The 57671-nt window shown below is 74.0% G+C and carries 51 protein-coding genes (2 of these 51 cut by a window edge); 16 read left to right on the top strand and 35 right to left on the bottom strand.

Features of this window, described 5'->3' with window-relative positions:
- A protein-coding gene (locus B9L22_RS11480; protein WP_086150464.1) for a GntR family transcriptional regulator crosses the window boundary here: on the bottom strand, positions 1-77 show its start. It extends 568 nt beyond the left edge of the window; only the first 77 of its 645 coding nucleotides appear in the window; it begins with the start codon at positions 75-77; its stop codon lies beyond the left edge, outside the window.
- A 193-nt stretch (positions 78-270) separates the two neighbouring features.
- Here B9L22_RS11480 and B9L22_RS11485 point away from each other — a divergent pair, with 193 nt between their 5' ends.
- Positions 271-1449 carry a Fic family protein gene (locus B9L22_RS11485; protein WP_233140051.1) on the top strand — a complete coding sequence of 393 codons (1179 nt, stop codon included), beginning with the start codon at positions 271-273 and terminating at the stop codon, positions 1447-1449.
- Between the two features lie 29 nt (positions 1450-1478).
- Here B9L22_RS11485 and B9L22_RS11490 read toward each other — a convergent pair whose 3' ends face one another.
- Both B9L22_RS11490 and B9L22_RS11495 read right to left on the bottom strand, forming a co-directional pair.
- Positions 1479-2063 (bottom strand): putative immunity protein, encoded by a 585-nt coding sequence (locus tag B9L22_RS11490; RefSeq protein ID WP_086150466.1) that lies wholly within the window; start codon positions 2061-2063, stop codon positions 1479-1481.
- Between the two features lie 124 nt (positions 2064-2187).
- Entirely contained in the window at positions 2188-3024 is an 837-nt protein-coding gene (locus B9L22_RS11495) for an alpha/beta fold hydrolase (RefSeq protein ID WP_086150467.1), read from the bottom strand.
- A gap of 196 nt (positions 3025-3220) precedes the next feature.
- Here B9L22_RS11495 and B9L22_RS11500 point away from each other — a divergent pair, with 196 nt between their 5' ends.
- The 3 genes from B9L22_RS11500 to B9L22_RS11510 all read left to right on the top strand — a co-directional run bounded on the left by B9L22_RS11500 (position 3221) and on the right by B9L22_RS11510 (position 7585).
- Complete coding sequence (locus B9L22_RS11500) at positions 3221-4738, top strand: MFS transporter (protein WP_086150678.1); 1518 nt, start codon at positions 3221-3223, stop codon at positions 4736-4738.
- Positions 4739-4910: 172 nt separating this feature from the next.
- Positions 4911-5660 carry a cohesin domain-containing protein gene (locus tag B9L22_RS11505; RefSeq protein ID WP_086150468.1) on the top strand — a complete coding sequence of 250 codons (750 nt, stop codon included), beginning with the start codon at positions 4911-4913 and terminating at the stop codon, positions 5658-5660.
- A 74-nt stretch (positions 5661-5734) separates the two neighbouring features.
- The gene (locus tag B9L22_RS11510) at positions 5735-7585 is read left to right on the top strand and encodes an amidase family protein (protein WP_086150679.1); all 1851 of its coding nucleotides are present in this window, start codon (positions 5735-5737) and stop codon (positions 7583-7585) included.
- Between the two features lie 93 nt (positions 7586-7678).
- Here B9L22_RS11510 and B9L22_RS11515 read toward each other — a convergent pair whose 3' ends face one another.
- The 13 genes from B9L22_RS11515 to B9L22_RS11575 all read right to left on the bottom strand — a co-directional run bounded on the left by B9L22_RS11515 (position 7679) and on the right by B9L22_RS11575 (position 19568).
- Entirely contained in the window at positions 7679-8746 is a 1068-nt protein-coding gene (locus B9L22_RS11515; protein ID WP_086150469.1) for a hypothetical protein, read from the bottom strand.
- Positions 8743-10278, bottom strand: coding sequence for a ribosome biogenesis GTPase Der (gene der / locus B9L22_RS11520; RefSeq protein ID WP_082774637.1), 1536 nt, complete (start codon positions 10276-10278; stop codon positions 8743-8745). Before der ends, B9L22_RS11515 begins: the two co-directional genes overlap by 4 nt.
- A gap of 75 nt (positions 10279-10353) precedes the next feature.
- The gene (locus tag B9L22_RS11525; RefSeq protein WP_043656988.1) at positions 10354-10725 is read right to left on the bottom strand and encodes an iron chaperone; all 372 of its coding nucleotides are present in this window, start codon (positions 10723-10725) and stop codon (positions 10354-10356) included.
- Positions 10726-10794: 69 nt separating this feature from the next.
- A complete protein-coding gene (locus B9L22_RS11530; protein ID WP_198947281.1) occupies positions 10795-11715 on the bottom strand; it encodes an EamA family transporter in 921 nt (306 codons plus the stop codon).
- Between the two features lie 14 nt (positions 11716-11729).
- Entirely contained in the window at positions 11730-12428 is a 699-nt protein-coding gene (locus B9L22_RS11535) for a 1-acyl-sn-glycerol-3-phosphate acyltransferase (protein WP_086150470.1), read from the bottom strand.
- Positions 12425-13189 (bottom strand): (d)CMP kinase, encoded by a 765-nt coding sequence (gene cmk / locus B9L22_RS11540; protein WP_233140054.1) that lies wholly within the window; start codon positions 13187-13189, stop codon positions 12425-12427. The genes B9L22_RS11535 and cmk overlap by 4 nt, the downstream gene beginning before the upstream one ends.
- Positions 13186-13548, bottom strand: a complete 363-nt coding sequence (aroH, locus tag B9L22_RS11545; RefSeq protein ID WP_086150471.1) for a chorismate mutase — start codon at positions 13546-13548, stop codon at positions 13186-13188. The genes cmk and aroH overlap by 4 nt, the downstream gene beginning before the upstream one ends.
- 71 nt (positions 13549-13619) lie before the next feature.
- Complete coding sequence (locus B9L22_RS11550; RefSeq protein WP_086150472.1) at positions 13620-14738, bottom strand: pseudouridine synthase; 1119 nt, start codon at positions 14736-14738, stop codon at positions 13620-13622.
- Positions 14735-15511 (bottom strand): SMC-Scp complex subunit ScpB, encoded by a 777-nt coding sequence (locus tag B9L22_RS11555; protein ID WP_233140056.1) that lies wholly within the window; start codon positions 15509-15511, stop codon positions 14735-14737. Before B9L22_RS11555 ends, B9L22_RS11550 begins: the two co-directional genes overlap by 4 nt.
- Complete coding sequence (locus tag B9L22_RS11560) at positions 15508-16437, bottom strand: ScpA family protein (RefSeq protein WP_086150473.1); 930 nt, start codon at positions 16435-16437, stop codon at positions 15508-15510. Before B9L22_RS11560 ends, B9L22_RS11555 begins: the two co-directional genes overlap by 4 nt.
- A complete protein-coding gene (locus tag B9L22_RS11565) occupies positions 16421-17236 on the bottom strand; it encodes a ParA family protein (RefSeq protein WP_198947297.1) in 816 nt (271 codons plus the stop codon). Before B9L22_RS11565 ends, B9L22_RS11560 begins: the two co-directional genes overlap by 17 nt.
- Before the next feature lie 319 nt (positions 17237-17555).
- Positions 17556-18509, bottom strand: coding sequence for a site-specific tyrosine recombinase XerD (xerD, locus tag B9L22_RS11570; protein ID WP_074806651.1), 954 nt, complete (start codon positions 18507-18509; stop codon positions 17556-17558).
- A gap of 30 nt (positions 18510-18539) precedes the next feature.
- On the bottom strand, positions 18540-19568 hold the full coding sequence (locus B9L22_RS11575; protein ID WP_228485351.1) for a heme o synthase: 1029 nt from the start codon (positions 19566-19568) through the stop codon (positions 18540-18542).
- Between the two features lie 353 nt (positions 19569-19921).
- On the opposite strand from B9L22_RS11575, the gene tkt reads away from it, so the two are divergent.
- From tkt to B9L22_RS11605, 6 genes are all read left to right on the top strand, one after another.
- Positions 19922-22084, top strand: coding sequence for a transketolase (gene tkt, locus B9L22_RS11580; protein ID WP_086150475.1), 2163 nt, complete (start codon positions 19922-19924; stop codon positions 22082-22084).
- A 121-nt stretch (positions 22085-22205) separates the two neighbouring features.
- On the top strand, positions 22206-23345 hold the full coding sequence (gene tal / locus B9L22_RS11585; RefSeq protein WP_086150476.1) for a transaldolase: 1140 nt from the start codon (positions 22206-22208) through the stop codon (positions 23343-23345).
- 143 nt (positions 23346-23488) lie between these two features.
- A complete protein-coding gene (zwf, locus tag B9L22_RS11590) occupies positions 23489-25030 on the top strand; it encodes a glucose-6-phosphate dehydrogenase (RefSeq protein WP_085387885.1) in 1542 nt (513 codons plus the stop codon).
- Positions 25031-25133: 103 nt separating this feature from the next.
- Positions 25134-26051 (top strand): glucose-6-phosphate dehydrogenase assembly protein OpcA, encoded by a 918-nt coding sequence (gene opcA, locus B9L22_RS11595; protein WP_086150477.1) that lies wholly within the window; start codon positions 25134-25136, stop codon positions 26049-26051.
- On the top strand, positions 26048-26842 hold the full coding sequence (gene pgl, locus B9L22_RS11600) for a 6-phosphogluconolactonase (protein WP_086150478.1): 795 nt from the start codon (positions 26048-26050) through the stop codon (positions 26840-26842). Before opcA ends, pgl begins: the two co-directional genes overlap by 4 nt.
- Positions 26839-27531, top strand: coding sequence for an O-methyltransferase (locus B9L22_RS11605; protein WP_086150479.1), 693 nt, complete (start codon positions 26839-26841; stop codon positions 27529-27531). Before pgl ends, B9L22_RS11605 begins: the two co-directional genes overlap by 4 nt.
- 28 nt (positions 27532-27559) lie before the next feature.
- On the opposite strand, the gene B9L22_RS11610 is transcribed toward B9L22_RS11605, so the two are convergent.
- The 9 genes from B9L22_RS11610 to uvrC form a co-directional block, all read right to left on the bottom strand.
- Complete coding sequence (locus tag B9L22_RS11610; RefSeq protein WP_021481809.1) at positions 27560-27907, bottom strand: RNA polymerase-binding protein RbpA; 348 nt, start codon at positions 27905-27907, stop codon at positions 27560-27562.
- 130 nt (positions 27908-28037) lie between these two features.
- A complete protein-coding gene (gene secG, locus B9L22_RS11615; protein WP_021481808.1) occupies positions 28038-28280 on the bottom strand; it encodes a preprotein translocase subunit SecG in 243 nt (80 codons plus the stop codon).
- 208 nt (positions 28281-28488) lie between these two features.
- Positions 28489-29286, bottom strand: a complete 798-nt coding sequence (tpiA, locus tag B9L22_RS11620) for a triose-phosphate isomerase (protein WP_021481807.1) — start codon at positions 29284-29286, stop codon at positions 28489-28491.
- 72 nt (positions 29287-29358) lie between these two features.
- On the bottom strand, positions 29359-30558 hold the full coding sequence (gene pgk / locus B9L22_RS11625) for a phosphoglycerate kinase (protein ID WP_021481806.1): 1200 nt from the start codon (positions 30556-30558) through the stop codon (positions 29359-29361).
- Between the two features lie 157 nt (positions 30559-30715).
- Complete coding sequence (gap, locus tag B9L22_RS11630) at positions 30716-31720, bottom strand: type I glyceraldehyde-3-phosphate dehydrogenase (RefSeq protein ID WP_021481805.1); 1005 nt, start codon at positions 31718-31720, stop codon at positions 30716-30718.
- A gap of 362 nt (positions 31721-32082) precedes the next feature.
- On the bottom strand, positions 32083-33063 hold the full coding sequence (whiA, locus tag B9L22_RS11635; protein ID WP_086150480.1) for a DNA-binding protein WhiA: 981 nt from the start codon (positions 33061-33063) through the stop codon (positions 32083-32085).
- 139 nt (positions 33064-33202) lie between these two features.
- A complete protein-coding gene (gene yvcK / locus B9L22_RS11640) occupies positions 33203-34168 on the bottom strand; it encodes a uridine diphosphate-N-acetylglucosamine-binding protein YvcK (RefSeq protein ID WP_198947282.1) in 966 nt (321 codons plus the stop codon).
- A gap of 8 nt (positions 34169-34176) precedes the next feature.
- A complete protein-coding gene (gene rapZ / locus B9L22_RS11645; RefSeq protein ID WP_051028082.1) occupies positions 34177-35163 on the bottom strand; it encodes an RNase adapter RapZ in 987 nt (328 codons plus the stop codon).
- A 19-nt stretch (positions 35164-35182) separates the two neighbouring features.
- Positions 35183-37297: an excinuclease ABC subunit UvrC gene (uvrC, locus tag B9L22_RS11650; protein WP_086150482.1), complete on the bottom strand. Its 2115-nt coding sequence runs from the start codon at positions 37295-37297 to the stop codon at positions 35183-35185.
- Between the two features lie 167 nt (positions 37298-37464).
- On the opposite strand from uvrC, the gene B9L22_RS11655 reads away from it, so the two are divergent.
- Entirely contained in the window at positions 37465-37950 is a 486-nt protein-coding gene (locus B9L22_RS11655; RefSeq protein WP_085388754.1) for an OsmC family protein, read from the top strand.
- Between the two features lie 96 nt (positions 37951-38046).
- Here B9L22_RS11655 and uvrA read toward each other — a convergent pair whose 3' ends face one another.
- Positions 38047-41043, bottom strand: a complete 2997-nt coding sequence (gene uvrA / locus B9L22_RS11660) for an excinuclease ABC subunit UvrA (RefSeq protein ID WP_086150483.1) — start codon at positions 41041-41043, stop codon at positions 38047-38049.
- A 174-nt stretch (positions 41044-41217) separates the two neighbouring features.
- On the opposite strand from uvrA, the gene B9L22_RS11665 reads away from it, so the two are divergent.
- Positions 41218-41925, top strand: coding sequence for an MBL fold metallo-hydrolase (locus B9L22_RS11665; RefSeq protein ID WP_086150484.1), 708 nt, complete (start codon positions 41218-41220; stop codon positions 41923-41925).
- A 121-nt stretch (positions 41926-42046) separates the two neighbouring features.
- A complete protein-coding gene (locus B9L22_RS11670; protein ID WP_043651151.1) occupies positions 42047-42346 on the top strand; it encodes a YciI family protein in 300 nt (99 codons plus the stop codon).
- Positions 42347-42363: 17 nt separating this feature from the next.
- Here the strand turns inward: B9L22_RS11670 and B9L22_RS11675 are convergent, their stop codons facing one another.
- From B9L22_RS11675 to uvrB, 3 genes are all read right to left on the bottom strand, one after another.
- Positions 42364-43485 (bottom strand): TerC family protein, encoded by a 1122-nt coding sequence (locus B9L22_RS11675; RefSeq protein WP_086150485.1) that lies wholly within the window; start codon positions 43483-43485, stop codon positions 42364-42366.
- Positions 43486-43491: 6 nt separating this feature from the next.
- Positions 43492-44490 carry a TerC family protein gene (locus B9L22_RS11680; RefSeq protein WP_034655130.1) on the bottom strand — a complete coding sequence of 333 codons (999 nt, stop codon included), beginning with the start codon at positions 44488-44490 and terminating at the stop codon, positions 43492-43494.
- A gap of 277 nt (positions 44491-44767) precedes the next feature.
- Positions 44768-46876 (bottom strand): excinuclease ABC subunit UvrB, encoded by a 2109-nt coding sequence (gene uvrB, locus B9L22_RS11685; protein ID WP_031315536.1) that lies wholly within the window; start codon positions 46874-46876, stop codon positions 44768-44770.
- Between the two features lie 241 nt (positions 46877-47117).
- On the opposite strand from uvrB, the gene B9L22_RS11690 reads away from it, so the two are divergent.
- A complete protein-coding gene (locus tag B9L22_RS11690) occupies positions 47118-48470 on the top strand; it encodes a collagen-binding domain-containing protein (protein WP_086150486.1) in 1353 nt (450 codons plus the stop codon).
- A gap of 51 nt (positions 48471-48521) precedes the next feature.
- On the opposite strand, the gene B9L22_RS11695 is transcribed toward B9L22_RS11690, so the two are convergent.
- The 3 genes from B9L22_RS11695 to B9L22_RS11705 form a co-directional block, all read right to left on the bottom strand.
- Positions 48522-49139, bottom strand: a complete 618-nt coding sequence (locus B9L22_RS11695; protein WP_086150487.1) for a pyroglutamyl-peptidase I — start codon at positions 49137-49139, stop codon at positions 48522-48524.
- Entirely contained in the window at positions 49136-49777 is a 642-nt protein-coding gene (gene coaE, locus B9L22_RS11700; protein WP_086150488.1) for a dephospho-CoA kinase, read from the bottom strand. Before coaE ends, B9L22_RS11695 begins: the two co-directional genes overlap by 4 nt.
- A gap of 69 nt (positions 49778-49846) precedes the next feature.
- Entirely contained in the window at positions 49847-50380 is a 534-nt protein-coding gene (locus B9L22_RS11705; RefSeq protein WP_086150489.1) for a MarR family winged helix-turn-helix transcriptional regulator, read from the bottom strand.
- A gap of 155 nt (positions 50381-50535) precedes the next feature.
- On the opposite strand from B9L22_RS11705, the gene B9L22_RS11710 reads away from it, so the two are divergent.
- Positions 50536-52497: an ABC transporter ATP-binding protein gene (locus B9L22_RS11710; protein WP_086150490.1), complete on the top strand. Its 1962-nt coding sequence runs from the start codon at positions 50536-50538 to the stop codon at positions 52495-52497.
- Positions 52498-52696: 199 nt separating this feature from the next.
- On the opposite strand, the gene rpsA is transcribed toward B9L22_RS11710, so the two are convergent.
- Entirely contained in the window at positions 52697-54178 is a 1482-nt protein-coding gene (rpsA, locus tag B9L22_RS11715) for a 30S ribosomal protein S1 (protein WP_021483115.1), read from the bottom strand.
- Between the two features lie 217 nt (positions 54179-54395).
- Complete coding sequence (locus B9L22_RS11720) at positions 54396-55421, bottom strand: 6-phosphofructokinase (RefSeq protein ID WP_034651013.1); 1026 nt, start codon at positions 55419-55421, stop codon at positions 54396-54398.
- 203 nt (positions 55422-55624) lie between these two features.
- Between B9L22_RS11720 and B9L22_RS11725 the strand changes: the two genes are divergently transcribed.
- Positions 55625-56482 (top strand): class I SAM-dependent methyltransferase, encoded by an 858-nt coding sequence (locus B9L22_RS11725; protein WP_086150491.1) that lies wholly within the window; start codon positions 55625-55627, stop codon positions 56480-56482.
- Between the two features lie 10 nt (positions 56483-56492).
- Here the strand turns inward: B9L22_RS11725 and polA are convergent, their stop codons facing one another.
- Positions 56493-57671, bottom strand: the end of a protein-coding gene (polA, locus tag B9L22_RS11730; RefSeq protein WP_086150492.1) for a DNA polymerase I. The gene runs 1527 nt beyond the window's last position; only the last 1179 of its 2706 coding nucleotides appear in the window; the start codon falls outside the window, past its right edge; it ends in the stop codon at positions 56493-56495.

Consider the following 57671-nt stretch of genomic DNA (forward strand, 5'->3'; position numbering starts at 1 on the left):
AGCCTCCCGTCGAGGACGATGGACTTCACGTGCCGGTACGCCTGTTCCGTGGCAGAAGCGCTGGTGGTGCGTGGCATAGATACATGATGCATCTATCGTGTGCACGACATCGACCGCAACCGCTCTCCGGGGCCGTGCGGTTCGACACACCGAGCGCGGAACCCTCAAGTGATAGTTGACGCCGCCCGTTACTTACAGTTTCGGCGAAACTGTAAGTAAGGTGACGTCATGGAAGCAGTTCAGGCGCTCGCTGTCCCAGCGGTAGCTCACGTGAGCCACTACTGGACAGCAGAGAACGACGGCCTCTCGACGCGTGCGCAGGTGGCGGCTGGCTCGGGACCCTACGAGTCCACCATCCCGACCGCCATCGCGGACTACTCCCCCGTACTGACGCCGCAGCAGTCCGCCGACGCCGAGGAAGCAGCCGCCGCTCTCGCACGCTTCGACTCGTACGCCAGCGCAACGCTCGGGCCGGACAACCCCACCCTGGGTCCGATGTCCTCGATCCTGCTGCGCACCGAGTCCGCTTCCTCGTCGCAGATCGAGAACCTCACGGTCGGCGCCAAGCAGCTCGCGCTCGCCGAGATCGACCAGACGACGAGCACCAACGCACGCACCGTCGTCGCGAACGTCCGGGCCATGCAAGCCGCCATCGACCTCGCCGACCGGCTCGACGAGGCCTCGATCCTCACGATGCACCGCGAGCTCCTCGCCGGGCAGCCCGGATGGGAGGAGCACGCGGGGCGCTACCGAGGCACTCTGGTCTGGGTCGGCTCGTCGAGCATCAGCCCGAGAGGCGCGACCCACGTCGGGCCCCAGCCCGAGCTCGTCCCTGGAGCGATGGCGGACCTGATGGCCTTCGTCCGCCGGGAGGACCTTCCCGTCCTCGTCCAGACCGCCGTCGCGCACGCGCAGCTCGAGACGATCCACCCGTTCACGGACGGCAACGGTCGCACCGGCCGGGCCCTCGTGCACGCCATGCTGCGCTCGAAGGGCCTCACACGGAACACCATCGCCCCGGTCTCCGCGGGCCTCCTCATCGACACCGAGGCCTACTTCGACGCGCTCACCGCGTTCCGCGCCGGTGACGCCTGGCCGATCGTCGAGCAGCTCTCCCGCGCGAGCCGGTTCGCCGCGACGGCCGGAGCGCGGCTCGTCGACGACCTCGCGGGCCAGGTCGCCACAGCGCGGGAACAGCTTTCCGGGCTGCGGCCCCAGGCCTCCGCCTGGAGCGTCGTGCCGCACCTCGTGGCCCATCCGGTGATCAACGCGGCGTTCCTCCGCGACCACCTCGGGTTCAGTGACGTCACCGCCCAGCGAGCGCTGAGCCAGCTCGCCGATGCGGGTGTCCTCCGCGAGCGCAGCGGCCTCCGTCGCAACCGGGTCTGGCAGCACGAGGGGATCCTCGCCGTCCTCGACCTGTTCGCCCAGCGGATCCGGCGCAGCTGACGACGCCTGGAGGTCCCGGCGGGTGCCGACTACGTCAGCTCGTCCGTCCCGAGGCCCTCCGACGGCCCCGTGCCGTCCCGCAGCGCCGCGTCGAGCCGTCGGACCAGCTCGCCGACGCGACCGCCGCCGCCCGGTGCGGGCGGGTAGCGACGCAGCACGGCGACGACCTCGGGCGTCGCGAGCGCCCGCGCGGTGTCGAGCCACCTGCTCGCGACGCTCTCGGCGGGCCCTACCCCGCCCGCGGCGAGCGCGGCGGCGTGCGCAGCGTGGGCGGCGGAGCCGAGGACGTGCTTGACCTGGTGGGCGTCGGCGATGGGGTGCAGGTACGCGGCGCCGGCCGCCGCCATCGCGGCCCGGGCGGCCTCGGCGGCGGCGGGGTCGTCCGCCTCCTTCGCCGCGCGCAGGGCCGCCCAGGCGGTGTCGCGCAGCGCCTTGCCGCGCGCGCCGCCGTCGGCGAACGCGCGGGCCGCGTCGACCGCCTCGCGGGGGCGTGCGTCGTCGGGCCGGACCGCCTCGACGAGCACCAGCGCCGGCTCCGCGCACCGGGCCGCGTACCCCGTGACCGCCCGCAGGTCCTCGATGCTCAGCTCGACCGCAGCCGCCGTCGTCGCCACCGCTCGCTCCTCGCTCTCGCGCGCTCCCGTCCGTGCCCAGACGCGGAACGCCCTGCGAGCACCGTACCGAGCCGTGCGCCGTCACGTCGCGACCCACGACCCGGCCCGCGGCGCACACGACGGCTCACACGACCGGCCCGGCCCCCCGCGCGACCTGGAGCACCCGCGCGACGCCGGGCTCGTCGGGGTCGTCGGTGATGTCGCGCCCGTCGAGCCAGCACCCGACGACGTGCGCGAGCTCGCCGGGGTGGCTGAAGTTCATGGCGTGCGGCGCGCCCTCGATCGCCGCGACGGTCACGTGCGGGGGTGCGAGCGCCCCGACCTCCCGCACGCGCCACGGCGGCGGCATGAGCGGGTCGCGCGTGCCGAGGACGGCGAGCGTCGGCACGGGGACGCGCAGCACGCGTTCGAGCGAGGGGAACCGGGCGAGCTCGGCGAAGAGCTGGAGCGCGTTCACCGGCCCGAACCGCACGTAGTCGGGCACGGCGACGCGCGCCATGCGCGGGCTCTCGCGCACGGCGTCGCGCGCGAGCTGGGTGAGGGCGCGCCCGAACGGCTGGTTGTGCACGCCCCCGGCGGGCGAGGCGAGCACCACGCCGGCGACCCGGTCGGGGGCGGCGTGCGCGACCTCGAGGCTGACGGGCCCGCCCATGGAGTTGCCGAGCAGGACGACCCGGTCGAGCCCGAGGGCGTCGAGCGTCGACAGGAGCGCCCACGCGAGGGCAGGGATGCCGAGCGGGTGGCCCCACTCCTCGCTGCGCCCGTACCCGGGCAGGTCCGGCACGACGGCGGTCGCGCGGTGGGCGAGGCGCTCGGCCGTCGGGAGGAGGTACGTGCCGGAGATGGCGAAGCCGTGCACGTGCACGATCGGCACGGCGCCCGCGACCTCGGGGCCGGAGCGCACGAAGACCTCGCGGCCCTCGACGGTGACGTGGCGCGACCTCCACCCCTCTGCGGCCATACCGCGATCCTCCCAGTCCCCCGCGCCGACCTCGGCGGCGCGGGCGGCGGAGCACCCGCGACGGGTGAGGCGCCGGGACGACCCGGGCGGCGAGCATGGACGCCGGACGGGGGTCGACGTGGAGCAGAGCACGGGTCGCACCGCGGGTCGGCCGACGGCGGCCGACCGGCGCCTCGCGCTGCTCCTGGCCGCCGCGATGTTCGTGCTCGTCGTCGACACGTCGTTCATGAACGTGTCGATCTCCGCCGTCGTGCGCGACCTGGGCACGACCGTGAGCGGTGTCCAGACGGCGATCGCGCTCGAGGCGCTCGTGTCGGCGTCGTTCATCCTCGTGGGCAGCAAGGTCGGCGACCTCGTGGGCCGGCGGCGCGCGTACGTCGTCGGGCTGCTCGCGTACGGGGCGGGCGCGGTGGCGATGACGCTCGCGCAGAGCCTCGTGGCGGTCGTGATCTTCTGGTCGGTCATCGGCGGGCTCGGGGCCGCGCTGCTGCTGCCGGCGATGCAGTCGCTCGTGCACGGCAACTTCGAGGGCACCGCGCGCAAGGCGGCGTACGCGCTCGTGGGCGCGGCGGCGTCGATCGCGGCGGCGGTCGGGCCGCTGCTCGGCGGGGTCATCACGACGACGCTGTCGTGGCGCGTGGCGTTCGGGCTCGAGGCCGTGGTGATCGTCGTCGTCCTCGTGGGCGTGCGCCTCGTGCGCGACGTCCCGTACACGGGCGAGCGCGCGGTGGACGTGGTCGGGACGGTCCTGTCCGTCGTCGGCATGGGCGGCGTCGTGCTGGGCGTGCTCGTGTGGCAGGAGGGCGGCGAGGCGGTCGGGGCGCTCGTCCTCGTCGGAGCGCTGGGCCTGGTGGGCCTCGCGTGGTGGCTCGTGCGCCGCGCGCGGGCCGGGCGGACGACGCTCGTCGACCCCGGGCTCTTCCGCTCGCCCGCGTTCCGGATCGGGGTGTCGCAGCAGCTCCTGCAGCAGGTCGCGCTCGGCGGGGCGATGATCGCGCTGCCGATCTTCCTGCAGATGGCGCTCGGGTACGACGCGCTGCTCGCGGGCCTCTCGCTCGCCCCGCTGTCGCTGACGATGTTCGCCGCCGCCCTCGTCGCGGGCAAGCGCCCCGGCCGACGGCGGCCCGCCTCCCGCGTGCTCGCGGGCTTCCTCCTGCTCGTCGTGGGCGTGGTGGCGCTCGTCGCGGTGGTGCCGCGGGCGTCGTCGGGCTGGTGGCTCGCGCTGCCGCTCGTCGTGGCGGGCGCCGGGCTGGGGCTCCTGGTCTCCCAGCTCAACGCCTACACGCTCTCCCCCGTGCCGGAGGAGCGCGCGAGCGAGGCCGCGGGCGTGAGCTCGGCCGCGGGGTCGTTCGGCCTCTCGCTCGGCCTCGCCGTGGCGGGCGCGGTCATGCTGGCGTCGCTCGCGGCGGGGTTCACGGCGCGGGCGGAGGCGAGCGACGTGCTGCCCCCGGACGACAAGGAGCAGGTCGCCCGGGTGCTCGAGGACGACGCCGAGATCATGAGCGACGCCCAGCTCGTCGAGCTTCTCGCCGACGAGCCGCCCGCGGTGCGGGCGGAGGTCGTGGCCATCAACGACGACGTGCGGGCGCGGGCGCTGCAGGTCGCGCTCCTCGTGCCCCTCGTCGCGGGGCTCCTCGGCGTCGTCGCGGCGCTGCGCATGCGCCGCCTGCCGGACCCCGAGGTGCGCGAGGGCGAGCCGCCGGTCCTCGGCTGACCCGCGTCGTCGGGATCGTGACCGGACCGAGACCCGGTTCGTTGCTCGTGCTAACCGTCGCGAAACGCCGGGGAAACAGCGACTTGTGAGCATCGCTGACGGCAGGGGGCCCCACCACACGACCGCCGGTCGCGCCGTACCTCCGCGCGCCCGGAGGAAGGACCGCTCGCCCATGACCCGTCCCGTCCCCCGCAGACGGCTCCGCGCCCGCGCCGCCCTCGTCGGCGGTCTCGCGGTCGCCGCGGCGGCCCTCGCCGCTCCCGCGCACGCCGCACCGTCCGTCGCCCAGGTCTCCCTCACGGCGCCCGCGTCGGTCGAGGTCGGCGCGGAGATCACCGTCACGGTCGCCGCGACCGGTGTCGTCGACCTCTACGCCTACGACCTCGCCGTCGCCTACGACCCCGACCTCGTCGCGCTAGTGGACGACTCCGTCGTGACCCCGGACGGCGGCTTCGCCGACGCGACCGACGACGCCGCCGGGACGGTCGCCGTCACGCACACGCGGCTCGGCACCTCGCCCGGCCTCGAGGGCGACGTCACCCTCGCGACCCTGACGTTCACCGCCGTGTCCGACGGCGCGGCGGCCTTCGCCGTCCCGACCGCCACGCTCGTGGGCGCCGACGCCGGGACGGCGACGCTCACCGACGCCGCGAGCGCCACGACGACCGTGACCGCGGCCGACGTCCCGCCCACGGCGGAGCCGACGGGCGGGACCACCACGCCGCCGGTCGACGACGGCGGCACCACGCCCCCCGGGGACGACGGCGCGTCCGACTCGTCGTCGTCCCCGTCCGGGTCCACCTCGGGCGGCGCGCTCGCGTCGACCGGGGCGAGCGTCGCGTGGTTCGTCGGCGCCGCGCTCCTCGCGGTCGCCGTCGGCACGGGCATCCTGCTCGCGCGGCGTCGGGCGGCCACGCGATGACCGGCCCGCTGCCCCGCCCCGACAAGCCGCTCGCGCACCTCGCGCCCGTCCTCTCGAAGGAGCCGTCCGTGACCATGACCCACCGGCGCGCCGCCACCGGCGGGCTCGCCGCCCTGACGATCGGCGGCCTCGTCCTCGGCGTCACGACGGCGCCCGCCGCGACCGGTGCGCCCAGCGTCGAGCCCGCGCCGCTCCTCGCCCCCTACTGGACCGCGCTCGACCTCACGGGCGACCAGCAGGTCACGACGGACGACCTCGCGGTCGTCGCCGCGGCGCTCGGCGCGACGTCGGCGGACGCGGTGTGGGACGACGTCGCGCCCGCCGACACGGACGGGGACGGCACGATCACGGTGACCGACCTCGCCGCCGTCTCGCAGCGCATCGTGTACGACGACGGCCCGTTCGAGCTCGTCGAGGCGTCCGTGCTCGACATGCAGGCCGCGATGAACGCGGGCACGACGACGTCGGTCGCGATCACCCAGGAGTACCTCGACCGGATCGCGGCGTACGACACGACGCTCGTCGACACGGGCGCCGGCGGGCGGCCGCTGCACTCGATCATCAGCACGAGCGACGTCGCGCTGGAGGCCGCCGCGCGCGCCGACGCGGTCCGCGCGACGGACGGCATGACGAGCCTGCTGCTCGGCGTGCCCGTCGCGGTGAAGGACAACTACGACACGAAGGACATGCCCACCACGGGCGGCTGCGGCTGCTGGGACGACAACCGGACGACGACCGACGCGACGATGGTCGAGGGTCTGCGCGCCGACGGCGCGGTGATCCTCGCGAAGGCCAGCCTGGACGAGTTCGCGTTCGGGTTCGCGTCGGAGTTCTCCTCGTTCCAGGACGCCGGGACGAGCACGCTCGTCGCGAGCCCGTACGTCACGAGCCGCACGGCAGGCGGGTCCAGCGGCGGCACGGGGGCGGCCGTCGCGGCGAACCTCGCCGGGCTCGGCCTCGGCACGGACACGGGCGGGTCGATCCGCGTCCCGTCGTCGTACAACCAGCTCGTCGGCGTGCGCCCGACGGTCGGCCTCGCGAGCCGCGACGGCATCATCCCCCTCGCGCTGAGCCAGGACACGGGCGGGCCGATGGCGCGCACCGTCCTCGACGCGGCCGTCGCGCTCGACGCCGTCGCCGGGGTCGACGCCGCCGACCCGGTGACGTCGCGCCAGGAGGGCGAGGTCCCCGCGTCGTACACGCAGTACCTGGACGAGGGGGCGCTCGACGGCGCCCGCATCGGCTACGTGCCGTCCATGCTCGGCAGCAACGCGGCGACGCTCCGCCTGTGGGCGCAGACCCGCGCGACGCTCGAGTCGCTCGGCGCGACCGTCGTCGAGGTCACGCCGCCGACCACGTGGTCGCCGGTCCTGCCGAACGGCTTCGCGAGCGTCCTCTCCGAGGGGTCGGGCTCGACCAACGAGTTCAAGCACGACCTCGACGCGTACGTCGCGACCCACCTCGCCCCGCAGGTCGAGGCCCGCACGCTCCAGGGGATCGTCGACTCGGGCCGCTACGTGCCGTCCCGCCGCAGCACGTACGTCTCGCGCGACGCGGTCACCGAGGAGACGTACCAGGCGTGGGCCGGCCCCGAGGGGTCGCACACGAAGGTCCTCGCCGAGGGCAAGGTGCTCGTCACCGCGATGCTCGACGACGGCGACCTCGACGCGCTCGTCTACCCGAGCGCCAACCCGTACGGGACGATCGGCACCAACCTGCGGCTCAGCCCGAACACCGGGCTGCCCGCCGTGACCGTCCCGGTCGGCCAGGCGGTCGCGACCGACGGCACCGTCACCGGCGGCGGCGTCAACCTCGAGCTGCTCGGCCGCGACTTCGACGAGGGCCCGCTGCTCGGCCTCGCGTACGCGCTCGAGCAGGCCACGCAGGCCCGCACCTCCCCCGCGCTGTACGGCCCGCTCGGCTGAGCGGCCCACCACCAGCGCCGACGGCGGCCGTCCCCTCCCGGGGGCGGCCGCCGTCGTCGGTCAGGAGAGGTCGCCCACCGCGGCGACGACGCGTCAGCGGCGCGGTGTCCGACGGCGCTCGTCGTCGCCACCGAGAGCGGCACCGAGCGCCGCGAGCACGAGCAGGTCCACCACGAGCCCCGCGACGCCGACCCACTGCAGCGCGCGGAACACGAGGAGCTGGGTGAGCAGGAGCGAGACGAGCACGCCGCGCCGGACCCACACGGCGCCGGCCCGGCGGTCCTCGGGCCGCCCGCGGCGGGACACCACGACGCCCACGACGACGCACGCGACCGTCGCAGCGACGCCCGCGGCGATGCCGGCCCCGACCCAGGTGGGCACGTCGACGTCGCCGACCAGCACGCGCAGCCCCGCGAGCAGCGAGCCCAGCGCCGTCCCGAGCACGAGCACGACCACGACGACGGCGGCCCAGCGGCGCTGGAGCGTCTGCGCGAACCACGCCGACGAGCGCCGCACGAGGGCACGCACCGGGTCGGGCACGTCCACGTCGTCGCGCGGCACGGCCTCGACGAGCGCCGCGACCTCGTCGGTCGTCGGCTCGCCGCGGCCCAGCGCGACGAGCGCGCGGGCCTCCTCGCGCGCGTCGTCGGTGAACCCGCCGGCGACGCCCGCGACGGCGCGGTCGGTGGCGACGGCCAGGTACTCGGCCGGGTGGTGGCGCCGCCACCCGTGCAGCGCCTCGACGACGAGGACGAGCACGACGACCGTCGCGTAGATGAGCGCCGCCGTCGGCTCGTAGAAGTAGTCGTTGTCCGCGGTGACGAACTTGCCGATCTCGTCGACGAACAGCCCGAACCCGATCCCGCCCACGAACGCGCCGAGCGAGCGCAGCGCCGGGCCCACGAAGGACAGCAGCAGCACGAGGGCGAGCGCCATGCCGAGCCCGCCCCACAGCACGTGCGCGACGTGCAGGTCTCCCCCGCCGACCTGCGGGTACCCCGACGCCGCGAGGAAGAACCGCGTCACGAGCACCGTCGCGACGGCGACCACGAGGAACGTCACGACGTGCCGCACGGCCGCGGTGTCCCGGGCCGCGCCGAGGCGCAGGGCGCGGCTCCGCCGGGAGGTCCCGGCGGAGGCGCGCCCCGTGCCCGTGCTCACCGCTTGCGCTTCTCCCGCACGCGGACGCTGATCTCGATGGGCGATCCCTCGAACCCGAACGTCTCGCGCAGGCGGCGCTCGATGAACCGGCGGTAGCCCGCCTCGAGGAACCCGGTCGCGAACACGACGAACCGCGGCGGGCGCGTCGAGGCCTGCGTCGCGAAGAGGATGCGGGGCTGCTTGCCTCCGCGCAGCGGGTGGGGGTGGGCGGCCACGAGCTCGCCGAGGAACGCGTTGAGGCGGCCCGTCGGGATGCGCGTGTCCCAGGAGTCGAGCGCGCGCTCCATCGCCGGGGCGAGGCGGTCGGTGTGCCAGCCGGTGCGGGCCGACACGTTGACGCGCGGCGCCCACTGCACCTGCACGAGGTCCTTCTCGATCTCGCGCTCGAGGTACGGGCGACGGTCGTCGTCCATGAGGTCCCACTTGTTGTACGCGATGACGAGCGCGCGGCCCGCGTCCACGACCTGGGAGATGACGCGCGTGTCCTGCTCGGTGAGCGGCACGGACGCGTCCACGAGCACGACGGCGAGCTCCGCCTTCTCGATCGCGGCCTGCGTGCGCAGCGACGCGTAGAAGTCGGCACCCTTCGTCTGGTGCACGCGGCGCCGGATGCCGGCGGTGTCGACGAGGACGTACGGGACGTCCTTGATCGTCACGAGCTCGTCGACGGGGTCGCGCGTCGTGCCGGCGATCTCGTCGACGACGACGCGGTCGGCGCCCGCGAGCTTGTTCAGCAGCGAGGACTTGCCGACGTTCGGGCGCCCGACGAGCGCGACGCGCCGCGGCCCGGTCGGCCGTACCTCGCCGTGCTCGGACTCCGTGGGCAGCGCCGCCATCGCGGCGTCGAGCAGGTCGCCCGTCCCGCGGCCGTGCAGCGCGGACACGGGGTGCGGCTCGCCGAGGCCCAGGCTCCACAGGTACGCGGCGTCCGCCTCGCCCGACTGCCCGTCGACCTTGTTGGCGCACAGGACGACAGGCTTGCCCGACTCGCGCAGGAGGCGCACGACGCGCTCGTCCGTCGCGGTCGCGCCGACGGTCGCGTCGACGACGAAGAGCACCGCGTCGGCGAGGGAGATCGCGACCTCGGCCTGCTCGGCGACCTTGGACTCGATGCCCGCGACGTCGACCTCCCAGCCGCCGGTGTCGACGAGCGTGAAGCGGCGCCCGGCCCAGTCGGCGGGGTAGCTCACGCGGTCGCGCGTGACGCCCGGCTTGTCCTCGACGACGGCCTCGCGGCGGCCGAGGATGCGGTTGACGAGCGTCGACTTGCCGACGTTCGGGCGCCCGACCACGGCGAGCACGGGCAGGGGCGCCTCGGGCGCCGCGCCGTCGAGCGCGTCCTCGTCGGCGTCGAGCAGCGCGAGGTCGGCGTCCTCGAGCTCGTAGTCGTCGAGTCCGGCGCGCAGCGCGCGCTCGCGCGCCTCGTCGTCCGCGGCGTCCGCGGGCGCCAGGGGCTCCTCGGCCTGACCGACGGCGTCGGTCCGTCCGGGCGTGCCGGGCTGGGCGGGGTCGGGTGTGGTCATGGGGTCCATTCTCCCAGGCCGCGGGCCAGGCTCCGAACCGGGCCGCGGGCGCGTCGTGCGGGCGCCCGTCCGGCGGGCCCGGCGTCAGCCCGCGGCACCGTCCCGGCGGGCGGCGAGCCGCGCGACGACGGCCCGCACGACGTCGTCGGGCACGGGCTCCGCGAGCGGGAACCGCAGCGTGCCCTTGCCGTCCTGGTAGCGCGCGATGCGGCGCGCCAGCGCGTCGTCGACCTCGGGCACGGGGTAGAGCGAGACGTGGTGGGCCCAGCCCGCGAGGTAGACGACGTACCGGCCGTCGCGCGTGAAGGTCGGGATGCCGTAGCTGATGCGCTCGCCCAGGCCGGGCACCGTGTCGTGCACCACGGCGCGCAGGTGCGCGACGACCTCGCGCGCGTCCGGGGCGAGCGTCGCGAGGTACTCGTCGACGGTCGTGGGCTTGCCGGGCGGCTCGGCCATGCGTGCTCCCTCCCCCGCGGGCGGCGCCTGCCCGGCCCTGCGACGGGGCGTCGGCGCCTGAGCGCGAACCTACCGCGCGGCGGGCGTGCCCGCGAGGCGCACGAGCACGACCCCGGCGACGACGAGCACGCCGCCCGCGGCCTGCACGAGGCTCGGCACCTCGCCGAGCAGGAGCCACGCGATGGCGACGGCGAACAGCACCTCGGACAGCCCGACGAACGACGCGAGGCGCTCGCCCATGCGCACGGTCGCGGCGACGCCGGACACGTAGGCGAACGCCGTCGCGACGAGCACGACGACCGCGAGGGGGACGTACCAGGGCGCGGGCGAGCCGAGGAGCGTGACGTCGACGAGCGGGGCGGCGAAGGGCAGCACGCCCGCGAGCGCCGCCGCGCCGAGCGCGAGCGCCCCGACGCCGAGCCCGCTCGCGGCGAGCGCGACGGGCGGCAGGCGCGTCGGGCGCGCGGACAGCACGAAGTAGGCGCCCAGCCCTACCGCCGCGCCGAGCGCGAGGAGGACGCCGAGGAGGTCGGGGCGGGCGCCGCCCGGGTCGACGACGAGCACGAGCCCGAGGACCGCGACGGCGCAGCCCGCGAGCGTGAGCCGGGGCGGCACGTGGCGCGTGCGGGCCCAGGCGAGGCCGACGAGCAGCACGGGCGCGAGGTACTCGACGAGCAGCGCGATGCCGACGGGCATCCGCGCGACGGCCGCGAAGTAGCACAGCTGGGTCCCCGCGACGGCGACGAGGCCGAACCCGAGGACGAGCCGCCACTCCTCCCGCAGGAGGCGGTGGCTGCCGCGCAGGGCGACGGCCGCGACCGGGGCGAGGACGAGCGCCGAGCACAGGGCGCGCGCGAAGACGGCGGCGCCCGGCGTCCAGCCCGCCTCGAGGAGCGGCTTGACGAACGGGCCGCTCGCGCCGAACGCGAGGGCCGACGCGAGCCCGACGAGCAGACCGGTGCCCGGGCGGTCGCCCACCACGTGCGCCACCGGGCGGTCCGTCCTCACGACGTCGGCCGGTCCCCGCGCGGGTCGTCCAGCGGCAGCGCCACGCCGGTCAGCGCGACGGTGTCGGCGACCAGCTCGGCGAGCGCGGTGCGGATGCGCTCGTTCGCGTCCTCGAGCGCCTGCTTGCCGCTCACCCCGGGCGCGCGCTCGACGGTGAGCGGCTCGCCGAAGCGGACGACGAGCCGACGGCGCAGACCGGGGATCCGGTTGACGCCCTCGCCCGCGCGGCGCGTGCCGAGCACGGCGACGGGCACCACGCGGGCGTGGCCGTTGAGCGCGAGCCACGCGACCCCGGCACGCGCAGAGGTGGCGTCGCCGCGCCCGCGGGCGCCCTCGGGGAAGACGCCGACCGCGCCGCCGCGCCGCAGCACGCCGAGCCCGGCCGCGAGCGCGGGGCGCCCGCCGGTGCGGTCCACGGGGATCTGCCCGGCGGCGCGCAGCACCCAGCCGACCGGCCCGGTGAACATCTCCTCCTTGACGAGGACGTGCAGCGGGCGCGGTGCGACCCCGAGGACGAGCGGCCCGTCGACGACGCCGGTGTGGTTCGCGGCGAGCACGACGGGGCCGTCGGCCGGGACGTGCTCCGCGCCGACGACCTCCGTCGCCCACACGACGCGCGCGAGGAAGCGGCCCACCCAGCGCGACCACGCCGGCCCGGCGGGCGAGGGGACGCCGTCTCCCGTGCCGCGGCTCACGAGCCCTGGCGCGGACCGACCACCCGCCCGGTGACCTGCTCGACCACGGAGAGCACCGCGTCGATCGTCTGCTCCAGGTCGAGGTCGGACGAGTCGACGGTCACGACGCCGTCGGCCGCGACCTGGAACTGCGAGACCGTCGCGTCGTCGCGGTCGCGCCGCAGCACCTGGTCCTTCGTCGCCTCGACGGCGGCCGCGTCGGCCGTCCCGTGCACGTCGAGCGAGCGGCGCGCGAGGCGGGCCTCCTCGCTCGCGGTGAGGAGCACGCGCACGTCGGCATCGGGGGCGACGACCGTCGTGATGTCCCGGCCCTCCGCCACGACGCCGCGGCCGCCCGCGAAGCCCGCGTTCGTGCGCTCGGCCTCGATGACCGCACGCTGGAGGCGCCGCAGCTCGGCCCGCACCGCGAGGTTGGTCGCGACGGCACTCACGGCCGTCGAGATCTCGGTCGAGCGGATCGCCTCGCCGACGTCCGTCCCGTCCACGTGGACGGTCGGACCGGACGGGTCGAGGCCCATGACGAGCGGCATGACGCGCACGGCGTGCGCGACGGCGTCCTGGTCGGCGAGGTCCTCGCCGCGGTGCAGGCACCACCAGGTGGCGGCGCGGTACATCGCGCCCGTGTCGAGGTAGGCGAGGCCGAGGCGGCGCGCGACGCCCTTCGACACGCTCGACTTGCCCGAACCCGACGGCCCGTCGATGGCGACCGTCAGCGCGCCGTCGGCGCGACCGTCCCCCGCGCCCGGCGTCCCCGCGCTCACTGGGCCAGGTCCTTGCGCAGCGCCGTCGCCCCGTGCAGGTACACGTGCTGGACCGCCGAGCGGTCGACGTCGAGCTCCGCGTGCGCCATGAGGCGCACCACGCGCGGCAGCGCGCCGGGCACCGCGATCTCCGTCGCGCACATGAGCGGCACGTCGCCGAGGCCCATCTCGCGCGCCGCGGCGGCCGGGAAGTCGGCCACCAGGTCGGGGGTGCACGTGAAGAGGATCGAGATGAGCGCGCCGGTGTCGACGGCGTTCGCGTCGAGCACCTCCTGGACGAGCTCGCGCGTGCGCGCGAACAGGTGCTCGCGCTCGTCGGCGTCGAGCTGGGTCGCGCCCCGGATCGCCCGGACCGGCATGGATGGTGCTCCTTCGTGCGGGACGGCCCGCCTCGCGGCGGTCCGTCGGGGTGGTGGTGGGACGCGCAGGCCTAGAGCCCGACGCCCGCCATGAGCGTGCCGAGCTCGGTGCGGCCGAGGACGCGCGTCGTGCCGGGGCGCAGGTTGCCGAGCGCGATCGGCCCGATGCGCGTGCGCACGAGGCGCGTCACGGGGTAGCCGACCTCTTCGAACATGCGCCGCACGACGCGGTTGCGCCCCGAGTGCAGCACGACCTCGATCATCGTCTGGTCCGCGACCTGGTCGACGACGCGGTACGCGTCCGCCCGCACGACGCCGTCCTCGAGCTCGATCCCGTGCAGGAACTTGTTCGCGACGTTGCCCGCGACCTTGCCGCGCACCGTGACGAGGTACGTCTTGGCCACCTCGTGCGACGGGTGCGCGAGGTGGTTCGCGAGCTCGCCGTCGTTCGTGAGGAGCAGCAGGCCCTCGCTGTCCGCGTCGAGGCGGCCCACGTGGAACAGGCGCTCGGGCCGGTCGGCGACGAGCTCCGCGACGGACGGACGACCGTCCGGGTCGTGCATCGTCGACACGACGCCGCGCGGCTTGTTGAGGGCGAGCGTCACGCGCGAGGAGTCGAGCTGCAGGCGCATCCCGTCCACGTGCACGACGGCGCGGGCCGGGTCGACCCGCACGCCCAGCTCGGTGACCCGCACGCCGTCCACCTCGACACGGCCCTGCGCGATGAGGTCCTCGCACGCGCGACGCGAGCCCAGCCCGGCCGACGCGAGCACCTTCTGCAGGCGCACGCCGTCCTCGACGTGCACGTCGCGCTGGGGCTCGCTGGGCTGCCCGCGCACGGGACGGCGCGGCCGTCCCGCCGCCTGGCCGGCGCGGGGCGCCGACGTGCCGCGACCCGCGGCAGGGCGACCCCGACCGGCGGCCGCGCCGCGGCCCGCACCGGTCGCCCGACCGGCCTGGCCACGACCGGCGCCCTGCTCCCGGCCCTCGCCCGCGCCGCGGCCCGCGGACGAGCCCTGCGCGGACGAGCCGCCGCGCCGGGGCGCGCCGCCCGCGCGTGCGCCGTCGCCGCCCCGTGGGCCGCCGCGCCGCGCGTCGCCGTTCCCGCCGCGGCGTGCGTCGCCCGCCCCGTCGCGGGGCGTGCGCCCGCGCCCTCCGTCGCCGGAGCGGCGTCCGTCCTTCGAGCTCATGCGTGTCCTTCGTCCGTCGGTCCGTGCGTGACGTCGTGCGTCACGCCGGGTGTCGTGGCGGTCGGCGCCGGTGCGCCGTCCGTGTCGTCAGCCGCGACGTCGGGAGCGTCCGTCGGCGCCGCGACGCCCGTCGGACGCGCGGGAGCGCGCAGGTCGGCGAGCCCGTCGAGGCCCTCGAGGTCGTCCATGTCCGGCAGGTGCGGCGCGAGCGGGGGGAGCTCGTCGAGCGACGTGAAGCCCATGCGCTCGAGGAAGTACCCCGTGGTGCCGAAGAGGCCGGCGCCGGTGTGCGGGTCCTGGCCGACCTCGGCCACGAGCCCGCGCGCCACGAGCGTGCGCACCACGCCGTCCACGTTGACCCCTCGCACCGCCGACACCTGGCCGCGGCTGACCGGTTGACGGTACGCGATCACGGCCAGAGTCTCCAACGCCGCCTGCGTGAGCCGGGCCGTCTGGCCGCCCTGCACGAACCTGCCCACGACCTCGGCGTGCGCGGGCGCGGAGTACACACGCCACCCGCCGCCCGCCGCGCGCAGCTCGAACCCGCGGGGCCGACCCCCGTCGTCGCCGCGGTACTCGGCCGCGAGCTCGTGCAGCGCGTCCAGCACCTCGTCGACCGGGACCGCGAGCGCCGCCGCGAGCTCGACCGGCGGGATCGGCTCGTCCGCGACCATGAGCACGGCCTCGAGCGCGGACGGCAGACCGCCCGGGAGGTCGTGCACAGCGGGCGGGCGCGCGTCGTCCGGGGCCGGGCCGTCGTCGGGCTGCGTCACGCGGGGACCTCCTGGTCGGTGGTGGCGAGGGCGTCCGTCAGGTCGGGCTCGTCGCCCTCGTCGAACTCGCTGCCGACGTCGGCGAGCGGCCGCTCGGCCGCGTCGTCGTCGCCCGACCACCGCACGGTGAGCTCGCCGAGCGGCGTCACCTGGTCGAACGCGACGAGCGCCTGGCGGAACAGCTCGAGGAGCGCGAGGAACCGCGCGACGACCACGGCGGTCTCCCCCGCGTCGGCGACGAGGGCGCGGAACGTCGTCGTGCCGTGGCTGCGCACGCGGTCGACGACGATCCCCGCCTGCTCGCGCACGCTGACGGCGGGGGCGTGCAGGTGGTCGAGCGAGACGCCGGGCGGCGGCGCCTTGGGGGCGAGCGCGCGGGCCGCGAGCACGGCGAGCTGGTCCGGCCCCATGGTCCACACGAGCTCGGGCAGCAGGGCGGCCAGGTGCGGCTCGAGCTGCACGACGCGCGGGAACCGGCGCCCGGCGCTCTCGAACCGCTCGGCGAGCAGGCCCGACACGTCCTTGTACGCGCGGTACTGCAGCAGCCGGGCGAACAGCAGGTCGCGGGCCTCCAGCAGCGCCAGGTCCTCGTCGTCCTCGACGCTGCCCGTCGGCAGCAGCCGGGCCGCCTTGAGGTCGAGCAGCGTCGCGGCGACGACGAGGAACTCGCTCGCGGTGCCGAGGTCCCAGCCGGGGTGGTCCTCCCCCGCGGCCCGCGCGACGGCGGCGGCGCGCTCGGCCGCGCGGATGTACGCGATGAAGTCGTCCGTCACGCGCGCGAGCGCGACCTCGGTGATGTCGAGCTTGTGCTTCGTGATGAGCGACAGCAGCAGGTCGAAGGGCCCGCTGAAGTTGTCGAGCCGGACCTCGAACCCGGCCCGCGCGGGCGGCTCCGTCGGTGGTGGCGGCTCAGGCGGCGTCGCCACGGGCGACCAGCTCCCGGGCGAGCTGCCGATACGCGACGGCGCCCGGGTGGTTCGGCGCGTACACGGTGATGGGCTCGGCCGCGACGGACGCGTCCGGGAACTTCACGGTGCGCCCGATCACGGTGTGGAGCAGCTTGTCGCCGAACGCCTCGTGCACGCGCGCCACGACCTCGCGCGAGTGCAGCGTCCGCGAGTCGAACATCGTGGCGAGGATGCCGTCGACGTCGAGGCGCGGGTTGAGCCGGTCGCGCACCTTCTCGATCGTCTCGACGAGCAGCGCGACGCCGCGCAGCGCGAAGAACTCGCACTCGAGCGGGATGAGCACGCCGTGCGCGGCGGTGAGCGCGTTCACGGTGAGCAGGCCGAGCGAGGGCTGGCAGTCGACGAGGATCACGTCGTAGTCGTCCACGACCGGGCGCAGGACGCGCGACAGGACGGACTCGCGGGCGACCTCCCCCACGAGCTGCACCTCGGCGGCCGAGAGGTCGATGTTCGCGGGCAGCAGGTCGAGGTTCTCGACGTCGGTGCTCACGAGCACGTCGTGGATGTCCGCGCCGCGCTCCATGAGCAGGTTGTAGACCGTGCGGTCGAGCTCGTGCGGGTTGACGCCGAGGCCGACGGACGCGGCGCCCTGCGGGTCGAAGTCGACGAGCAGGACCTTGCGCCCGTAATCGGCGAGCGCAGCGCCCAGGTTGATGGTGGTCGTCGTCTTGCCGACGCCGCCCTTCTGGTTGCACATGGCGATGATGCGGCCCGGGCCGTGCGCGGCGAGCGAGGCCGGGACGGGGAACTCCGGCAGGGTGCGGCCGACGACGTCGACGCGCGGCTCGGCGGCGGCACGGTCCGCGGGCTGCTCGACGGGGCGGTCGGCGGGAGGCGCCGCGTCCCCCTCGGCGGAGGTCTGCGGGACGACCGGACGGACGGCGTCGCCGTGCGAGCCGTGCGCGTCGCGCGTCTCGGGCTGGGTCTCGGCCTGGCTGCTCACGTCCGCCACGGTATCGCAGGACCTCGCCCGGGCCGGTGCGTACGCGCCCGCGCGCCGCGTTCCGGGGCGACGTGGCGCGGCGGTACTGGCGGCGGTGCCGGGGGGGGCGCTATGGCCCCGTCGTGGCGCGGGATCAGCCCAGCGCGCGGGGGTGCGCGGCCGCGTAGACCTCGCGCAGCGTGTCGGGCGTCACGAGCGTGTAGATCTGGGTCGTGGTGACCGACGCGTGGCCCAGCAGCTCCTGCACGACGCGCACGTCCGCGCCGCCGGCGAGCAGGTGCGTCGCGAACGAGTGCCGCAGCGTGTGCGGCGAGATGCGTTCGGGGTGCTCGATCCCGGCGCGCTCGGCCGCGGTGCGCAGCACGGCCCACGCGCTCTGCCGGGACAGGCGCGCGCCGCGCGTGTTGAGGAACACCGCGGGCGTCCCCCGCCCGTTCGCGGCGAGCGCGGCGCGCCCGCGCACGAGGTAGGCGTCGAGGGCGCGGCGCGCGAACGACCCGACGGGCACCACGCGCTCCTTGCCGCCCTTCCCCAGGAGGCGCACGGCGCCGCTGTCGAGGTCCAGGTCGTCGACGTCGAGGCTCACCGCCTCGGTGATGCGCGCGCCGGTCGAGTACACGAGCTCCAGGAGCGCGCGGTCGCGCAGGGGGCCGGGCCCGTCCCCGGCGCCGGACGCCTCGAGGATGCGCGCGACCTCGTCGGTCGAGATCGCCTTCGGCAGCCGCCTGCCCTGGGCGGGCGGGCGGACGTCGGCCGACGCGTCGGCGTCGGCCAGGCCCTCGGCCGCGCAGAATCGGTGCCAGCCGCGCACGGCCGCCACCGACCGGGCGGTCGACGACGGCGACAGGGGCGCGCCGCCGTCGGCCCCGGTGCGCAGCGCGGTGACGTAGTCGGCGACGTCGTCCGCCTCGACGTCGCGCACGGCGTGGTTCCCGCGCGACGCGAGGAACGCGACGTAGCGCGCGAGGTCGCGGCGGTAGGCCGCGACCGTGTTGGCGGACAGCCCGCGCTCGACGGCGAGGTGCGCCAGGTACTCGCGCGCGGCGCGGTCCAGCGCCTCGGGCACGTGGGCCTCGCCGGGGCTCATGGCGTCACTGCCCGCCCGGGACGACCGGGCTCACAGCGGCAGGAAGACGTCGACCGCCACCGCGACGAAGAGCAGGGTCAGGTACGTGATGGACGCGTGGAAGACCTTCATCTCCCCCACCTTGCCGCCCTTGCCGTCGGCCTTGTCGCGCGCCCGGCGGAGCATCGTCACGCACGACGACAGGAACCAGGCGCCCAGGGCCGTGGCGACGACGCCGTAGACCCAGGTCATGCCGGCGAGCGGCCACAGCGCGAGCGACGAGGCGACCATCGCGACGCCGTAGAGGATCATCTCGCGCGCGACCCGGCTGTCGTCCGCGACGACGGGGAGCATCGGGACGCCCGCGTTCGCGTAGTCGCGCTTGAACTTCATCGACAGCGGCCAGTAGTGCGGCGGGGTCCAGAAGAAGATGACGAGGAACAGCGCGAGCGCCGCCCAGCTCAGCGAGCCCGTGACCGCCGACCAGCCGATGAGCACCGGCATGCAGCCCGCGATACCGCCCCACACGATGTTCTGCGGGGTGCGGCGCTTGAGGATCATCGTGTAGCCGACGACGTAGATCGCGATCGCCGCGAACGTCAGCCACGCGGAGACGACGTTGACCAGCAGCGCGAACCAGACCAGCGACACCACGCCGAGGACCGTCGCGAACACGAGCGCCGCGCGCGGGGTGATCTCGCCCGTGACGAGCGGGCGCCGCTTGGTGCGGTTCATGACCTCGTCGATGTCGCGGTCGAGGTAGCAGTTGTAGACGTTCGCGGAGGCCGCGGCGAGCGTGCCGCCGACGAGCGTCGCGAGGATGAGGCCCAGCCCGGGCAGCCCGCCCTGCGCCAGGAACATCGTCGGGACCGTCGTGACGAGGAGGAGCTCGATGATGCGCGGCTTGGTGAGGGCGACGTAGGCGCCGACCCGCTCGCGCAGCGCGCGGGTCGCGCTGGCGACCTCGGCCGTCGGGGCGACGGGGGTCGCGGGGGCCGTCGGAGAGGACGGCTGCTGGGTCGACGCGGCGCTCGACGGGCTTCCGGTCCCGTCGATCGGTGCCTGGCTCGTGGTGTGCACGCGCTTCGGTGTTCCGTTCTGAGGTGGGGGGCGAGCTGGGACGGACCGCCGGTCGTCCTCGCTCATCGTACGTCCCCGCCTGCGCGGGGGCCGACCGGACGGGCCGGGCGATTGTGTGACATCCGACCGAAATCCAGCACGTGGGCACCGCCCGGCCGGGAACGGCGCGCGCGTATAGGCTGGTGCCCGCGACCGTCCCGCGTCGGACCGCCCGCCACGGACGTGGCCTCCGGGCCGCGCGACGGGCACCGGGCCGCCCCGCCCCCTGAGGCGCGAGGCCGGGAAATGTTCAACGGTTGCTTCGAGTTGTCGCGAGGATCCGGGGCGCGCGCTCCGGACGGGAATGAGGTTCGGTGAACGCGTTGTCCCCTGCTCACACGCCCCTGGACTGGACGGACCTGGACGACCGGGCCGTCAAGACGATCAAGGCGCTCGCCGCCGACGCCGTGGAGAAGGTGGGCAACGGCCACCCGGGCACCGCGATCTCGCTGGCCCCCGCCGCGTACCTGCTGTTCCAGAAGGTCATGCGCCACGACCCGTCCGACGACCACTGGGTCGGTCGCGACCGGTTCGTGCTCTCCGCGGGCCACTCGTCGCTGACGATCTACCTCCAGCTCTTCCTCGCCGGGTACGGCCTGGAGATGGAGGACATCGAGGCGCTGCGCACGTGGGGCTCCAAGACCCCCGGCCACCCCGAGTACAAGCACACCCGCGGCGTCGAGATCACGACCGGCCCGCTCGGCCAGGGCCTCGCGTCGTCGGTCGGCATGGCGTTCGCGGCGCGCCGCGAGCGCGGCCTGCTCGACCCGTCGACCACGCCGGGCGAGTCGCCGTTCGACCACCACGTGTACGTCATCGCCTCCGACGGCGACCTGCAGGAGGGCGTGACGAGCGAGGCCTCCTCGCTCGCGGGCCACCAGCAGCTCGGCAACCTCGTCGTGATCTGGGACGACAACAAGATCTCGATCGAGGACGACACGGACATCGCGTTCACCGAGGACGTCCTCGCGCGCTACGCCGCGTACGGCTGGCACACCCAGCGCGTCGACTGGACCAACGGGGGCACCGGTTACGCGGAGGACGTCGACGCGCTGCACGCCGCGATCGAGGCCGCCAAGGCCGAGACGGGCAAGCCGTCGATCATCGCGCTGCGCACGATCATCGGATACCCGTCGCCCACGAAGCAGAACACCGGCGGCATCCACGGCTCCGCCATGGGCGCCGACGAGATCAAGGGCCTCAAGGTCGAGCTCGGCCTCGACCCCGAGGCGAGCTTCGCGATCGACGACGAGGTGCTCGCGTACACGCGCGCCGTCGGCGAGCGCCAGGCCGACGCCCGCGCCGCCTGGGACCGGGCGTTCGAGGCGTGGAAGACGGCGAACCCGTCCGGCGCGGAGCTGCTCGACCGCCTCTCGCGCCGCGAGCTCCCGGCCGGCTGGGAGGACGCGCTGCCCACCTTCGAGGCGGGCAAGGCCGTCGCGACGCGCTCCGCGTCCGGCAAGGTCCTCACCGCGCTCAAGGACGTGCTGCCCGAGCTCTGGGGCGGCTCCGCCGACCTCGCGGGCTCGAACAACACGACGATGGACGGTGAGCCGTCGTTCGTGCCGGCCGAGCACGCGACGAAGAAGTTCCCGGGCCACGAGTACGGCCGCACGCTGCACTTCGGCATCCGCGAGCACGCCATGGGCGCGATCCTCAACGGCATCGTCCTGCACGGCGGCACCCGCGCCTACGGCGGCACGTTCCTCCAGTTCAGCGACTACATGCGTCCCGCCGTCCGGCTCGCCGCCCTCATGGAGATCCCGACGACGTTCGTGTGGACGCACGACTCGATCGGTCTCGGCGAGGACGGCCCGACGCACCAGCCCGTCGAGCACCTCGCGGCGCTGCGCGCGATCCCGGGCCTCGACGTCGTGCGCCCGGCCGACGCGAACGAGACCGCGTGGGCGTGGCGCACCGTGCTCGAGAACACCGAGCGCCCGGCGGGCCTCATCCTCACGCGCCAGAACGTGCCGACGTTCCCGCGCGGGACCGACGGCTACGCCGACGCGTCCGGCACGGCGCGCGGCGGCTACGTGCTGCTCGACACCGAGGGCACGCCGGACGTCATCCTCATCGGCACCGGCTCCGAGGTGCAGCTCGCCGTCGAGGCGCGCGAGATCCTCGCGGCCGAGGGCGTGCAGGCGCGCGTCGTGTCCCTGCCGAGCCGCGAGTGGTTCGACGGCCAGGACGACGCCTACCGCGAGTCGGTCCTGCCGTCCGCCGTCCGCGCGCGCGTCTCGGTCGAGGCGGGCGTCGCGCAGGGCTGGCGCGAGCTCGTCGGCGACGCCGGCCGCTCCGTGAGCCTCGAGCACTACGGCGCGTCCGCGGACTACCAGGTGCTGTACCGCGAGTTCGGCATCACGTCCGAGGCCGTCGCGACGGCGGCGCGCGAGTCGATCGCCGCGGCGCGCGGCGGCGACGCCCCGGGCGCCGAGCCCACCCCCTCGGAGGGCGGCACTGGCGACCTGCGCTGACCCTTCGTAGATTCCGAGGTGGGGCCGTGCACGCGGCCCCACCTCGGGACACCCCGGACGACCGTCACGAGCGGCGACCCGGGCGCACGCCCGCAGCGAGAGCACCACGAGAGGAAGTCCGATGACGCAGCCCACCACCGTCCCCGGCCCCATCGAGCAGCTCACGGGAGCGGGCGTGTCGATCTGGCTCGACGACCTCTCCCGAGAACGGCTGCGCACCGGAAACCTCGCCGACCTGGTGGCGACGCGCGGCGTCGTCGGCGTGACCACGAACCCCACGATCTTCGCGTCGGCGCTCGCGAAGGGCGACGCCTACGACGCCCAGCTCGCCGACCTCGCGGCCGCAGGCACCGACGACGCGGCCGTGGAGGCCGCCGTCGAGCGCATCACGACGGACGACGTGCGCGCCGCCGCCGACCTCCTGCGCCCCGTCTACGACGCCACCGACGGCGTCGACGGGCGCGTCTCGATCGAGGTCGACCCGCGCCTCGCCCACGACGCCGACGCGACGGTCGTCACGGCGGAGCGCCTGTGGCGCACGATCGACCGCCCGAACGTCTACATCAAGATCCCGGCGACCGTCGCGGGCCTCGACGCGATCACGCGCACGCTCGCGCAGGGCATCAGCGTCAACGTGACCCTCATCTTCTCCCTCGCGCGCTACCGCGCGGTCATGGAGGCGTTCGCGATCGGGCTGGAGCAGGCGCGCGCCGACGGCGTGGACCTCGCGCCCGTGGGCTCCGTCGCCTCGTTCTTCGTCTCGCGCGTCGACACCGCGGTGGACGCCGCGCTCGAGAAGGTCGGGACGCCCGAGGCGCTCGACCTGCGCGGGCAGACCGCCGTGGCGAACGCGCGCCTCGCGTTCGAGGCCTACGAGGAGTTCCGCCAGACGGACCGCTGGCGCTCGCTCGTCGCGTCCGGCGCGCAGCCCCAGCGTCCCCTGTGGGCGTCGACGGGCGTGAAGAACCCCGAGTACCGCGACACGATGTACGTCGACGAGCTCGTCACGGACGGCGTCGTCAACACCATGCCCGAGGCGACGCTCCAGGCGTTCGCGGACCACGGCGTCGTGACGGGCGACACGGTCACCGGCACGGCGACCGCGTCGCGGCGCACGATCGAGACCGTCGAGTCGTTCGGCGTCTCCCTCGTCGAGGTCACCGACCGCCTCGAGGCCGAGGGCGTGCGCAAGTTCGAGGACAGCTGGACCGAGCTCCTCGCCACGACGCGCGACAACCTGCGCCGCCTCGCCTCCTCCTGACCCCGGCGCGCGGCCGGCGTCCCGGCCGCGCGTCCGACCTGCGGGAACGGCGGCGCACCCCGTCGCGACGCCCCTATGATCCGCAGACGCCCCAGTCCTTCTGCAGTCCTCCGACCCCTCCCCGAACGGAACGGTGCCACCAGGTGAGACCGGCCAAGATCACGCCAGAGCACAACCCTCTGCGCGACCCCCTCGACCTGCGCCTGCCCCGGATCGCGGGCCCGTGCGGGCTCGTCATCTTCGGCGTCACGGGCGACCTCGCCCGCAAGAAGCTCATGCCCGCGGTCTACGACCTCGCCAACCGCGGCCTGCTCCCCCCGGGCTTCGCGCTCACGGGCTTCGCGCGCCGCGACTGGGAGGACCAGGACTTCGCGCAGGTCGTGCACGACGCCGTCAAGGAGCACGCGCGCACGCCGTTCCGCGAGGCGACGTGGCGCCAGCTCTCCGAGGGTATCCGGTTCGTCCAGGGCTCGTTCGACGACGACGAGGCGTTCGAGCGCCTGCGCGAGACGGTCGAGACGCTCGACGCCGAGCGCGGCACGGGCGGCAACCACGCGTTCTACCTGTCGGTCCCGCCGAGCGCGTTCCCCGTCGTGTGCCGCCAGCTCGCCGAGTCGGGGCTGTCCCGCTCGGCGGAGGACGCGTGGCGGCGCGTGGTCATCGAGAAGCCGTTCGGCCACGACCTCGCGAGCGCGCGCGAGCTCGACGCCGTCGTGTCGGAGGTCTTCCCTCCCGACTCGGTCTTCCGCATCGACCACTACCTCGGCAAGGAGACGGTCCAGAACCTCCTCGCCCTGCGCTTCGCCAACCAGATGTTCGAGCCCATCTGGAACGCGAACTACGTCGACCACGTGCAGATCACGATGGCCGAGGACATCGGCATCGGGGGCCGCGCCGGCTACTACGACGGCATCGGCGCCGCGCGCGACGTCATCCAGAACCACCTGCTCCAGCTCCTCGCGCTCGTCGCGATGGAGGAGCCGGTGTCGTTCGACGCGCCCTCCCTGCGGGCCGAGAAGATCAAGGCGCTCTCCGCCGTGCGCCTCCCGCGCGAGCTGTCCCGGCACACCGCCCGCGGGCAGTACGCCGCCGGCTGGCAGGGCGGCGAGGAGGTCATCGGCTTCCTCGAGGAGGACGGCATCCCCGACACCTCCACCACGGAGACGTACGCGGCGGTCCGCGTCGACATCGACAACCGCCGCTGGGCGGGCGTCCCGTTCTACCTGCGCACGGGCAAGCGCCTCGGGCGGCGCGTGACCGAGGTCGCCGTCGTGTTCAAGAAGGCCCCGCACCTGCCGTTCGAGAGCTCGCAGGCGTCGGACCTCGGGAACAACGCGCTCGTGATCCGCGTCCAGCCGGACGAGGGCGTGACGATGCGCTTCGGCGCCAAGGTCCCGGGCACCGCGATGGAGGTCCGCGACGTGACGATGGACTTCGGCTACGGGCACGCGTTCACGGAGTCGTCGCCGGAGGCGTACGAGCGCCTCATCCTCGACGTCCTGCTCGGCGACCCGCCGCTGTTCCCCACGCGCGAGGAGGTCGAGCTCTCCTGGAAGATCCTCGACCCGATCACCGCGCACTGGGCGGCGAAGGGCAAGCCCGAGCCGTACCGGTCGGGCACGTGGGGGCCGGAGTCCGCCGACGCGATGCTCGCGCGCGACGGCCGCGCCTGGCGGCGCCCGTGACCGCGCCGGCGCCCGCCGAGCGGGCCGCGCGCACCCGAGAGACCCCCCGACCCCGTCGTGCGCCGGTACGCGGCACGACCCTCCGACCGGCGAGGACCCCGCGATGATCATCGACCTGCCCGACACGACGACGAACGCGGTGAACAAGCGCCTCGTGCGCCTGCGCGACGAGGGCGGCGCGATCGCGCTGGGCCGCGTCCTCACGCTCGTCGTCATCGCGCGCGAGTCCGACGTCGAGACGTCGATCGAGGCCGCGAACGACGCGAGCCGCGAGCACCCGTGCCGCGTCATCGTCGTCGCGCCGTCCGGGCGCAGCGCGACGCCGCACCTCGACGCGCAGATCCGCGTCGGCGGCGACGCCGGCGCGTCCGAGGTGGTCGTGCTCCGCACCGCCGGGCCGCTGCTCGAGCACGCGGACACGCTCGTCATGCCGCTCCTGCTGCCCGACGCGCCCATCGTCGTCTGGTGGCCGGGCCAGCCGCCCGCGTCCCCCGACGACGACCCGGTCGGCGCCATGGCGCAGCGGCGCATCACCGACTCGATCACGGCGAAGGACCCCGAGGCGACGCTCGCGCAGCTCGCGCAGACGTACGGCCCGGGCGACTCCGACCTCGCGTGGGCACGGGTGACGCTGTGGCGCGGTCTCATCGCCGCGGCGCTCGACCAGCCGCCCTACGAGCCGGTGACGAGCGTCGTCGTCGAGGGTCAGGCGAAGCACACGTCGCTCGACCTGCTCGCCGCGTGGCTGGGCTCGCGGCTGCGCTGCCCGGCGCAGGTGGTGCGACGGCGCGGCGCCGAGGCGATCACGCGCGTGACCCTCGAGCGCAAGAGCGGGCCGATCGTCCTCGACCGCCCCGACGGCCGCACGGTGACGATCAGCCAGCCGGGCAAGCCCGACCGCCGCGTCGCGCTGCCCATCCGGACGCTCAGCGAGGCCCTCATCGAGGAGCTGCGCCGTCTGGACCCCGACGAGATCTACGGCGAGGTGCTCACCAAGGGCCTGCAGAAGGTGAGCGCGTGACCGCCGCGGGGCCGGGTACCCCGGCGCGCCTCGTCGTCGTGCACCCCGACGCCGGCGTGCTCGCCGAGGCGGTGGCGTCGCGGCTCGTGACCCGCCTGCTCGACGTGCAGTCGGTCCGCCGCCCCGTGCACGTCGTGCTGACGGGCGGGACCGTCGGGATCGCGAGCCTGGCCGCGCTCGCACGCCACCCCGCGCGCGACGCCGTCGACTGGTCGGGCGTGCACGTGTGGTGGGGCGACGAGCGCTTCCGCGCGTCCGGCGACGGCGAGCGCAACGAGACGCAGGCGCGCGAGGCGCTGCTGGACCACCTGCCGCACCTCCCGCCCGAGAACGTGCACCCGATGCCGGCCGCGGACGCGGCCGCGACCCCCGAGGAGTCGGCGACCGCGTACGCGGCGACGCTCGCGGAGCACGCGCCGGACGGCGAGCGGGTCCCGGCCTTCGACGTCCTGCTGCTCGGCATGGGCCCCGACGGCCACGTCGCGTCGCTCTTCCCCGACCACCCCGGGCTCGACGTCACGGGCACCCCGACGGCGGGCGTCCACGGCTCCCCCAAGCCGCCGCCCGAGCGCGTCACGCTGACGTTCGAGGCGATCGCGCGGGCCCGTCAGGTGTGGGTCGTCGCGGCGGGTGCCGAGAAGGCGCCCGCGGTCGCGTCGGCGCTCGCCGGCGCGCCGGCACGCGAGACCCCGGCCGCCGCCGTCGCGGGGACGGAGGCCACGCTGTGGCTCGTCGACGTCGCCGCGGCCGGCACCGGGACCCCGACCGAGACGGACGAGGGTCGCGCGTGACGACCGGCGGCGAGCATCCGGCGGACCCCGCGGCCACGTGGGACGCCGTCGACGCCTACTTCGCGCCCCTGGTGGCCGAGGACGACGTGCTCGCCGCCGCGTCGGCGCGCGCCCGGGACGCCGGTCTCCCCGAGATCCAGGTCTCCCCCGCCCAGGGCCGGCTGCTGCAGCTCCTCGCGCTCGCGTCGGGCGCGCGGCGCATCCTCGAGGTCGGCACCCTGGGCGGCTACTCGACGATCTGGCTCGCCCGGGCCCTGCCCGCCGACGGCACGCTCGTCACGTGCGAGATCGACCCGGCCCACGCCGCCGTCGCGCGCGAGTCCCTGGCCGCGGCCGGGCTCTCCGGGACGGTCGACGTCGTCGTCGGACCGGCCGCCGACACGCTGCAAGGGCTCGTCGCGGACGGCGCCGAGCCGTTCGACCTCGTGTTCGTCGACGCGGACAAGCCCTCGAACCCGGTCTACCTCGACCTCGCGCTGCGGCTCTCGCGCCCCGGGACGCTCGTCGTCGTGGACAACACCGTCCGCGGCGGGGCCGTCGCGGACGCGGCGAGCACCGACCCGAACGTGCTCGGCGTGCGGGAGATGGCGGACCGCGTCGTCGCGGACCCGCGACTCGACGCCACGGCCGTGCAGACCGTCGGGTCCAAGGGCTACGACGGCTTCCTGCTCGCGCGCGTGCGCGGCTGAGCCGCGACCCGGACCGTCCCGGCCGGGTTCAGCGGCCTCGGCGGGCGCGCAGCGCGGCGAGCGCCTCGTCGAGGATCGCGACGCCGTCCTCGTCGCTGCGCCGCTCCTTCACGTACGCGAGGTGCGTCTTGTAGGGCTCGTTGCGCGACGGCGTCGGCGGGTGCTCCTGGTCCTGACCGGCCGGGAACCCGCACCGCGGGCAGTCCCAGGTCTCCGGCGCCTCGATACCCGCCTCCGACGAGAAGCTGGGTCGCGTCTCGTGGCCGTTGGCGCACCAGTACGACACCCAGAAGCGCGGCGCGATCTCGCCGCGCTCGGACTCCCCGAGCGGTCCCGCCCCGACGCGCGACCCTCGGATCGCGTTACCACCTGCCACGTGCTCTCTCCCCCGTCCGTGCCGCCGTCGGCACTCGTTCCTGCCCGGACCGCGCGACCGTGCGCGGCTTGCCCCCTGCCGACTGCGGACTCTCCTGCCGTCCCGACGACGCCCCGGTGGGCGCGTGCGGTCAGACGACCTTCTGGAGGAGACCCAGGAGCACGATGACGACGGCCCAGACGAGGGCGAACGCCACGGTGATGCGGTTGAGGTTGCGCTCGGCGACGCCGGAGCTGCCCACGGAGCTCGAGATCCCGCCGCCGAACATGTCGGAGAGGCCGCCACCCTTCCCCTTGTGCATGAGCACGAGCAGGGTGAGGAAGGCGCTGGTCAGCACCAGCAGGATCTGGAGGATGATGCGCAGCACGTCCACGAGTACGTCCTTGAGGCTCAGGGCCGGCCCGACCGATGTCGGGCTCGACCGCACGGTTGTCGTGCACGGGCGTGACCCGCGGCACAGGGGACAAGAGTAGGCGACGTGGGGCCGCCGCGGCCAACCCCGTCCGCCGTCGTCCCCGGACGGCGGCCGACGGCCCCGGGACGCGGTCCCGGGGCCGTCGGTGCGGGGTGCGAGGCGGAGGTCAGGCGCCGGTCGCGTGCGACTGGTAGCGCGCGATCTTCGCGAACTCCTCGGGGTCGAGGCTCGCGCCGCCGACGAGCGCGCCGTCGACGTCCGGCTGCGCCATGATCGCGGCCACGTTCGACGACTTCACCGAGCCGCCGTACAGGACGCGCGTCGCGTTCGCGAGGTCCGCGTCGTAGAGGTCGCCGAGGGCGCCGCGGATCGCACCGCAGACCTCCTGGGCGTCCTCGGGCGTCGCGACCTCGCCCGTGCCGATGGCCCACACGGGCTCGTACGCGATGACGAGCGTCGCGAGCTGGGGGGCGGGGATGCCCGCGAGGGCGCCCTCGACCTGGGCGAGCGTGTAGGCGATCTGCTCGCCGGCCTTGCGCACGTCCAGGCCCTCGCCCACGCACAGGATCGGGGCGATGCCCTGACCCACGGCGGCGACGATCTTCTCGTTCACCAGGGCGTCGGTCTCGCCGTGGTACTGGCGGCGCTCCGAGTGCCCGATGGCGACGTAGCTCACGCCGAGCTTGGCCAGCATCGACGCCGAGATCTCGCCCGTGTACGCGCCCTCGGCGTGCGCCGAGACGTCCTGCGCGCCGTACTTGAGCTCGAGCTTGTCCGCGTCCACGAGCGTCTGCACCGACCGGAGGTCGGTGAACGGCGGCAGCACGGCGACCTCGACGGCCGCGTAGTCGTGCTTCGCGTCCTTCAGGGTCCACGCGAGCTTCTGCACGGTGTGGGTCGCCTGGTGGTGGTCCAGGTTCATCTTCCAGTTGCCCGCCATGAGCGGGGTGCGGGTGTTCGCCACGGGTCCTTCTTCTCTCTGTGGGGCCCGCGCCGCCCGCTCGGAGCGGGCGGCGCGGAGGGGTACGGGGGGCGGTCAGCCCTCGAGGACGGAGATCCCCGGCAGGTCCTTGCCCTCGAGGAACTCGAGGCTCGCGCCGCCACCGGTCGAGATGTGGCTGAAGCCCGCCTCGTCGAAGCCGAGGATCCGGACCGCGGCGGCCGAGTCGCCGCCGCCGACGATGGTGAACGCGCCGTTCGCCGTCGCGTCGACCAGGGCCTGGGCCACGGCGCGCGTCCCGCCCGAGAACGCCTCGAACTCGAACACGCCGGCGGGGCCGTTCCAGACGACGGTCTTCGCGTCGACGATCTTGCTCGCGAAGAGCTTGGCCGACTCGGGGCCGATGTCGAGGCCGATCTTGTCGGCCGGGATCGCGTCCGCGGCGACGACCTCGTGCGGCGAGTCCGCGGCGAACGCGTCGGCCACCACGATGTCCGTCGGCAGGACGATCTCGACGCCGTTCTTCTCCGCGTCCGCGAGGTAGCCCTTGACGGTGTCGATCTGGTCCTCCTCGAGGAGGGACTTCCCGACGCCGTAGCCCTTCGCCGCGAGGAACGTGAACACCATGCCGCCGCCGATGAGCAGGCGGTCCGCCTTGGTGAGCAGGTTCGCGATGACGCCCAGCTTGTCGGAGACCTTCGAGCCGCCGAGCACGACCGCGTAGGGGCGCTGCGGGTCCTCCGTCGCCTTGCGCAGCGAGTCGACCTCCTTGAGGACGAGCTCGCCCACCGCGGACGGGAGCACCTGCGCGACGTCGTAGACCGACGCCTGCTTGCGGTGCACGACACCGAAGCCGTCGGAGACGAAGACGTCCGCGAGCTGCGCGAGGTCGCGGGCGAGCGCCTGGCGCTCCGCATCGTCCTTCGACGTCTCGCGCGGGTCGAACCGGATGTTCTCCAGCAGCGCGACCTCGCCGTCGCCGAGCGCGGCGACCGTCTCGCGCGCCGAGTCGCCGACGACGTCCTGCGCCAGGTGCACCGGCACGCCGAGCAGCTCGCCCAGGCGGGCCGCGACGGGCGCGAGGGAGTACTTCGGGTCCGGCTCGCCCTTGGGACGGCCGAGGTGCGCGGTGACGATCACCTTCGCGCCCGCGTCCGTCAGCTTCTTCAGCGTCGGGAGCGCGGCGCGGATGCGCCCGTCGTCCGTGATGGTCGTCCCGTCGAGCGGGACGTTGAAGTCGGAGCGGACGAGGACGCGCTTGCCGCGCAGGTCGCCCAGGGAGTCGATGGTCTTCATGCGGTCTCCTACGGTTCTGTCGCCGTCGTGCGGGACGCCGGCCGGCAGCCGGCCCGGCCCGCACATGAGGACGTCCGCGTGCGCGTCACCGGGCGGTGCCGGGACGCGCACGCGGACGCATGGTGCTACGCAGGGCTGTGCTGCGTGAGCAGGTGGCTCAGAGCTTCTCGCCGACCAGGGCGGTCAGCGCGACGAGGCTGTTCGAGTAGCCCCACTCGTTGTCGTACCAGGAGACGACCTTGACCTGGTCGCCGATCACCTTCGTGAGCTTCGAGTCGAAGATGCTCTGGTGCGGGTTGGTGACGATGTCGCTCGACACGATCTCGTCGTCGACGTACTCGAGGATGCCCTTGAGCGGGCCCTCGGCCGCCGCCTTGAGCGCGGCGTTGACCTCGTCCACCGTGACCTCGCGCGAGGCGGTGAAGGTGAGGTCGGTCGCCGAGCCCGTGATGACCGGGACGCGCAGCGCGTAGCCGTCCAGCTTGCCCTTGAGCTCGGGCAGGACGAGCGACACGGCCTTGGCCGCACCCGTCGAGGTCGGGACGATGTTCTGCGCGGCGGCGCGGGCACGACGCAGGTCGCGGTGCGGGCCGTCCTGGAGGTTCTGGTCACCCGTGTAGGCGTGGATCGTGGTCATGAGACCACGCTCGATGCCGATCGAGTCGTTGAGCGCCTTGGCCAGCGGGGCGAGGCAGTTCGTGGTGCACGACGCGTTCGAGATGATGTGGTGCGCGGCCGGGTCGTACTGGTCCGAGTTCACGCCCATGACGAACGTGGCGTCCTCGTTCTTGGCCGGGGCCGAGATGATGACCTTCTTGGCGCCGGCGTCGATGTGCGCCTTCGCCTTGGTCGCGTCGGTGAAGAAGCCGGTCGACTCGATGACGATGTCGGCGCCGAGCTCGCCCCAGGGGAGGTTCGCCGGGTCGCGCTCCGCGAGCGCACGGATCTTCTTGCCGTCGACGATGATGTTGTCGTCGTCGAAGTCCACGCTCAGCGGGAAACGGCCGAGGACCGTGTCGTACTTGAGCAGGTGCGCGAGCGTCTTGTTGTCCGTGAGGTCGTTCACGCCGACGATCTCGATGTCGGCGCCCGACTCGACGATGGCGCGGTAGAAGTTCCGTCCGATACGACCGAAGCCGTTGATACCGACGCGGATGGTCACAATGCCCTCCTCAGGGCGCGCCGGTTGTCCCGACGCACACGGTTGATGCCGAACGATCACGTACGCCGTCGTACGCAGGTGGTGATCGCGCCCGTGCCCCGCTGCCCGGATCCCGGCACAGCACCCTCCGTGCTCGTGGACCGTCACGGCGACAGCCGGGACCACCCACGCCCACGAGGGGTGTCAGCGAAGGAGCACGTCGTTGTCACCTGACACTGACGAGCCTATACCAACACCACTCCGTCATGTGACCTGAATCCCATGCTTCGGGACCATCGTCCCGCCGGTGCGTGACGTCCAGGGGACGGGCGCCGCGACGTCGGGCGGACGGCGCGACGGTCGCGGGCGGAGGGCCGCGCTCCTCAGAGGTCGAGCAGCTCCGGGCTCAGCCCCGCCTCGGTGTCCGGGATGCCGAGCTCGGCGGCGCGCTTGTCGGCCGTCGAGAGCAGGCGCCGGATGCGCCCCGCGACGGCGTCCTTGGTGAGCGGCGGGTCGGCGAGCTGACCGAGCTCCTCGAGCGACGCCTGCTTGTGCGCGAGGCGCAGCTCGCCGGCCTCGCGGAGGTGCTCCGGCAGGTCGGGGCCCAGGATCTCGAACGCCCGCTCGACCCGGGCGCCCGCCGCGACGGCGGCGCGCGCCGAGCGGCGCAGGTTGGCGTCGTCGAAGTTGGCGAGCCGGTTCGCCGTGCCGCGCACCTCACGACGCGCGCGCCGCTCCTCCCAGACGAGGACCGCCTCGTGCGCGCCCAGGCGCGTGAGGAGCGCGCTGATCGCGTCGCCGTCGCGGATCACCACGCGGTCGATCCCGCGGACCTCGCGCGACTTGGCGGACACCCCGAGGCGTCGCGCCGCACCGACGAGCGCGAGGGCCGCCTCCGGGCCGGGGCACGTGATCTCGAGGGCCGACGAGCGCCCGGGCTCCGTGAGGGACCCGTGGGCGAGGAAGGCACCGCGCCACGCGGCCTCGGCCTCCTCCACCCCGCCGGAGACGACCTGCGGGGGCAGCCCGCGCACGGGCCGACCACGCTGGTCGAGGAGGCCCGTCTGCCGGGCCAGGGACTCGCCGTCGCGCACGACCCGCACGACGTACCGGCTGCTCTTGCGCAGCCCCCCGGCGGACACCACGATCAGCTCGCTCGTGTGGCCGTAGACGTCGGCGATGGTCTCGCGCAGGCGCCGCGCGGCGACGGCCGTGTCGAGCTCGGCCTCGATGACCACACGACCGGAGATGAGGTGCAGGCCGCCCGAGAAGCGGAGCATCGCGGACACCTCCGCCTTGCGGCACGAGGTCTTGTCCACCCGCAGTCGTGCCAGCTCGTCCTTCACCTGTGCCGTGAGCGCCATGCGGGACATCCTGCCACCGATGGGAGCGTGTCGCGGCGGCGTCCCGGAGCGCGGGGGCGGCCGTCGCGGTGTCCGGCGCGCACCCGAGCCCGGGCCCCTCGCGCGCCCGTCCACGACGGGCGCCGGAGGCGGCGAGGGCTCAGCGGGCGGGCGAGCCGACGTCCCCGAGGACGTCGTCGAACACGTCGCGGTAGGCGGCCGCGAGCCGCAGCGCGTCGTGCCGCGGCGTGCCGTCGCCCCGACGGACCTGGCGCAGCAGGAGCCGGGCGCCCATGCGCGCCGCGGCCTCCGCGAGCTGCTCGGTGTCCTCGACGGCGGACGGGTCGGCCACGACGGCGTCGATCCGCAGCTCCGGCGCGTGCTTGTGCAGCACCTCCAGGTGCTCCGTCGCGGTGAGCCCGAACGTCTCCCCCGTCTCGCTCGACAGGTTCAGCGTGACGCACCGGCGCGCCGACGTCTCGTGCAGGGCTCGCGCGAGCTCGGGGACGAGCAGGTGCGGCATCACCGACGAGAACCACGACCCCGGACCGAGCACGACCCAGTCCGCCTCCTCCACGGCGCGCACCGCCTCCGGACACGCAGGCGGGTCGGCGGGCACGAGCCGGAGCTGCTCGATGCGGTCGTGGGTGACCGCGACGCGGCTCTGCCCGACGACGGTCTCGAGCCGGCCCTCCGCCCAGACGTCCGCCTCGATCCGGAGCGGCACCGCCGCCATGGGGAGCACGCGCCCCCGCGCCCCGAGGAGCTTGCCCACCCAGTCGAGACCGGCCACCGGGTCGTCGAGCAGCTCCCACAGCGCGACGATGAGCAGGTTGCCCACCGCGTGGTTGTCGAGGTCGCCCTCCGACGTGAACCGGTGCTGCAGGAGCGCGCTCCACGTGCGGCCCCACTCGGAGTCGTCGCACAGGGCCGCGAGCGCCATGCGCAGGTCCCCCGGCGGCAGGACGCCGAGCTCCTCGCGCAGGCGCCCCGAGGAGCCGCCGTCGTCGGCGACGGTGACGACCGCCGTGAGCCGGTCGGACATGAGCCGCAGCGCCGACAGGCTCGCGGAGAGCCCGTGGCCGCCGCCCAGGGCGACGACGGCGGGGTTGCGCAGGCTGACCACGGCGCCGGTCACTCCTTGCCGAGGTCGCGGGCCGTGACGATGACGCGCTGCCCCTGGGCGCGCAGGCGTGCGGCGATCGCCTCGCTGATCGCGACGGACCGGTGCTTGCCGCCCGTGCAGCCGACGGCGATCGTCACGTACCGCTTCTCCTCCCCCAGGTACCCGGCCAGCACCGGCTCGAGCGCGTTCACGTACCGGTCGACGAACTCGAGCGCGCCGGGGCGCCCGAGCACGTAGTCGCGCACGGGCGCGTCCCGGCCGGTGAGGTGGCGCAGCTCGGTGATCCAGTAGGGGTTGGCGAGGAACCGCACGTCGACCACGTGGTCCGCGTCGAGCGGCAGCCCGTACTTGAACCCGAACGAGACGACGTTGATGCGCAGCGTCTCGGGGGTGCCGTCGGCGACGGCGGCGCGCACCTCGCGCGCGAGGTCGTGCACGGTGAGCTCGGACGTGTCGATGACGACGTCGGACCGCTCCTCCAGGCTGGCGAGCAGACGGCGCTCCTCGGCGAGGCCGTCGAGGATGCGCCCCTCCCCCTGCAGCGGGTGCGGGCGCCGGACCTGCTCGTAGCGCCGCACGAGCACCTCGTCGGACGCGTCGAGGAACAGGATGCGGTAGAACACGCCGCTCTGGCGCAGGTGGTCGAGCACCTCGACGAGGTCGGTGAAGAACTCGCGCCCGCGCACGTCGACGACGGCCGCGATGCGCTCGAGCGTCGAGCCGGACCGCGTCATGAGGTCCACCAGCGGGACGATCATGCGCGGCGGCAGGTTGTCGACGACGTACCAGTCGAGGTCCTCCAGCACGGCGGCGGCCCGGGTGCGGCCGGCACCCGACATGCCCGTGATGATGAGCACCTCGGCCTCGCTGGGCTCGGGGGCGTGGGTCGCGGCCTCGATCGCGGGGATGCCGCTGGGAACGGTGGTCGGGGAGGGCTCCGGCACGCGGGCAGGCTGGCCCTGCGGGCTGAGGTCCGGGGTCGGCTCCGAGGTCATGCCCCCAGCATGCCAGCCGTCACGCGCGGGCCGCGGCCTCGTCCTGCGCCGGAGTGTCCTGCGAGGGCCGGTCGTCCGTGGTCCCGCCGCCGAGCGCCGCGACGACGGCCTGCGCCGTCCGCTCGCCCATGCCGCGGACGCTCGCGATCTCCTCGACGCTCGCGGCGCGCAGCCGCTTGAGGGAGCCGAAGTGCTTGAGGAGCGCGGTGCGCCGCGCCGGGCCGAGGCCGGGGACGTCGTCGAGCGCCGAGGCCGTCATGCCCTTGCTGCGCTGCCGGCGGTGCTGGGCGATCGCGAAGCGGTGCGCCTCGTCGCGGACGCGCTGGAGCAGGTACAGGCCCTCGGAGGAACGCTGGAGGATGACGGGGTACTCCTCCCCCGGCAGCCAGACCTCCTCGAGCCGCTTGGCGAGGCCGCACAGCGCGACGTCGTCGATGCCGAGGTCGGCCAGGGCGCGCGCCGCGGCGGCGACCTGCGGCGGCCCGCCGTCGACGACGACGAGGTTCGGCGGGTACGCGAAACGCGCGCGCCGGTCCACGGGGGCGTCGGGGTCGACCTCGCCGCTGCGCGGCACGTAGCCCGCCGCCTCCGCGGCACGCTCCGACCGGCGCGCCGCGGCGTCGGACCCGTCGGCGACGTCGTCGGCCTCGAGGTCCAGCTCGACCTCGCCCGAGCGCGAGCGGTCGGACAGGTAGCGCTTGAAGCGGCGCGAGATCACCTCGTACATCGCCGCCGTGTCGTCGGCCGCGCCGTCGCCGTCCGGGCCGCGGACCGTGAAGTGCCGGTACTCGCTCTTGCGCGCGAGCCCGTCCTCGAAGACCACCATCGAGGCGACCTGGTACGTGCCCTGGTTGTGCGAGACGTCGTAGCACTCGATGCGCAGCGGCGCCGTCTCGAGCTCGAGCGCCTCCTGGATCTCGCGCAGCGCCTGGCTGCGGGTCGTGAGGTCGCCCGCGCGCCGCGTGCGGTGCAGCGCGAGCGCGTGCTCCGCGTTGGCGCGGACCGTCGCGGCGAGCTCCTTCTTGTCGCCGCGCTGCGGCACCCGGACGTCGACCCGCGCGCCCCGCAGCCCGGAGAGCCACGTGGTGACCTGGTCAGTGTCCGGCGGCAGGACGGGCACGAGGACCTCGCGCGGCACGGCGTCGCGCGCGAGGTCGCGCCCGGCGCGCGTCCCGGCGTCCGCCGCCACGGCCTCCTCCGCCGCGCCGTACACCTGCTGGAGCAGGTGCTCGACCAGCTCGGCGTCCGTGACGTCCTCGACCTTCTCGACGATCCAGCCGCGCTGACCCCGGATGCGACCGCCGCGCACGTGGAACACCTGGACGGCCGCCTCGAGCTCGTCGCCCACGAGCGCGAACACGTCCGCGTCGGTGCCGTCGCCGAGGACGACCGCGTTCTTCTCCGTCGCGCGCTGGAGCGCGGCGATGTCGTCGCGCAGCCGTGCCGCGGCCTCGTACTCCATCGCGGCGGCGGCCTCGTTCATCTTGCGCTCGAGCCGGCGCACGAACCGCTGCGTGTCGCCCGCCATGAAGTCGCAGAAGTCCTCGGCGAGCGCCTTGTGGTCCTCGGGCGTGATGCGCCCGACGCACGGCGCCGAGCACTTGTCGATGTAGCCGAGCAGGCACGGCCGCCCCGTCTGGTGGGCGCGCTTGAAGACCCCCGCCGAGCACGTGCGCACGGGGAACACCCGCAGCAGGAGGTCGAGCGTCTCGCGGATCGCCCACGCGTGGCCGTAGGGCCCGAAGTACCGCGTGCCGGGCCGCTTCGCGCCGCGCATCACCTGGGCGCGCGGGAACTCCTCGCCCATCGTCACCGCGAGGTACGGGTACGACTTGTCGTCGCGGTACTTGACGTTGAACCGCGGGTCGAACTCCTTGATCCACGTGTACTCGAGCGCGAGCGCCTCGACCTCGGTGCCGACGACCGTCCACTCGACCGACGCGGCCGTCGTGACCATCGTCTGGGTGCGGTGGTGCAGGTTCGCGACGTCCTGAAAGTAGTTCGACAGGCGCGCGCGCAGGTTCTTGGCCTTGCCGACGTAGATCACACGGCCGTGCTCGTCGCGGAACCGGTAGACGCCCGGCGAGGTGGGGATCTCCCCCGGCGCAGGGCGGTACGTCGCGGGATCTGCCATGTTCTCCAGCCTAGGTCAGGCCACCGACGCCGGTGGTTCGGGTGTGGGGCGACGCGGGGACGCGGGAAAGACGAAACGCGGGAACGCGGGAAAGACGGGACGCGGCGACGCGGCGACGCGGCGACGGCGCCATGTGACGCGCGTCACCGGCCGTTAGGGTGGCGGCCATGAGCGCACAGCACGGCTACGCCGCGACGACCCGCTGGACCGGCGCGGGCGACCGCGGCACCGCGTCCTACACCGCCTACAGCCGCGACCACGAGGTGCTCCTCGACGGGAGGCCGCCCCTGCCCGGCTCCGCGGACCCGGCGTTCCGCGGCGACCCGACCCGGTACAGCCCCGAAGAGCTGTTCCTCGCGAGCCTGTCGCAGTGCCACATGCTGTGGTTCCTCCACCTCGCGGCCGCGGCGGGCGTCGTCGTGCGCGAGTACGTCGACGACGCGACCGGCACCATGCGCGTCGAGTCCGGGGGCGAGGGCCAGTTCACGGACGTCACGCTGCACCCGCGCGTGGTGGTCGACGACGGACCCGGCACGGACGAGGCGGCGCTGGCGACCCTCCACCAGCGCGCGCACGACCACTGCTTTATCGCGCGCTCGGTGAACTTCCGCGTGCTCGTCGAACCGGCGCCCGCCCGGCGCGCCGCCGCCTGACGCCGGGCACGGCGAGCACGCGGCCCCGACGCGGCGAGCACCGAGCACGCCGCGCGGGTGCGGGCCTGGTCGACCCGCACCCGCGCCGTACCGTGGCTAGGCCGCAGACGCCTTGCGGCGCCCCGTCTTCGGCTTCTCGTCGGTCGCCCGGCGGGCTGCCGCAGACCGGCCCTTCGTCGACTTGCCGGCCTTCGCCGCAGGCGCCGACGCCCCGGAGGACGCCGACGGCGCGGGCCCGACGGGCACGGGGGCGTGCCCCTCGAGGATCTCCGCGAGGAAGCGCCCGGTGTGGCTCGCCTCCACGCGCGCGACCTGCTCGGGCGTCCCCTGCGCGACGACCTTGCCGCCGCCGGAGCCGCCCTCGGGGCCCATGTCGACGACCCAGTCCGCGCTCTTGATGACGTCGAGGTTGTGCTCGATGACGAGGACGCTGTTGCCCTTGTCGACCAGCGACTGGAGCACGCCGAGCAGCTTGCGGATGTCCTCGAAGTGCAGGCCCGTCGTCGGCTCGTCGAGCACGTAGATCGTGCGGCCCGTCGAGCGCTTCTGCAGCTCGCTCGCGAGCTTGACACGCTGCGCCTCGCCGCCCGAGAGCGTCGGGGCCGGCTGCCCGAGCCGGACGTAGCCCAGCCCGACCTCGACGAGCGTCTTGAGGTGCCGCGAGATCGCGGGCACGGCCGCGAAGAACTCGGACGCCTCCTCGATCGGCATCTCGAGCACGTCCGCGACGGTCTTGCCCTTGAAGTGCACCTCGAGCGTCTCGCGGTTGTAGCGCGCGCCGTGGCACACCTCGCACGGCACGTAGACGTCCGGGAGGAAGTTCATCTCGATCTTCAGCGTGCCGTCGCCCGAGCACGCCTCGCAGCGGCCGCCCTTGACGTTGAACGAGAACCGGCCCGGCGTGTACCCGCGCACCTTGGCCTCGGTCGTCTCCGCGAACAGCTTGCGCACGTGGTCCCACACGCCGGTGTACGTCGCGGGGTTCGACCGCGGCGTGCGCCCGATCGGGCCCTGGTCCACGTGCACGACCTTGTCGAGGTGCTCGAGGCCGGTGACGCGCGTGTGGCGGCCCGCGACCTGTCGGGCGCCGTTGAGATCGTTGGCGAGCACGGTGTAGAGGATCGAGTTCACGAGCGTGGACTTGCCGGAGCCGGAGACGCCCGTCACCGCGGTGAACGTGCCGAGCGGGAAGCTCACGTCGATGCCCGTGAGGTTGTGCTCGCGCGCGCCGACGACCTTGATCTGACGGCCCGGGTCCGTCGGGCGCCGCTGCGCCGGCAGCGGGATGCTGCGCCGCCCCGACAGGTACGCGCCCGTGACGGACTCCGGCGCCTCGAGCAGGCCCGCGTAGTCGCCCGAGTGCACGACGCGCCCCCCGTGCTCCCCCGCGCCGGGGCCGATGTCGACGACCCAGTCCGCGGTGCGGATGGTGTCCTCGTCGTGCTCGACGACGATGAGCGTGTTCCCGAGGTCGCGCAGGCGCGTGAGCGTCTCGATGAGCCGGCGGTTGTCGCGCTGGTGCAGGCCGATGCTCGGCTCGTCCAGCACGTAGAGCACGCCGACCAGTCCCGAGCCGATCTGCGTCGCGAGCCGGATGCGCTGCGCCTCGCCGCCGGAGAGCGTCGCGGCAGGTCGCTCGAGCGAGAGGTAGTCGAGGCCGACGTCGAGCAGGAACCCGAGGCGCGCGTCGATCTCCTTGAGGACCTCGGTCGCGATGGCGCGCTCGCGCGCTCCCAGCTCGAGCGACCCGAGGAACGCCGCGGCCTCGCGCAGGGGCAGGCGGCACACGTCCCAGATGGACCTGCCGCCGACCTTGACCGCGAGCACCTCCGGCTTGAGGCGCGCCCCCTGGCACACGGGGCACGGGACCTCGCGCATGAAGGCCTCGTACTTCTCCTTCGACCAGTCCGACTCGGTCTCGGTGTGCCGGCGCTCGAGGAAGGTGATGACACCCTCGAACCCGGTCGAGTACTGCCGCTCACGGCCCCAGCGGTTCTTGTACCGCACGTGCACCTGGTGGTTCTGGCCGTGGAGCACGGCCTTCTTCGCGCGCTCGGGCAGCGCGCGCCACGGCGTGTCCATGGAGAAGCCCAGGTCGTCCGCGAGCGCCGTGAGGACGCGCTCGAAGTACTCCGACGAGATCTGCGCCCACGGCGCGACCGCGCCCTCGCGCAGCGACTTCTCGTCGTCCGGCACCACGAGGTCCGGGTCCACCTCGAGACGGAACCCGATGCCCGTGCACTCCGGGCACGCGCCGTACGGGGCGTTGAAGGAGAACGTGCGCGGCTCGATCTCGTCGAGCGCGAGCTCGTGGTCGTTCGGGCACGCGCGCTTCTCCGAGAAACGGCGCTCCCGGGCCGGGTCGTCCGCGTCCGCGTCGACGAGCTCGACCACGACGAGCCCGCCCGCGAGCCCGAGAGCCGTCTCGACGGAGTCGGTGAGCCGGCGCTGGACGCCCTCGCGCGCGACGAGGCGGTCGACGACCACCTCGATGTCGTGCTTGAGCTTCTTCTCGAGCGCCGGGACGTCGGTGAGGGTGCGCACCTCGCCGTCGACGCGGGCGCGGGCGAAGCCCTTGGTCTGGAGCTCCTTGAAGAGCTCGGAGTACTCGCCCTTGCGGCCGCGCACGACCGGGGCGAGGACCTGGTAGCGCGTGCCCTCGGGGAGCTCGAGGAGGCGGTCGACGATCTGCTGCGGGGTCTGCGCGGTGACGCGCTCGCCGCACACCGGGCAGTGCTGCGTCCCGGCGCGCGAGAACAGCAGGCGCAGGTAGTCGTAGACCTCGGTGATGGTGCCGACGGTCGAGCGCGGGTTGCGGTTCGTGGACTTCTGGTCGATCGAGACCGCGGGCGACAGGCCCTCGATGAAGTCGACGTCCGGCTTGTCCATCTGTCCGAGGAACTGGCGCGCGTACGCGGACAGCGACTCGACGTACCGGCGCTGCCCCTCCGCGAAGATGGTGTCGAAGGCGAGCGACGACTTGCCCGAGCCGGAGAGCCCCGTGAAGACGATGAGCTTGTCGCGCGGGAGGTCGAGGTCGACGTTGCGCAGGTTGTGCTCGCGGGCACCGGAGATGACGAGGCGATTGCTCACCGCAGCATCGTACGGCCGACCACCCACACTCGCACAGGTGTTCGACGTCACCTCCGCACGGCACCCGGCGAACGCACACGAGCGCCCCACGTCCGGGCTCTCCGCCGTGACCCGGGTCACCGCGGCCGGGGTCGCGGCGCGCTGCCCGCCGCGAGCTGACGGCACACTGGGCGCATGACGTACACCGGACAGGTCGCCGTGGGCGGCCCGCACGACCTGCGACGCCTCGACGAGGTGGAGATCCGCAAGCTCGCCGTCGGGCCGCTCGCGAACGACGTCTACCTCCTCACGTGCCGGCGCACCGGCGCCCAGCTTCTCGTCGACGCCGCCGACGCGCCCGACGACGTGCTCGGCCTCGTGCGGGCGGGCTCGCCGTCAGGACGGCTCGACGGCGTCGTCACGACGCACCGGCACGCCGACCATCTCCGGGCGCTCGCGCCGGTCGTCGCCGCGACGGGCGCGTCGTCGGCCGCCGGCGAGCCCGACGCGGACGCGGTCGCCGCGGCGTCCGGCGTGCCCGTCGCCCGCCGCCTGCGGCACGGGGACGTGCTGCGGGTGGGCGCGATCGACCTCGAGGTCGTGGCGCTACGCGGGCACACGCCGGGCTCCGTCTCGCTCGCTTACCGCGAGCCGGACGACGTCGCCGAGCCCGAGGCCGTGCCCGGCCGGGTGCACCTGTTCACCGGGGACTCCCTCTTCCCCGGCGGGGTCGGGAACACCGACCGCGACCCGGCGCGGTTCGCGAGCCTGCTGTCCGACGTCGTCGGGCGGGTCTTCGACCGGTTCGACGACGCCACGTGGGTCTATCCCGGTCACGGCGCCGACACGACGCTCGGTGCCGAGCGGCCGCACCTCGACGAGTGGCGCGAGCGGGGCTGGTAGCGCGGGTCTGGTAGCGGGCGGCCGGTGGCGTGCGGCCGGTCGCGGTCGGCAGGAAGCACCGGGCGCAGCCGAGGCGCGGACCCGGCCGCGCGCCGTCGGGCCGGCCTGGTTCACTGGCTCCATGCCGATCCACGCCGTCACCTACGTCTACGCCGACCGCAGCGCCGAGCTCGACGCCCTGCGACCCGAGCACCGCGCGTTCCTCGCCGACCTCCACACCCGGGGCACGCTGCTCGCCTCCGGTCCGCTTCCCGCCCACGAGGGCGCGCCTGCCGGAGCGCTGCTCGTCCTCGACGGGGAGACGCCCGACGCCGTCGCCGCGGTCCTCGACGAGGACCCCTTCGCGCGCGCCGGGCTGGTCGCACAGCGCGCGGTCCGCCCGTGGTCGCCGGTGATCGGCGACTGGGCGGACCGCGTCTGAGCCGGGCCGCGCGCTGGCTAGCGCGCGGCACCCCCACGGGGGACCCCGCCGCCCTGCGGCGGGGTCTCCCCCGCCGCAGGCGCCTCGTCGGTCACGGTCTCCGTGGCGTCCTCCACGGACGACGCCGCCGGCCCGGGCTCCTCGCCGTCCGCCGGCTCGCTCCGTGCGTGCAGCGCACGTGTGCGCAGCAGGCTCGCGACGGTCGTGACCGCGAGCGCCCCGACGATCACGACGAGCGAGAGCCAGATGGGGACCGTCGGCACCGCCTCGAGGTGCTCGCCGCCGTTGATGAACGGCAGCGTGTTCTCGTGCAGGGCCTCGAGGATGAGCTTGACGCCGATGAACCCGAGGATGACGGCCAGGCCGATCGGCAGGTAGACCAGCCGCTCGAGCAGACCGCCCAGCAGGAAGTAGAGCTGGCGCAGCCCCATGAGGGCGAAGACGTTCGTCGTGAAGACGATGAACGGGTCCTGCGTGAGCCCGAAGATGGCCGGGATGGAGTCGAACGCGAACAGCAGGTCGGTGCTGCCGATCGCGAGGAACACGACGACGAGCGGCGTGAAGACCCGCTTGCCGTCCTCGACCGTGCGCAGCCGGCCGCCGTCGTACCGGGTGCCGAGCGGCAGGACCCGTCGCAGCGCCCGGACGGCGCGGTTCTCGTGGTACTCCTCGGGCTCGTCGCCGCCTGCCACGAGCTTGATCGCCGTGTACACGAGGAACACGCCGAACAGGTAGAACACCCAGACGAACTGGGAGATGATCGCCGCGCCCGCCAGGATGAACGCCCCCCGCAGGACGAGCGCGACGATGATCCCGACCATGAGGACGCGCTGCTGCTGCTCCCGCGGGACCGCGAAGCGCGCCATGATGATGACGAACACGAACAGGTTGTCCACCGAGAGGCTGTACTCGGTGAGCCACCCGGCGTAGAACTCCCCGGCCGGTGCCGCGCCCCCCACCGCTCCGACGACCGCCCCGAAGACGAGCGCGAGCGCGACGTAGAACCCGACCCACAGCGCGCTCTCGCGCATGGACGGGACGTGCGGCCGGCGCCCGACGACGAACAGGTCGACGAGGAGCAGGACGGCGAGCGCCGAGAGCGACGCCCACTCGAACCAGACGGGAAGTTCGTGAACCATCGGTGGTCAGCCCTCCGAGATCTCGGCCTCGCGTCGACGGTCGGCGCGGTCCTTGGCGAGGCTCGCGACCGTGGTGATCGTGAGCACGACGACGATGAACCCGAGGGACAGGGCGGTCGGGATCTCCGGGATGACGGTGATGTGCTCACCGCCGTTGATGAACGGCACCTCGTTCTTGTGCAGCGCGTGGATGAGCAGCTTCACGCCGATGAAGCCGAGGATCGCGGCGAGGCCGTAGGCGAGGTAGACGAGGCGGTCCAGCAGCCCGTCGATGAGGAAGTAGAGCTGGCGCAGGCCGAGCAGCGAGAACGCGTTGGCCGCGAACACGAGGTACGTCTCCTGCGTGAGACCGAAGATCGCGGGGATCGAGTCGACGGCGAACAGCAGGTCGGCGCTGCCGATCGCGATCATCACGATGAGCATCGGGGTGATGAAGCGCTTCCCGTCGATCTTGGTCGTCATCTTGTCCTCGACGTACGTCTCCGTCGTCGGGAACAGGCGGCGGGTCAGCTTGAGCGCGCCGTTCTCGTGGAACTCCTCGTCGTGACCGGAGCCCGCCTTCACCTGCGTCCACGCGGTGTACAGCAGGAACGCGCCGAAGACGTAGAAGATCCAGCTGAAGTTCTCGATGAGCGCGGCGCCCAGGAGGATGAAGATCGTCCGCAGGACGAGCGCGATCGTGATGCCGATCAGCAGGACCTTCTGCTGGTACAGCCGCGGGACGCGGAAGCTCGTCATGATGAGCACGAAGACGAAAAGGTTGTCGACCGACAGGCTCTTCTCGGTGATGTAGCCGGCGAAGTACTCGCCGCCGTACGTCGAGCCCCAGACGGCCCAGACGATGCCTCCGAACAGCACCGCGACGGCGACGTAGCCCGCGGACCACCAGCTGGCCTCGCGCAGGCTCGGGGCGTGCGGCGTGCGCACGTGGCCGACGTAGTCGACGGCGAGCATCGCGAGGATCACGCCGATGGTGACGAGCCAGGCCCAGACGGGGACGTCCATGCAGAAACCTCCGGTACGTAGCACTGAGTACCGAAGGTCTCTTCCGCCACGCACCACCACGCGCGCGCGTCCGAGACGCGGGCTGGTGGTTGCGGGACCGGTGACACCGGGCCGACGACTGCGCCGACCGTGATGACGACATCACCGCGGAGGAATACTCCCCTTCAACGAGGAGCCAGCATAGGCCATCGCTCCTGCACGCGTGACAACACCACGCCACCGTGGACTGTTCCGCGGGCGCGCCCGCGGCGACGCCCGGCCGGTCCCGCAGGACCGGTCAGGCCGTCGCGGCGTGCATCTGGCGCAGCTCCTTCTTGAGCCCCGAGATCTCGTCGCGCAGCCGGGCCGCGAGCTCGAACTGGAGCTCGCCCGCGGCCGCGTGCATCTGGTCGCTCAGCTCCTGGATGAGCTCCGCGAGGTCGCTCGCCGCCGCGCCCGCGAGCCGGTTGCCCGACGACGCACCCTCCTTCGGGCCGCCCGGCACCGGGGCCTTGCCCTTCGCGCCCTTGCCCGGCTGGCGGTAGCCACCGGCCAGGAGCTCGGCGGTGTCCACGTCCTCGCGCGCGAGCATGTCGGTCACGTCGGAGATGCGCTTGCGCAGCGGCGTCGGGTCGACGCCGTGCTCGGTGTTGTACGCGATCTGCTTCTCGCGGCGACGCTCGGTCTCCTCGATCGCCGCGGCCATCGCCGGCGTGATCCGGTCCGCGTACATGTGCACCTGGCCGGACACGTTGCGGGCCGCGCGCCCGATCGTCTGGATGAGCGACTTGGGCGACCGCAGGAAGCCCTCCTTGTCGGCGTCGAGGATCGCGACGAGCGAGACCTCGGGCAGGTCGAGGCCCTCGCGCAGCAGGTTGATGCCGACGAGGACGTCGTACTCGCCCAGGCGCAGCTCGCGCAGCAGCTCGACGCGGCGCAGCGTGTCGACCTCGGAGTGGAGGTAGCGGACCCGCACGTCCTTCTCGAGCAGGTAGTCCGTGAGGTCCTCGGCCATCTTCTTGGTGAGCGTCGTGACCAGCACGCGCTCGTCGCGGTCGACCCGCTCGCGGATCTCGTGCAGGAGGTCGTCGATCTGGCCGGTGGTCGGCTTGACGATCACCTCAGGGTCCACGAGGCCCGTCGGGCGGATGATCTGCTCGACGACGCCGTCCGCCATCGAGAGCTCGTAGTCGCCCGGCGTGGCCGACAGGTACACGGTCTGGCCGATGCGCTCGACGAACTCCTCCCACCGCAGCGGGCGGTTGTCCATCGCGCTCGGCAGGCGGAACCCGTGGTCCACCAGGCTGCGCTTGCGCGACATGTCGCCCTCGAACATCGCGCCGATCTGCGGCACGGTCACGTGCGACTCGTCGATGACGAGGAGGAAGTCCTCCGGGAAGTAGTCGAGGAGGGTGTTCGGGGGCGACCCCGCCTCGCGGCCGTCGATGTGCCGGGAGTAGTTCTCGATCCCGGAGCACGTGCCGATCTGGCGCATCATCTCGATGTCGTAGGTGGTGCGCATGCGCAGGCGCTGCGCCTCGAGCAACTTGTTCTGCCGCTCGAGCTCGTCGAGCCGCTCCGTGAGTTCGGCCTCGATCGAGGAGATCGCGCGCTCCATGCGCTCCGGCCCGGCGACGTAGTGCGTCGCGGGGAACACGTGGATGCTCGGCTCGGAGCGGATGACCTCGCCCGTGAGGGGGTGCAGCGTCTGGATGCTCTCGATCTCGTCGCCGAAGAACTCGATGCGGACCGCGAGCTCCTCGTAGACCGGGATGATCTCGACCGTGTCGCCGCGCACGCGGAACGTGCCGCGCGTGAACGCCATGTCGTTGCGCGTGTATTGCATCGTGACGAACTGCCGCAGCAGGTCGTCGCGCTCCACCTGCATCCCGACGTCGAGGCGCACCATCCGGTCGACGTACTCCTGGGGGGTGCCGAGGCCGTAGATGCACGACACGGACGCCACGACGACGACGTCCCGGCGCGTGAGCAGCGAGCTCGTCGCGGAGTGGCGCAGCCGCTCCACCTCGTCGTTGATGGACGAGTCCTTCTCGATGTAGGTGTCCGTCTGCGCGATGTACGCCTCGGGCTGGTAGTAGTCGTAGTACGAGACGAAGTACTCGACCGCGTTGTTCGGCAGCAGCTCGCGGAACTCCGTGGCGAGCTGCGCGGCGAGCGTCTTGTTGGGAGCCATGACGAGCGTCGGGCGCTGCAGCTCCTCGATCAGCCAGGCCGTCGTGGCGGACTTTCCCGTACCGGTGGCGCCGAGCAGCACGACGTCCTTCTCGCCCGCGCGGACGCGCTGCGAGAGGTCCGCGATGGCCGTGGGCTGGTCGCCCGACGGCTGGTACTCGGAGATGACCTCGAACGGAGCGGTGGCGCGCTGGAGATCGGTCACGGGACGCATGTGACCACGGTACGTCCAGCCACCCACATCGTTCGCGGGAGCGCCTCGACGGGCTGCGCACCGTATACACCCGAGTTCACCCGCGGGCAATTTGGAAGGCGTGGTGCCGAACCCCTAGGGTTCCCTCGACCTGCCCGCTCCCCGACGCCCGTGGAGCTCCGGCGACCGGCCGGCCTTGGGCGTGGAGGCCTGCACGCAGCTCTCGTCAGCACCGTCAACGACCCCTCGACCTGGAGCCCTCATGCACCTGCACCCCGCGCGCCCCCGCGGAATCCCCCTGATCACCCTCACCACCCTGGTCCTGTCCGCCGGCTTCGTCGCGCCCGCGAGCGCGACGCCCGTCGTCGACGCCGACGACGTCTGCTCCGCGGACGCCACGACCCGCCCCGTCGGCGTGTACGAGCTCACCGCGGTGGAGGACGCGGGCGTCGGCATCTGGGCGGGCGGCGGGCTCACCGTCGCGACCGCGACCGAGCTCGAGGGCCGCGTCGTGGTCGGCAAGGACGCCGACCTCACGGAGGCCGGATCCCTCAACGTCGGGACCGCGGGCGGCGGCGGGTCCGCGATCACCCCCGCGGGCGGGACCGACATGCTCGTCGTCGGCGGTGACCTCGCCACCGCGCGGAACACGCAGGTCGGGTTCCACGCGTCGCGCGGCGGCAACGTCGTGGTGGGCGGCGCGATCACCGGCTCGGCGCCGAGCACCGAGAGCGCGAACGCGCTCGGCACGCACGGGTCCGTGCGCCAGGGCGTCGGCCGGGACGCGGTGCTCGCGCCCTACGACGAGCTCCCCGCGCTCGTCGCCGGCATCGCCGCAGACGCCACCGAGGGCGCCGAGCAGGTCGCCCCCGAGAACGGTGTCCTGACCGTCGAGGCGGGCGCGCGGTACGCGCTCACGGCGGAGGGTGCCGCGTCGCTCCGCGAGCTGCACGTCACCGGCACCGGACCGGTGCTGCTCAGCGTCAGCGGGTCCACGGTGCGCATCCCGTCCCTTCAGTACGTCGCGTACGACGGAGTGCGCCTCTACCAGGCGACGCAGTACCTGTCGTCCCACTTCCTCTGGGCGTTCCCGGACGCGACGCAGGTCGCGCTCGGCACGAACGACCAGTTCCCCGGCACGATCGTCGTCCCGCGCGCCGACGCGACGCTCACGGTGTCCACGTCGACGAACGGGCGCGTCCTCGCGAACGGCGCGGTCGCGTACACCGGCGGGGCCGGCATCGAGCACCACAACTACCCGTTCGCGGGCCCGTGCGAGCCGGTCCCGGTCACCGCGGAGCCCGAGCCGGAGCCGTCACCCGAGGCCCCGACCCCGGGCGGCACCGAGACGACCACGCCCCCGACGACCGCCGAGACCCCCGGCGCCGAGGTGCCGGGCGAGCCCGCCGCGGAGAGCACGCCCGCTCCGGAGGCGACGCCCGTCGCGAGCACGGACCCGACGCCGTCGGCGGCCCCCAGCAGCGAGCCGAGGCCGGGGGGCGGGCTGGCCTCGACCGGTTCCTCGGTCGTCGTGCTCGCCGTGGTGGCGGCGCTCCTGCTCGCCGGGGGCGCGACGCTGCTCGTGGTCGTCGCCCGTCGCCGCGCGGCGGGCTGACGGTCCGCGGCGCCGGGGCCGGCAGGGCGACCTGCCGGCCCCCGCGCCCGCTCAGCTCTCGGCACCCGCGGCGACCCGCGGCTCGGGGGTGCCACGGAGCGCCTGCCGCACGACGGCCGCGACGGCGGTCACCTGGTCCTCGACGGGCACCGCGCCGGCGTCGGGCACGTGCACGAAGCCCGCACGGCGGCCCGGCACGGAGCCCCAGTGATGCATGAGGGCGTAGAACACGTCGTTGCACACGTACGTGCCGGCCGTCCCGGACACCTCCACGGGGACACCGGCCTCCCGGACGGCGACGAGCGACGCCTTGAGCGGGAGCGTGGACCAGTGCCCGACGGGCGCCCCCGGCACGACGGGCACGTCGACCGGCTGCGCCCCGGCGTTGTCGGGGATCCGGGCGTCGCGCACGTTGACGGCCACGCGCTCGAGGCGCACGCGCCCGGCGCCGCCGGCGAGCCCCAGCGCCACGACGACCGCCGGGTCGTGCTCCCGGACGACGGCGTCGAGCGCGGGCCACGCCCCGGCGAACGTCACGGGGAGCCGGACGGCGACCACGCGGTCCCCCACGAGCTCCTCGCCGCGCTCCGCGAGGAGCTGGGCGGTCTCCCACGAGGGGTTCGTCGCGTCGCCGCCGAAGGGCTCGAAGCCGCTCACCACGACCGTCATACCTCGCGCTCCTCGAGCTCCGCGAGCGCCTCCGCGTCGACCTCCGCGCGCACGCGCGCCCAGAGCGCGTCGACCTGCGCGCGCAGCGCGTCGGGCTCGCCCGAGCCGTCGAGGGTGACGTCCGCGGCCGCGAGGCGCGCCGCGTCGTCGGCCTGCGCGGCGATCCGCGCGCGCGCCTCGTCCTCGCTCAGCCCCCGCGACGTCACGAGGCGGTCCACCCGGACGTCCTCGGGCGTGTGCACGACCACGACGCAGTGGAACCGCGCCGGGTCGCCCGTCTCGACGAGGAGCGGGATGTCGTGCACGACGACGGCCCGCGGGTCGGCCGCACCGGCCGCGGCCTCGCGCTCGGCGGCGAGCCGGCGCACCTCGGGGTGGACGATCGCGTTGAGCCGCTCGCGCGCGGCGTCGTCCCCGAACACCACGCGTCCGAGCGCGGGCCGGTCGAGCGCGCCGTCCTCGCCGAGCACCCCGGGGCCGAAGGCCTCGACGACCTCGTCCAGGCCGACGGTGCCGGGCGCGACGGCGTCGCGCGCGAGAGCGTCGTAGTCGACGACCACCGCGCCCAGCTCGGCGAAGCGGGCGAGCGCGACGGACTTCCCCGCCGCTATTCCTCCGGTCAGGCCGATGCGAAACATGCGTCCCATCCTGCCAGCCGGCGCACCGCCCCGCGTCGGGGCGCGGGGCGCCCCTCGACCAACCGGCGCTCAGCGGGAGGAGATCGTCCCCGGGGAGCCTTCGGCCGCTCCGCCGTCGTCGGGCCGCTCGCCCGCGACCGCGCGCAGCAGCCGGAGCAGCTCGGCGCGCTCGCGCGCGTCCAGGCGGGCCAGCAGGGTGCCCGCGCTCGACGACCTCTCCGCCCCGACCTGCTCGACGACCTCGCGCCCGCGCGGCGTCAGCTCGACGAGCGTGGCGCGACGGTCCTGCGGGTCGGGGGTGCGGCGCACGAGACCGGCCTGCTCGGCGTCGTCCACCTTCGAGGTGACCGAGCGCGGCGCGACGTCGAGCGCCGACGCCACCGCGCCGAGCCGGCACGGGCCGTCGCAGCGGGAGAGGAAGCGCAGCATCCGGAACTGGCCGGGCGTCGTGCCCGCGGGCTCGAGCCGCTCGCTCGCCTCGCGGCGCACGCTGCGCAGCGCGGCGTGCAGGAGCGCGAGGAACTCCCCCGCCTCGTCGGTGGAGGTGGCTCGGCCGCCCGGGGCTGCGCCCGGCGTGGCAGGCTGGCTCGCGTCGGTCGTCACGAGGCCGAGCGTACCGGGACCGGGCCCACTTGTGGTATCGGCTCATTGTGAGTTAGACTCACTATTGTTGTCGCGCGAGCGATCCTCGGACCGCGCCCGCCGGACGGCCACCGCCGCCGCGGACGACGCGCCCCCTCCCCCACCCAGGAGGCCCCATGTCCTTCCCCTCATCCCTCCCCGGCGCCGGCGGCGGGCGCGGCATGCGCTCCTTCCGCCAGGACGCCTCCGTCACCTCCCGACGGCTGCACCGCGGCACGATCCGCCGGGTGCTCACGTTCGCCCGGCCCTACCGCCGCCAGCTCGCCGCGTTCCTCGTGCTCATCTCCGTCGACGCCGCCGCCGGTGCCGTCACCCCGCTCCTCTTCCAGCGCATCATCGACGACGGCATCACCGCCGGCGACGTCGGCCTCGTCGTCGCGCTCTCGGCGGTCGCCGCCGGCCTCGCCGTGCTCTCCGGCGCCCTCGGCGTCGCGCAGCGCTGGTTCTCCTCCCGCATCGGCGAGGGGCTCATCGTCGACCTGCGCACCGCGGTCTTCGACCACGTCCAGCGCATGCCGCTCGCCTTCTTCAGCCGGACGCGCACCGGTGCGCTCGTCCAGCGCCTCAACGGCGACGTCCTCGGCGCCCAGCAGGCGTTCACGTCGACCCTGTCGAACGTGTTCTCCAACCTGCTCACCGTCGTGTTCGTGCTCGCCGCGATGCTCTCGATGTCCTGGCAGCTCACGCTCCTCGCGCTCACCCTCCTGCCCGCGTTCGTCCTGCCCGCCCGCTGGGTCGGCAAGCGCCTCGCCGCGATCACGCGGGAGAGCTACGAGCTCAACGCCGAGGCGGCGCAGACGATGAACGAGCGCTTCAACGTGGCGGGCGCCCACCTCGTCAAGGTGTTCGGCGACCCGGACCGCGAGTCGTCGCGGTTCGCCGCCCAGGCGCGCCGGGTCCGCGACATCGGGGTCCGCCAGGCCATGTACGGGACCGTCTTCCGCGTCGGTCTCACAGTCGTCGCGTCCGTCGCCGTCGCGATCGTCTACGGCCTCGGTGGCGTCATGGCCATCTCGGGCTCGCTGACCGTCGGCACGGTCGTCGCGCTCACCGCCTACCTGGGCCGTCTCTACGGCCCGCTGACGGCGATGTCGAACGTCCAGGTCGACGTCATGACGGCCCTCGTCAGCTTCGAGCGCGTGCTCGAGGTGCTCGACCTCGAGCCCACCGTCACGGACGCCCCCGACGCCGACGACCTCGCCGCGGACGTCACGCGCGAGGGCGCGAGCCTCGAGCTCGACGGCGTGACCTTCCGCTACCCGAGCGCGGCCGAGGTCTCCCTCGCGTCGCTCGAGTCCGTGGCCGTCGAGGGCACCGACCCGACCACCGACACGCTCCACGACGTCTCGTTCTCCGTGCCCGCGGGCGCGATGGTCGCGCTCGTCGGGTCGTCCGGCGCGGGCAAGACCACCGTGTCGCAGCTCGTGACGCGCATGTACGACCCGAGTGCCGGCCACGTCCGGATCGCCGGTCGCGACCTGCGCGACGTCACGCAGGAGAGCCTGCACGACGCCGTCGGCGTGGTCACGCAGGAGGCGCACCTGTTCCACGACTCGATCGCGGAGAACCTGCGGTACGCCAAGCCCGACGCGACCGACGCCGAGCTCGAGTCCGCGCTGCGGCGCGCGCACGTGTGGGACGTCGTCGCCGCCCTGCCGTCCGGCATGGACACCGTCGTGGGCGACCGCGGCTACCGGATGTCCGGCGGCGAGCGGCAGCGCCTCGCGATCGCCCGCGTGTTCCTCAAGGCCCCCCAGCTCGTCGTCCTCGACGAGGCGACGGCGCACCTCGACTCGGACTCCGAGGCGGCGGTCCAGGCCGCGCTCGCCGAGGCGCTGCGCGGGCGGACGTCGCTCGTCATCGCGCACCGGCTCTCCACCGTCCGCGAGGCCGACCTCATCGTCGTGCTCCACGCCGGCCGCGTCGTCGAGACCGGCACGCACACCGAGCTCCTGGCACGTGGCGGGCGCTACGCCACGCTCTACCGGACGCAGTTCGCCGACTCGCCCGCGTCGTCGGGCACCGACCCGGCCACCGTCCCGGCCGCTGCCACGGCCCCCGAGCCGGCGACGGCCTGACGCCCGACCGCCGACTAGGCGGTCCCGGGGCGTCGAGCAGGCGGTCGCGGCTCGTCCGGTGCCGCTGACGGACCAGGACCACCTGGTCGGCGCCGTGAGCGCCCGGGCACGTGCCGGACATGGCGAAGGCCCGCCACCCCGAGGGGTGGCGGGCCTTCGTCTGCTCAGCGTGGCGACCCGCGCGGGGCCGCCGGCCGGGTCAGTTGCCCGTGAGCTTCTCGCGGAGCGCGGCGAGCGCCTCGTCCGACGCGAGCGTGCCCGTCGCCTCGGCGGCCGGGGCCGACGAGTAGGACGTGCTGGAGGACGACGAGCTCGAGGAGCTCGTGGTCTCGCCCGACGCGGCGTCGTAGTCGGCCTTGACGGCCTCCGCGACCTGCTTGCGGTGCGCCTCCCAGCGCTCGTGCGCCTTGGCGTACTCCGCCTCCCACGCCTCGCGCTGCGCCTCGAAGCCCTCGAGCCACTCGTTGGTCTCCGGGTCGAAGCCCTCGGGGTACTTGTAGTTCCCCTGCTCGTCGTACTCGGCGGCCATGCCGTAGAGCGCGGGGTCGAAGTCGTCCGACTCCGGGTCCACGCCCTCGTTGGCCTGCTTGAGCGACAGCGAGATGCGGCGGCGCTCGAGGTCGATGTCGATGACCTTGACGAAGACCTCGTCACCGACGTTGACGACCTGCTCCGGCAGCTCGACGTGGCGCACGGCCAGCTCCGAGATGTGCACGAGGCCCTCGATGCCGTCCTCGACGCGCACGAACGCACCGAACGGGACGAGCTTGGTGACCTTGCCCGGGACGACCTGACCGATCGCGTGGGTCCGGGCGAACGTCTGCCACGGGTCCTCCTGCGTCGCCTTCAGCGACAGCGAGACGCGCTCGCGGTCGAAGTCGACGTCCAGGACCTCGACCGTGACCTCCTGGCCGACCTCGACGACCTCGGACGGGTGGTCGATGTGCTTCCAGGACAGCTCGGAGACGTGCACGAGGCCGTCGACGCCGCCGAGGTCCACGAACGCACCGAAGTTGACGATCGAGGAGACGACACCGGGGCGCACCTGGCCCTTCTGCAGGGTCTGCAGGAAGGTGGAGCGGACCTCGGACTGCGTCTGCTCGAGCCAGGCGCGGCGCGAGAGGACGACGTTGTTGCGGTTCTTGTCGAGCTCGATGATCTTCGCCTCGATCTCCTTGCCGACGTACGGCTGGAGGTCGCGGACGCGACGCATCTCCACCAGGGAGGCCGGGAGGAAGCCACGGAGGCCGATGTCGAGGATGAGACCACCCTTGACGACCTCGATGACGGTGCCGGTGACGACGCCGTCCTCCTCCTTGATCTTCTCGATCGTGCCCCAGGCGCGCTCGTACTGGGCGCGCTTCTTGGACAGGATCAGACGGCCTTCCTTGTCCTCCTTCTGGAGGACGAGGGCCTCGACCGCGTCGCCGACGTTGACGACCTCACCGGGGTCCACGTCGTGCTTGATGGACAGCTCGCGGGAGGGGATGACGCCCTCGGTCTTGTAGCCGATGTCGAGGAGGACCTCGTCGCGGTCCACCTTGACGATCGTGCCTTCGACGATGTCGCCGTCGTTGAAGTACTTGATGGTCGCGTCAACGGCGGCGAGGAAGTCCTCCTCGGTGCCGATGTCGTTGACGGCAACCTGGGGTGCGGACTTCGCGGGGGTAGAGATGGTCATTGAGTTCGATGCTCCGATGCGGACAGGTGTAGTCGAGCGGGTAGGGTTTTCGGCGCGTCTCCCGCCGACGCCCCCGGACGCTCCGGCGTCGTGGTCGACGTCGTGGCTCGGGATGAAGGCAGGCGCAGCGCACCGCCGTCCACCTTATCCGGGTGTCACCCCGGCGGTCAACGCGTCTCGCGCGCCCCGCCGGGGCGTCCCGACTACCGGTTCCGCGTCACGCGAGCACGCGGGCGACCCGCAGCAGCTCCTCGGGGACCCGCTTCGGCCGGCCCGCGACCTCCGCGAGCGGCACGAGCTCGACCCGCTCGCCCCGCAGCGCCGTCATGACGCCCGACGTCCCCGCGCTCACGGCGTCCACGGCCGCGACGCCGAAGCGGCTGCCGAGGATCCGGTCGGTCGGCGTGGGCTCGCCCCCGCGCTGCACGTGGCCGAGCACCGTGAGCCGGGTGTCGAACCCGGTGCGCTCCGCGATCTCGGCGCTCACGCGCTCCCCGATGGAGCCGGCGACGATCTCCCCGAACCGGCCGAGCTGCTGCGTGAACTCCATCGACGACCCCTCGCGCGGCACGGCGCCCTCGGCCACGACGACGATCGAGAAGTTCGCGTGCGCGCGGTGCCGGTGGCGGAGGAACTTCACGACCTGGTCGATGTCGAACGGCTGCTCCGGCGCGAGCACGACCTCGGCGCCGCCGGCGATGCCCGCGTTGACCGCGATCCAGCCGGCGTGGCGGCCCATGACCTCGACCACCATGACGCGGTTGTGGCTCTCCGCCGTCGTGTGCACGCGGTCGAGCGCCTCCGTCGCGATGTTCACGGCGGTGTGGAACCCGATCGACAGGTCCGTGCCCTCGACGTCGTTGTCGATCGTCTTGGGGATGGCGACGATCTTCACGCCCGCCTCCGCGACGCGGCTCGCCGCGTGCAGCGTGCCGTCGCCGCCGATGCAGATCAGGGCGTCGAGGTGCTCGGCCTCGACCGTCGCGAGCACGGCGTCCATGCTGCCGTCCTCCTCGCGCGGGTGGAACCGCGCGGTGCCGAGCAGCGTGCCGCCCACGGGCAGGACGTTCCGGATGTCCTGGCGGCCGAGCGGGTGCACGTCGCCGTCGACGACGCCGCGCCAGCCGTTGCGGAAGCCGATGATGGTGTGCCCGTACTCCCCCGTCCCCTGCTTGACCACGGCCCGGATCGCCGCGTTCAGCCCGGGGCAGTCGCCCCCGCCGGTGAGAAGTCCGATGCGCACCTGTTCCTCCGTCTCGTCGTCGCGTCGCGCGGCCTCGCGCGCATGCCGGGCGTCGACGGAGGTGCCGACCTCCGCGGCACCGCGTCGCCCTCAACCCTAGCCACCCCCGCGCGACGGGTCACCGCCCGTCCCGGTCCGCGGGCACGCCGACGACCAAGGTCCCGACCGGACGGGCCGTGCGGCGGGACCGGGAGAATGGGGGCATGAGCGCGCCCTCCTCGCCCGAGCCGCCCGTCGTCGCGCCCTCCGGCGCGACCCCCGGTCCGACCGCCGACGCCGGCTACCGCGACGTGCCCGCGACCGAGGGCGGCCGCGCCGGCCGCGGGTGGTGGGACGCCAACGCGCAGGAGTACCTCCACGAGCACGGGACCTTCCTCGGCGCGGCGGACTTCTGCTGGTGCCCGGAGGGCCTGCGCGAGCGGGACGCGCGACTGCTCGGCGACGTCGCGGGACGCCGGGTGCTCGAGGTCGGCGCGGGCGCGGCACAGTGCTCGCGCTGGCTCGTCACGCAGGGGGCGGAGGTCGTCGCGACGGACGTGTCCGGCGGCATGCTCGCCGCGGGGGCGGCGCTGGACCGGGCGACGGGCGTGCGCGTCCCGGCCGTCCAGGCCGACGCGCGCCGGCTCCCGTTCGCCGACGCCACGTTCGACGTCGCGTTCACCTCGTTCGGCGCGATCCCGTTCGTGCCCGACGCGGCGGCCGTCCACCGCGAGGTGGCACGCGTGCTGCGGCCCGGCGGCACATGGACGTTCTCGGTGACGCACCCGACGAGGTGGGCGTTCCCCGACGACCCGAGCGAGCACGGGCTGACCGCGAACCGGTCCTACTTCGACCGCCGGCCCTACGTCGAGACCGACGCCGCCGGCCGTGTCGTCTACGCCGAGTACCACCGCACCCTGGGCGACCACGTGCGCGAGGTGGTCGCCGCCGGGCTGGAGCTGCGCGACGTCGTCGAGCCCGAGTGGCCCGCCGACAACACCGAGGTGTGGGGCGGCTGGGGACCGGTGCGCGGCGCCTACCTGCCCGGGACGGCGATCTTCCGCACGCGCGTCCCGGGCTGACGCGCCCGGGTCAGTGACCCGCCTCGTGCCACGTGGCGCCGACGCCGACCGAGACGTCGAGCGGCACGTCGAGGTCCGCCGCCGCACCCATCTGCGTGCGCAGCACCTCCTCGACGGCGTCGCGCTCGCCCGGGGCCACCTCGACCACGAGCTCGTCGTGCACCTGGAGGAGCAGCCGTGAGCGCAGCCCGCGCTCGTCGATCGCGCGCTGCACGTTGAGCATCGCGACCTTGATGATGTCGGCCGCGCTGCCCTGGATGGGCGCGTTGAGGGCCATGCGCTCCGCCATCTGGCGGCGCTGCCGGTTGTCGCTCGTGAGGTCGGGCAGGTACCGGCGGCGCCCGAGGATGGTCGCCGTGTAGCCCGTGGCCCGCGCCTCGTCGACGACGCCCGTGAGGTAGTCGCGCACGCCGCCGAAGCGCTCGAAGTAGTCGTCCATGAGCTTCTGGGCCTCGCCCACCTCGATGGTGAGCTGCTGCGAGAGCCCGAACGCCGACAGCCCGTACGCGAGGCCGTAGGACATCGCCTTGATCTTCGAGCGCATCGCGGGCGTGACCTCGGCAGCCGGGACCTCGAACACGCGCGACCCGACGTAGGAGTGCAGGTCCTCCCCGGACCGGAACGCCTCGATGAGGCCCTCGTCGCCCGAGAGGTGCGCCATGATGCGCATCTCGATCTGGCTGTAGTCGGCCGTCATGAGCGTCTCGTAGCCCTCGCCGACGACGAACGCGCGCCGGATGCGCCGGCCCGCCTCGGTGCGGATCGGGATGTTCTGGAGGTTCGGCTCGGTCGAGCTGAGCCGGCCCGTCGCCGCGATCGTCTGCTGGAACGTCGTGTGGATGCGGCCGTCGTCGGCGACGGACTTCAGCAGCCCCTCGACCGTCTGGCGCAGCCGCGACGCGTCGCGGTGGGCGAGCAGGTGCTCGAGGAACGGGTGCTGCGTCTTGACGAAGAGGTCCGCGAGCGCCGACGCGTCGGTCGTGTAGCCCGTCTTGATCTTCTTCGTCTTGGGCATCCCGAGCTGGTCGAACAGCACCTCCTGGAGCTGCTTCGGGGAGCCGAGGTTCACCTCGCGCCCGATGACGGCGTAGGCCTCCGACGCGGCGGTCGCGACGAGGTCGCCGAAGTGCTGCTCGAGCTCGCGCAGGTACGTGACGTCCGCCGCGATGCCGCGCTGCTCCATGCGCGC

Source organism: Cellulosimicrobium sp. KWT-B, from assembly GCF_002127155.1.
Classification (GTDB): Bacteria; Actinomycetota; Actinomycetes; order Actinomycetales; family Cellulomonadaceae; genus Cellulosimicrobium; species Cellulosimicrobium funkei.

Excerpts from the sequence above, each read along its gene's own strand:
- B9L22_RS11495 (WP_086150467.1), bottom strand. The coding sequence starts at position 3,024 with ATGGCCGCAGAGGGGTGGAGGTCGCGCCACGTCACCGTCGAGGGCCGC.
- B9L22_RS11500 (WP_086150678.1), top strand. The coding sequence starts at position 3,221 with ATGTTCGTGCTCGTCGTCGACACGTCGTTCATGAACGTGTCGATCTCC.
- B9L22_RS11505 (WP_086150468.1), top strand. The coding sequence starts at position 4,911 with ATGACCCGTCCCGTCCCCCGCAGACGGCTCCGCGCCCGCGCCGCCCTC.
- B9L22_RS11510 (WP_086150679.1), top strand. The coding sequence starts at position 5,735 with ATGACCCACCGGCGCGCCGCCACCGGCGGGCTCGCCGCCCTGACGATC.
- der (WP_082774637.1), bottom strand. The coding sequence starts at position 10,278 with ATGGACCCCATGACCACACCCGACCCCGCCCAGCCCGGCACGCCCGGA.
- B9L22_RS11525 (WP_043656988.1), bottom strand. The coding sequence starts at position 10,725 with ATGGCCGAGCCGCCCGGCAAGCCCACGACCGTCGACGAGTACCTCGCG.
- aroH (WP_086150471.1), bottom strand. The coding sequence starts at position 13,548 with ATGCCGGTCCGGGCGATCCGGGGCGCGACCCAGCTCGACGCCGACGAG.
- B9L22_RS11550 (WP_086150472.1), bottom strand. The coding sequence starts at position 14,738 with ATGAGCTCGAAGGACGGACGCCGCTCCGGCGACGGAGGGCGCGGGCGC.
- xerD (WP_074806651.1), bottom strand. The coding sequence starts at position 18,509 with ATGAGCCCCGGCGAGGCCCACGTGCCCGAGGCGCTGGACCGCGCCGCG.
- tal (WP_086150476.1), top strand. The coding sequence starts at position 22,206 with ATGACGCAGCCCACCACCGTCCCCGGCCCCATCGAGCAGCTCACGGGA.
- opcA (WP_086150477.1), top strand. The coding sequence starts at position 25,134 with ATGATCATCGACCTGCCCGACACGACGACGAACGCGGTGAACAAGCGC.
- pgk (WP_021481806.1), bottom strand. The coding sequence starts at position 30,558 with ATGAAGACCATCGACTCCCTGGGCGACCTGCGCGGCAAGCGCGTCCTC.
- whiA (WP_086150480.1), bottom strand. The coding sequence starts at position 33,063 with ATGGCGCTCACGGCACAGGTGAAGGACGAGCTGGCACGACTGCGGGTG.
- rapZ (WP_051028082.1), bottom strand. The coding sequence starts at position 35,163 with ATGACCTCGGAGCCGACCCCGGACCTCAGCCCGCAGGGCCAGCCTGCC.
- uvrC (WP_086150482.1), bottom strand. The coding sequence starts at position 37,297 with ATGGCAGATCCCGCGACGTACCGCCCTGCGCCGGGGGAGATCCCCACC.
- B9L22_RS11655 (WP_085388754.1), top strand. The coding sequence starts at position 37,465 with ATGAGCGCACAGCACGGCTACGCCGCGACGACCCGCTGGACCGGCGCG.
- B9L22_RS11665 (WP_086150484.1), top strand. The coding sequence starts at position 41,218 with ATGACGTACACCGGACAGGTCGCCGTGGGCGGCCCGCACGACCTGCGA.
- B9L22_RS11670 (WP_043651151.1), top strand. The coding sequence starts at position 42,047 with ATGCCGATCCACGCCGTCACCTACGTCTACGCCGACCGCAGCGCCGAG.
- B9L22_RS11675 (WP_086150485.1), bottom strand. The coding sequence starts at position 43,485 with ATGGTTCACGAACTTCCCGTCTGGTTCGAGTGGGCGTCGCTCTCGGCG.
- B9L22_RS11680 (WP_034655130.1), bottom strand. The coding sequence starts at position 44,490 with ATGGACGTCCCCGTCTGGGCCTGGCTCGTCACCATCGGCGTGATCCTC.
- uvrB (WP_031315536.1), bottom strand. The coding sequence starts at position 46,876 with ATGCGTCCCGTGACCGATCTCCAGCGCGCCACCGCTCCGTTCGAGGTC.
- B9L22_RS11690 (WP_086150486.1), top strand. The coding sequence starts at position 47,118 with ATGCACCTGCACCCCGCGCGCCCCCGCGGAATCCCCCTGATCACCCTC.
- B9L22_RS11695 (WP_086150487.1), bottom strand. The coding sequence starts at position 49,139 with ATGACGGTCGTGGTGAGCGGCTTCGAGCCCTTCGGCGGCGACGCGACG.
- coaE (WP_086150488.1), bottom strand. The coding sequence starts at position 49,777 with ATGTTTCGCATCGGCCTGACCGGAGGAATAGCGGCGGGGAAGTCCGTC.
- B9L22_RS11710 (WP_086150490.1), top strand. The coding sequence starts at position 50,536 with ATGTCCTTCCCCTCATCCCTCCCCGGCGCCGGCGGCGGGCGCGGCATG.
- rpsA (WP_021483115.1), bottom strand. The coding sequence starts at position 54,178 with ATGACCATCTCTACCCCCGCGAAGTCCGCACCCCAGGTTGCCGTCAAC.
- B9L22_RS11725 (WP_086150491.1), top strand. The coding sequence starts at position 55,625 with ATGAGCGCGCCCTCCTCGCCCGAGCCGCCCGTCGTCGCGCCCTCCGGC.